The sequence below is a fragment of the Borreliella garinii genome (genome assembly GCF_001922545.1).
Lineage (GTDB): Bacteria > Spirochaetota > Spirochaetia > Borreliales > Borreliaceae > Borreliella > Borreliella garinii.
This window is the reverse complement of record NZ_CP018744.1, coordinates 692,059-749,729: the sequence shown is the minus strand read 5'-3', so window position 1 is coordinate 749,729 and position 57,671 is coordinate 692,059. Positions and strand designations below refer to the sequence as shown.

The 57,671-nt window shown below is 27.3% G+C and carries 55 protein-coding genes, 3 tRNA genes and 1 pseudogene (2 of these 59 only partly in view); 31 read left to right on the top strand and 28 right to left on the bottom strand.

Annotated elements, in window-relative coordinates:
- On the bottom strand, positions 1–211 hold the start of the coding sequence (gene secA / locus BLA33_RS03530; protein ID WP_029346625.1) for a preprotein translocase subunit SecA. The gene continues 2,489 nt to the left of window position 1, outside the view; 211 of the gene's 2,700 nt are visible here — the first part of the coding sequence; it begins with the start codon at positions 209–211; its stop codon lies beyond the left edge, outside the window.
- Positions 212–276: 65 nt separating this feature from the next.
- Here secA and BLA33_RS03525 point away from each other — a divergent pair, with 65 nt between their 5' ends.
- The 6 genes from BLA33_RS03525 (at position 277) to alr (ending at position 5,036) form a co-directional block, all read left to right on the top strand.
- Positions 277–1,410 (top strand): LIC_12708 family protein, encoded by a 1,134-nt coding sequence (locus tag BLA33_RS03525; RefSeq protein WP_004791595.1) that lies wholly within the window; start codon positions 277–279, stop codon positions 1,408–1,410.
- 31 nt (positions 1,411–1,441) lie between these two features.
- Positions 1,442–1,870, top strand: a complete 429-nt coding sequence (locus BLA33_RS03520; protein WP_004791530.1) for a hypothetical protein — start codon at positions 1,442–1,444, stop codon at positions 1,868–1,870.
- Positions 1,871–1,873: 3 nt separating this feature from the next.
- Complete coding sequence (locus BLA33_RS03515) at positions 1,874–2,290, top strand: hypothetical protein (protein ID WP_004791879.1); 417 nt, start codon at positions 1,874–1,876, stop codon at positions 2,288–2,290.
- Between the two features lie 144 nt (positions 2,291–2,434).
- The gene (locus BLA33_RS03510) at positions 2,435–3,172 is read left to right on the top strand and encodes a S2/P23 family protein (protein ID WP_004791981.1); all 738 of its coding nucleotides are present in this window, start codon (positions 2,435–2,437) and stop codon (positions 3,170–3,172) included.
- Positions 3,173–3,195: 23 nt separating this feature from the next.
- A complete protein-coding gene (locus tag BLA33_RS03505) occupies positions 3,196–3,870 on the top strand; it encodes a S2/P23 family protein (RefSeq protein WP_004791873.1) in 675 nt (224 codons plus the stop codon).
- 47 nt (positions 3,871–3,917) lie between these two features.
- On the top strand, positions 3,918–5,036 hold the full coding sequence (gene alr / locus BLA33_RS03500; protein ID WP_088123890.1) for an alanine racemase: 1,119 nt from the start codon (positions 3,918–3,920) through the stop codon (positions 5,034–5,036).
- Here the strand turns inward: alr and BLA33_RS03495 are convergent.
- Positions 5,028–6,629 carry an RHS repeat domain-containing protein gene (locus tag BLA33_RS03495; protein WP_075226494.1) on the bottom strand — a complete coding sequence of 534 codons (1,602 nt, stop codon included), beginning with the start codon at positions 6,627–6,629 and terminating at the stop codon, positions 5,028–5,030. The genes alr and BLA33_RS03495 overlap by 9 nt on opposite strands.
- Positions 6,630–6,704: 75 nt before the next feature.
- Between BLA33_RS03495 and BLA33_RS05755 the strand changes: the two genes are divergently transcribed.
- Positions 6,705–6,872, top strand: coding sequence for a hypothetical protein (locus BLA33_RS05755; RefSeq protein ID WP_004791995.1), 168 nt, complete (start codon positions 6,705–6,707; stop codon positions 6,870–6,872).
- A gap of 25 nt (positions 6,873–6,897) precedes the next feature.
- Here the strand turns inward: BLA33_RS05755 and BLA33_RS03490 are convergent, their stop codons facing one another.
- The 4 genes from BLA33_RS03490 to malQ all read right to left on the bottom strand — a co-directional run bounded on the left by BLA33_RS03490 (position 6,898) and on the right by malQ (position 13,220).
- Positions 6,898–8,646, bottom strand: a complete 1,749-nt coding sequence (locus BLA33_RS03490; RefSeq protein WP_075226492.1) for a hypothetical protein — start codon at positions 8,644–8,646, stop codon at positions 6,898–6,900.
- Between the two features lie 80 nt (positions 8,647–8,726).
- Positions 8,727–9,716, bottom strand: a complete 990-nt coding sequence (locus tag BLA33_RS03485; protein WP_032985528.1) for a calcium/sodium antiporter — start codon at positions 9,714–9,716, stop codon at positions 8,727–8,729.
- 27 nt (positions 9,717–9,743) lie between these two features.
- Positions 9,744–11,588, bottom strand: coding sequence for a putative glycoside hydrolase (locus tag BLA33_RS03480; protein WP_029346626.1), 1,845 nt, complete (start codon positions 11,586–11,588; stop codon positions 9,744–9,746).
- A 111-nt stretch (positions 11,589–11,699) separates the two neighbouring features.
- A complete protein-coding gene (malQ, locus tag BLA33_RS03475; RefSeq protein WP_075226490.1) occupies positions 11,700–13,220 on the bottom strand; it encodes a 4-alpha-glucanotransferase in 1,521 nt (506 codons plus the stop codon).
- A 141-nt stretch (positions 13,221–13,361) separates the two neighbouring features.
- Here malQ and BLA33_RS03470 point away from each other — a divergent pair, with 141 nt between their 5' ends.
- Positions 13,362–14,531, top strand: coding sequence for an OmpA family protein (locus BLA33_RS03470; RefSeq protein ID WP_029346627.1), 1,170 nt, complete (start codon positions 13,362–13,364; stop codon positions 14,529–14,531).
- Positions 14,532–14,542: 11 nt separating this feature from the next.
- Here BLA33_RS03470 and BLA33_RS03465 read toward each other — a convergent pair whose 3' ends face one another.
- The gene (locus BLA33_RS03465) at positions 14,543–14,920 is read right to left on the bottom strand and encodes a TraR/DksA family transcriptional regulator (RefSeq protein ID WP_004791920.1); all 378 of its coding nucleotides are present in this window, start codon (positions 14,918–14,920) and stop codon (positions 14,543–14,545) included.
- A gap of 164 nt (positions 14,921–15,084) precedes the next feature.
- Here BLA33_RS03465 and infA point away from each other — a divergent pair, with 164 nt between their 5' ends.
- Positions 15,085–15,306 carry a translation initiation factor IF-1 gene (infA, locus tag BLA33_RS03460; RefSeq protein WP_002556767.1) on the top strand — a complete coding sequence of 74 codons (222 nt, stop codon included), beginning with the start codon at positions 15,085–15,087 and terminating at the stop codon, positions 15,304–15,306.
- 46 nt (positions 15,307–15,352) lie between these two features.
- On the opposite strand, the gene BLA33_RS03455 is transcribed toward infA, so the two are convergent.
- The 10 genes from BLA33_RS03455 to mnmE are packed head-to-tail and all read right to left on the bottom strand — an operon-like array spanning position 15,353 to position 26,620.
- Positions 15,353–17,359, bottom strand: a complete 2,007-nt coding sequence (locus BLA33_RS03455) for an SH3 domain-containing protein (protein ID WP_075226587.1) — start codon at positions 17,357–17,359, stop codon at positions 15,353–15,355.
- Positions 17,353–17,940, bottom strand: coding sequence for a tetratricopeptide repeat protein (locus BLA33_RS03450; protein WP_075226488.1), 588 nt, complete (start codon positions 17,938–17,940; stop codon positions 17,353–17,355). The genes BLA33_RS03455 and BLA33_RS03450 overlap by 7 nt, the downstream gene beginning before the upstream one ends.
- Positions 17,922–18,908 (bottom strand): vWA domain-containing protein, encoded by a 987-nt coding sequence (locus tag BLA33_RS03445; RefSeq protein ID WP_029346762.1) that lies wholly within the window; start codon positions 18,906–18,908, stop codon positions 17,922–17,924. Before BLA33_RS03445 ends, BLA33_RS03450 begins: the two co-directional genes overlap by 19 nt.
- The gene (locus BLA33_RS03440; protein WP_029346763.1) at positions 18,905–19,906 is read right to left on the bottom strand and encodes a vWA domain-containing protein; all 1,002 of its coding nucleotides are present in this window, start codon (positions 19,904–19,906) and stop codon (positions 18,905–18,907) included. The genes BLA33_RS03445 and BLA33_RS03440 overlap by 4 nt, the downstream gene beginning before the upstream one ends.
- Positions 19,893–20,792, bottom strand: coding sequence for a hypothetical protein (locus BLA33_RS03435; protein WP_029346764.1), 900 nt, complete (start codon positions 20,790–20,792; stop codon positions 19,893–19,895). Before BLA33_RS03435 ends, BLA33_RS03440 begins: the two co-directional genes overlap by 14 nt.
- Before the next feature lie 6 nt (positions 20,793–20,798).
- Positions 20,799–21,671: a DUF58 domain-containing protein gene (locus tag BLA33_RS03430; RefSeq protein WP_029346765.1), complete on the bottom strand. Its 873-nt coding sequence runs from the start codon at positions 21,669–21,671 to the stop codon at positions 20,799–20,801.
- Between the two features lie 14 nt (positions 21,672–21,685).
- A complete protein-coding gene (locus BLA33_RS03425; protein WP_004791899.1) occupies positions 21,686–22,678 on the bottom strand; it encodes an AAA family ATPase in 993 nt (330 codons plus the stop codon).
- 56 nt (positions 22,679–22,734) lie between these two features.
- Positions 22,735–23,361: a 16S rRNA (guanine(527)-N(7))-methyltransferase RsmG gene (gene rsmG, locus BLA33_RS03420; RefSeq protein ID WP_029346766.1), complete on the bottom strand. Its 627-nt coding sequence runs from the start codon at positions 23,359–23,361 to the stop codon at positions 22,735–22,737.
- Positions 23,358–25,223: a tRNA uridine-5-carboxymethylaminomethyl(34) synthesis enzyme MnmG gene (gene mnmG, locus BLA33_RS03415; protein WP_029346767.1), complete on the bottom strand. Its 1,866-nt coding sequence runs from the start codon at positions 25,221–25,223 to the stop codon at positions 23,358–23,360. The genes rsmG and mnmG overlap by 4 nt, the downstream gene beginning before the upstream one ends.
- 2 nt (positions 25,224–25,225) lie before the next feature.
- On the bottom strand, positions 25,226–26,620 hold the full coding sequence (mnmE, locus tag BLA33_RS03410; RefSeq protein WP_029346768.1) for a tRNA uridine-5-carboxymethylaminomethyl(34) synthesis GTPase MnmE: 1,395 nt from the start codon (positions 26,618–26,620) through the stop codon (positions 25,226–25,228).
- An 82-nt stretch (positions 26,621–26,702) separates the two neighbouring features.
- Here mnmE and BLA33_RS03405 point away from each other — a divergent pair, with 82 nt between their 5' ends.
- The 5 genes from BLA33_RS03405 to csrA are packed head-to-tail and all read left to right on the top strand — an operon-like array spanning position 26,703 to position 31,011.
- Complete coding sequence (locus BLA33_RS03405) at positions 26,703–27,197, top strand: flagellar protein FlbF (RefSeq protein ID WP_075226486.1); 495 nt, start codon at positions 26,703–26,705, stop codon at positions 27,195–27,197.
- Positions 27,198–27,208: 11 nt separating this feature from the next.
- The gene (gene flgK, locus BLA33_RS03400; protein ID WP_029346769.1) at positions 27,209–29,092 is read left to right on the top strand and encodes a flagellar hook-associated protein FlgK; all 1,884 of its coding nucleotides are present in this window, start codon (positions 27,209–27,211) and stop codon (positions 29,090–29,092) included.
- Between the two features lie 2 nt (positions 29,093–29,094).
- Entirely contained in the window at positions 29,095–30,369 is a 1,275-nt protein-coding gene (locus BLA33_RS03395) for a flagellar hook-associated protein 3 (RefSeq protein ID WP_029346770.1), read from the top strand.
- 1 nt (position 30,370) lies between these two features.
- On the top strand, positions 30,371–30,763 hold the full coding sequence (gene fliW, locus BLA33_RS03390) for a flagellar assembly protein FliW (RefSeq protein ID WP_004791733.1): 393 nt from the start codon (positions 30,371–30,373) through the stop codon (positions 30,761–30,763).
- Between the two features lie 2 nt (positions 30,764–30,765).
- Positions 30,766–31,011, top strand: coding sequence for a carbon storage regulator CsrA (csrA, locus tag BLA33_RS03385; protein WP_004791940.1), 246 nt, complete (start codon positions 30,766–30,768; stop codon positions 31,009–31,011).
- On the opposite strand, the gene tsaB is transcribed toward csrA, so the two are convergent.
- The 6 genes from tsaB to infC form a co-directional block, all read right to left on the bottom strand.
- On the bottom strand, positions 30,995–31,648 hold the full coding sequence (tsaB, locus tag BLA33_RS03380; protein WP_029346772.1) for a tRNA (adenosine(37)-N6)-threonylcarbamoyltransferase complex dimerization subunit type 1 TsaB: 654 nt from the start codon (positions 31,646–31,648) through the stop codon (positions 30,995–30,997). The two genes, csrA and tsaB, sit on opposite strands and share 17 nt — an antisense overlap.
- Positions 31,641–32,054: a tRNA (adenosine(37)-N6)-threonylcarbamoyltransferase complex ATPase subunit type 1 TsaE gene (gene tsaE / locus BLA33_RS03375; RefSeq protein ID WP_029346773.1), complete on the bottom strand. Its 414-nt coding sequence runs from the start codon at positions 32,052–32,054 to the stop codon at positions 31,641–31,643. Before tsaE ends, tsaB begins: the two co-directional genes overlap by 8 nt.
- Complete coding sequence (locus tag BLA33_RS03370; RefSeq protein ID WP_004791627.1) at positions 32,051–32,311, bottom strand: hypothetical protein; 261 nt, start codon at positions 32,309–32,311, stop codon at positions 32,051–32,053. The genes tsaE and BLA33_RS03370 overlap by 4 nt, the downstream gene beginning before the upstream one ends.
- 213 nt (positions 32,312–32,524) lie before the next feature.
- Entirely contained in the window at positions 32,525–32,872 is a 348-nt protein-coding gene (gene rplT, locus BLA33_RS03365) for a 50S ribosomal protein L20 (protein ID WP_029346774.1), read from the bottom strand.
- 20 nt (positions 32,873–32,892) lie between these two features.
- Complete coding sequence (gene rpmI, locus BLA33_RS03360) at positions 32,893–33,093, bottom strand: 50S ribosomal protein L35 (RefSeq protein WP_004792027.1); 201 nt, start codon at positions 33,091–33,093, stop codon at positions 32,893–32,895.
- Positions 33,094–33,115: 22 nt separating this feature from the next.
- Positions 33,116–33,676: a translation initiation factor IF-3 gene (infC, locus tag BLA33_RS03355; RefSeq protein WP_004791674.1), complete on the bottom strand. Its 561-nt coding sequence runs from the start codon at positions 33,674–33,676 to the stop codon at positions 33,116–33,118.
- Between the two features lie 202 nt (positions 33,677–33,878).
- Here infC and BLA33_RS03350 point away from each other — a divergent pair, with 202 nt between their 5' ends.
- Positions 33,879–34,532, top strand: coding sequence for a membrane protein (locus BLA33_RS03350; protein ID WP_029346776.1), 654 nt, complete (start codon positions 33,879–33,881; stop codon positions 34,530–34,532).
- A gap of 1 nt (position 34,533) precedes the next feature.
- Positions 34,534–35,274: a hypothetical protein gene (locus tag BLA33_RS03345; protein WP_075226484.1), complete on the top strand. Its 741-nt coding sequence runs from the start codon at positions 34,534–34,536 to the stop codon at positions 35,272–35,274.
- A gap of 52 nt (positions 35,275–35,326) precedes the next feature.
- On the opposite strand, the gene BLA33_RS03340 is transcribed toward BLA33_RS03345, so the two are convergent.
- Together BLA33_RS03340 and BLA33_RS03335 are read right to left on the bottom strand one after the other, a co-directional pair.
- Positions 35,327–36,136 carry a TatD family hydrolase gene (locus tag BLA33_RS03340; protein ID WP_029346777.1) on the bottom strand — a complete coding sequence of 270 codons (810 nt, stop codon included), beginning with the start codon at positions 36,134–36,136 and terminating at the stop codon, positions 35,327–35,329.
- On the bottom strand, positions 36,133–37,272 hold the full coding sequence (locus BLA33_RS03335) for a tetratricopeptide repeat protein (protein WP_029346778.1): 1,140 nt from the start codon (positions 37,270–37,272) through the stop codon (positions 36,133–36,135). Before BLA33_RS03335 ends, BLA33_RS03340 begins: the two co-directional genes overlap by 4 nt.
- A gap of 336 nt (positions 37,273–37,608) precedes the next feature.
- Here BLA33_RS03335 and prfA point away from each other — a divergent pair, with 336 nt between their 5' ends.
- The 4 genes and pseudogenes from prfA to BLA33_RS03315 all read left to right on the top strand — a co-directional run bounded on the left by prfA (position 37,609) and on the right by BLA33_RS03315 (position 43,760).
- Positions 37,609–38,682 (top strand): peptide chain release factor 1, encoded by a 1,074-nt coding sequence (prfA, locus tag BLA33_RS03330; RefSeq protein ID WP_029346779.1) that lies wholly within the window; start codon positions 37,609–37,611, stop codon positions 38,680–38,682.
- Between the two features lie 2 nt (positions 38,683–38,684).
- Positions 38,685–39,519, top strand: a pseudogene (prmC, locus tag BLA33_RS03325) (peptide chain release factor N(5)-glutamine methyltransferase).
- Positions 39,503–41,506 carry a guanosine-3',5'-bis(diphosphate) 3'-pyrophosphohydrolase gene (gene spoT / locus BLA33_RS03320; protein ID WP_004791832.1) on the top strand — a complete coding sequence of 668 codons (2,004 nt, stop codon included), beginning with the start codon at positions 39,503–39,505 and terminating at the stop codon, positions 41,504–41,506. The pseudogene prmC and the gene spoT overlap by 17 nt, the downstream one beginning before the upstream one ends.
- Entirely contained in the window at positions 41,496–43,760 is a 2,265-nt protein-coding gene (locus tag BLA33_RS03315) for a ligand-binding sensor domain-containing protein (RefSeq protein WP_029346780.1), read from the top strand. The genes spoT and BLA33_RS03315 overlap by 11 nt, the downstream gene beginning before the upstream one ends.
- Here BLA33_RS03315 and BLA33_RS03310 read toward each other — a convergent pair.
- Positions 43,757–44,842: a D-alanine--D-alanine ligase gene (locus BLA33_RS03310; RefSeq protein ID WP_075226480.1), complete on the bottom strand. Its 1,086-nt coding sequence runs from the start codon at positions 44,840–44,842 to the stop codon at positions 43,757–43,759. The two genes, BLA33_RS03315 and BLA33_RS03310, sit on opposite strands and share 4 nt — an antisense overlap.
- Before the next feature lies 1 nt (position 44,843).
- Complete coding sequence (locus BLA33_RS03305) at positions 44,844–46,370, bottom strand: UDP-N-acetylmuramoyl-L-alanyl-D-glutamate--2,6-diaminopimelate ligase (protein WP_075226478.1); 1,527 nt, start codon at positions 46,368–46,370, stop codon at positions 44,844–44,846.
- A gap of 114 nt (positions 46,371–46,484) precedes the next feature.
- On the opposite strand from BLA33_RS03305, the gene BLA33_RS03300 reads away from it, so the two are divergent.
- The 7 genes from BLA33_RS03300 (at position 46,485) to BLA33_RS03270 (ending at position 51,922) form a co-directional block, all read left to right on the top strand.
- A tRNA-Cys gene (locus BLA33_RS03300) sits at positions 46,485–46,557 on the top strand.
- Between the two features lie 85 nt (positions 46,558–46,642).
- Entirely contained in the window at positions 46,643–47,881 is a 1,239-nt protein-coding gene (locus tag BLA33_RS03295) for a hemolysin family protein (protein ID WP_075226476.1), read from the top strand.
- A 52-nt stretch (positions 47,882–47,933) separates the two neighbouring features.
- Positions 47,934–48,869: an FtsH protease activity modulator HflK gene (gene hflK / locus BLA33_RS03290; protein ID WP_029346781.1), complete on the top strand. Its 936-nt coding sequence runs from the start codon at positions 47,934–47,936 to the stop codon at positions 48,867–48,869.
- Positions 48,870–49,841: a protease modulator HflC gene (gene hflC / locus BLA33_RS03285; RefSeq protein ID WP_004791798.1), complete on the top strand. Its 972-nt coding sequence runs from the start codon at positions 48,870–48,872 to the stop codon at positions 49,839–49,841.
- Between the two features lie 309 nt (positions 49,842–50,150).
- Positions 50,151–50,223: transfer RNA gene (locus BLA33_RS03280), tRNA-Phe, on the top strand.
- Positions 50,224–50,243: 20 nt separating this feature from the next.
- Positions 50,244–50,316, top strand: a tRNA-Phe gene (locus tag BLA33_RS03275).
- 28 nt (positions 50,317–50,344) lie between these two features.
- Positions 50,345–51,922 carry an HD-GYP domain-containing protein gene (locus tag BLA33_RS03270; protein ID WP_075226474.1) on the top strand — a complete coding sequence of 526 codons (1,578 nt, stop codon included), beginning with the start codon at positions 50,345–50,347 and terminating at the stop codon, positions 51,920–51,922.
- On the opposite strand, the gene rsmD is transcribed toward BLA33_RS03270, so the two are convergent.
- Complete coding sequence (rsmD, locus tag BLA33_RS03265; RefSeq protein ID WP_004791767.1) at positions 51,900–52,469, bottom strand: 16S rRNA (guanine(966)-N(2))-methyltransferase RsmD; 570 nt, start codon at positions 52,467–52,469, stop codon at positions 51,900–51,902. The genes BLA33_RS03270 and rsmD overlap by 23 nt on opposite strands.
- A gap of 52 nt (positions 52,470–52,521) precedes the next feature.
- Between rsmD and BLA33_RS03260 the strand changes: the two genes are divergently transcribed.
- The 4 genes in view from BLA33_RS03260 to BLA33_RS03245 are tightly spaced (at most 26 nt apart) and all read left to right on the top strand, a layout consistent with a single transcriptional unit that may run on beyond the window.
- The gene (locus BLA33_RS03260) at positions 52,522–53,358 is read left to right on the top strand and encodes a UTP--glucose-1-phosphate uridylyltransferase (RefSeq protein ID WP_075226585.1); all 837 of its coding nucleotides are present in this window, start codon (positions 52,522–52,524) and stop codon (positions 53,356–53,358) included.
- Positions 53,345–55,093 (top strand): BB_0208 family protein, encoded by a 1,749-nt coding sequence (locus BLA33_RS03255; protein WP_029346674.1) that lies wholly within the window; start codon positions 53,345–53,347, stop codon positions 55,091–55,093. Before BLA33_RS03260 ends, BLA33_RS03255 begins: the two co-directional genes overlap by 14 nt.
- 26 nt (positions 55,094–55,119) lie before the next feature.
- Positions 55,120–55,887, top strand: coding sequence for a tetratricopeptide repeat protein (locus BLA33_RS03250; protein ID WP_014653448.1), 768 nt, complete (start codon positions 55,120–55,122; stop codon positions 55,885–55,887).
- On the top strand, positions 55,880–57,671 hold the 5' portion of the coding sequence (locus BLA33_RS03245) for a tetratricopeptide repeat protein (RefSeq protein WP_075226472.1). Its footprint extends 1,100 nt past the window's final position; 1,792 of the gene's 2,892 nt are visible here — the first part of the coding sequence; its start codon is at positions 55,880–55,882; its stop codon lies beyond the right edge, outside the window. The genes BLA33_RS03250 and BLA33_RS03245 overlap by 8 nt, the downstream gene beginning before the upstream one ends.

Below are 57,671 nucleotides of genomic sequence, written 5' to 3'. Positions count from 1 at the left end.
ATAGGGTAAAAGCTCGCTCTAAAATATTCTCTAAAGAATTACCCGATTTTAATTCATCTTTAAGCTTTTGAGTCTCTTTTGAAAAATCTTCATCCGCTAACAATAATGCCCAACGCTCAAGCTTATTAATATTTCTTAAAGTTGGAAGATAATCTTTTAAATCCCTTTTGCTTTTTGAGCCAATGGTTGTCTCAAGTACTGCTTTTAACATGATAGATATTAATGCTCCTGTAGAATTGACTTAAAATCATTTTTCATTTTAAATGATAATATAAAATGAAAAAATACTATAAAGCTCTTACATTAAGCTTACTTTTTACAATTATATCATGTAATACTAAAACTTTAAACGAACTAGGAGAAGAGCAGTTTAAAATACCATTTGGAACACTTCCTGGTGCAATAATGCCACTGGATAACAAATTTACAAATTCAAGATTTGATATCAAAACGTATAATGGACTAGTTTACATTGCAGAAATAAAAACAAATAAATTAATGATTTTTAACTCATACGGAAAACTAATACAAACTTATCAAAATGGAATATTTAAAACAAATCCCGATTTAAAAATAAAAAAAATAGATTTTGAAGGAATTGAAGCAATATATCCGCTAAAAGATTTTATTCTTGTTGCAGACAAACTAAATAATAAAAAATCAAAATTTAATCAAAAAGAAAATATTGCATACTTCATGAGAATACTAATACTAAACAAAAACTCGTCTGTAGAAATTTTGGGTCAAGAAGGTTTAAATGGAACACCATTCCCACAAATTTACGATGTTAACGTTGATGAAAATGGCAACATTGCAATAATATCAATATATAGCGAAGGCTATATAATATATTCTTATAATAAAGAATTTTCTCCGCTTTATAAAATTTACGTCAATGAAAACCTACTAAAAACAATAGACAATCAAAAGAAAAAATATAATATCTCAATAGACAAGGTTTTTTTTGAAGTTAACAAAAAAACTCTTTATGTAAAAATCACCTACTATGAAAACATTGGCGACAATGAAAATATAAACGATCTTGGAATTAAAATTAAGGATCAATATATCTATAAAATGAGTTTTAAAAAAAACAAAGAATTTGAAGTAATAAGTAAAATTGCTCTTCCTAAGAACTTACTAGATGATAAACAGGAAAGCTTTATAAATATTATAAAAATACAAAAAGATAAAATAATAGCATCTACTAACATGAAAAATTTATCTAACAATTTAATATGGAAATTAGACAATAAAGGCTCAATTAAAGATCAAATAGCTTTAATTGAGCCTCCAAATTTAATATTTCTCTCTGAAAGTTTATCTAAAGATGGAATACTTAGCATACTTTACGGCGGGAAAACTGGTGTTAGTGTTTACTGGTGGAATTTAAATACATTATTAAAATAATAATTATAAAAAGGTTAAATTTGCAAATATAATGAAAAAGATTAATTGCAATCAACAACTAGAAATTGAATACCAAAAAAAAATGAAAAAACATATCATTGTTGGATTAATCTTTGTTATAATTCTTTTATTTTTTAAAATTTTACTAATTCCTAGAATTCAAAATCTCGAAAATAATAAAAACAATATCAAAATGACAATAAGCTACAAACAAGATAAAAGTAAATTATCGCTAAAAATAAACATAAAAACAAAAAAAATCTCCAACCTGGGAAAAGCCAAGCTAGACATTTATCTGGACAATAGATTAATTGAAAGCAATATGCTTTACATAAGCAGTAAAAACTTCACAACATATGCTAATATAATCTATCAAAATGAAAGTTTATTAAGTATAATACTAAAGAGCAATGGTAATAAAAATATTTTTTATAACAAAAGAATAAAACCTAGAGGATAAAATATGATGCAAATATACTTCATGTCTGTTTTGCTTAACATCTTGGGAGGAATAATACTTGCATTCCCAATGTTAATAGAGAAAATAAAATTTTTTAAAATTTTTGAAGATTTTGTAAATTTAATAAACGATAACAAAAAGGTAAAAAGCATTTTTGGATTATTATTTTTAATAACTAGCGCTCTTGAAATAATCAAGCCCTACAAATTGCCAATAATTGGAAATTTAATTCCAGCTATAAGTTTATTTTTAATTGGATTTATCTTGTTTTTAAAACAAAAATTGCCTACAGAAATTCAAAATAATAACAAATATGGCAAATTTCAATCAATACTTGAAAATAATCAACAGTTAATTGGCATTATATCAATCATTATAGGAATAATTCATTTTTTAGCAGCAGAAATACCTTTATTGTAAAATTACAAATATAATTCTTAAAGAATAAAACTACTAAAAAGCAACTTGACTTTGGCATAAGTATTCTATATCATTATTACAATTTAATATGATTTTAATCACCTCTCAATAAAAATCATAAATGGTATAAAGGAAGAAGATATAATGCTATTTAGAATACATAAATGTTTAAAATTAATGGCAGTGCTTATGTTAATGCTGAGTTGCGCTTTTTTTAAAAAGCCACAACCTGTACAACAAGACGGCGAAATTGGAAAACCAATAAGCAATGAAAAATTGCCCTTAAACGATGGGAAATTACATTTAATATCAGGCAAAATTGTGAATAAAAAATTGCCAGTCATGAATACCAATCATGACGTAACTTGGATAAAAACAAAGGCAATGGCAATCTTAGATGAATATGGACAAGTAATGCCAGAATTTAAAAACAAATTTGGATATTCTTATATACTATCTCCTATAAAAATGGACGATAAATATAGCAATTACACATCGCTATTAATACTTTTTGAAACAACTAAAAATGGAGACAAAGAATATGAAATTGAAGATATTAAATTTATAACAGCTGGTTCCAACCTAGAGCTTAAAAATCCTCTTCTAATTGTTGAAAATTCACAAGAAGAAGGATATGTTACTGCATACCCATTTGGAATATTGATGAGCGAGAAACTTAAAGATGCTTTTAAAAAAACATATCAAAATGGTCATTGGAATTATATGCTTGCAAATTTAACCGTCAAAAATAAACTTACTCAAGAAACTAAAATTTATAAGATTTCTCTTAATTCAAAATTAATTATTGACTTTTTAAAAGAAGTACTAAAAGAAAATTCCATTTTAAAAGACACAAATGGAGATCTATTTGAAGATATATAAATATAAACGAAAGGAAATATTTTATGATCATTAAAAAATTTATTTTAACTGTAATAATTCTTTCTCTAGCTAAAAATATTTTTTCTCAAAACGAAATTAATATCTTCGAAAATGAAAATTATATTGTAAAAGAAAATACAAAAACAAGAATTAAAAAACTAAAACAAAGTTTTTTACTTACACCTGTTGATATCGCCGTTAGCCAGCCTTACATGGAATTAGTGGATTTGAATGGAGCCCCAATAAAAGAACTCATTGGGGTTAGCTATTCATTTATAAATGTATTTTCAAAAATTGGATCTTCTGCTATTATTTCGTTTGACCTATCAAATGAAGCTTCTAGGAAATATAAAATTACAAAATTAGAATTTTTAAGTCCAGATAAAGGCAATTTTATTAATTATCTAAGCAGCCTCACCAGTGGAAAGCAGCAATCAAAAAAAGAGCTCGCAAAAGATGCTTATTCATTTGGTACATTAAGAACTGAATCTCTCTCAAAAACAATTGCAGAATATTACAAGAATAACAACTGGTATTATATTTTGGCAGCAATAACAGTAGAAAATAATATAAATAAAGAAACTAAAATATATGAAATTAGAATTAACCCTAAAATATATAATGATTTCCAAAAACAATTGAGATTACATTTTAAAGGCAGCCAAATAAAAAAATTCCCAATACCCATTATAGAATAAATCACAAATTAATAGAAAAAAGATTCTTACTTCTCTAAGAGAGCTAAATATATGATAATAAAAAAATGAGTAGTAACAAAACAATAATAATAAATTTAAATAATTTAGAACATAACTTAAATTTAATTAAAAATAAAATTGGTGAAAAAGAAATAGTGGCTACCTTAAAAGGCGACGCATATGGTCATGGACTTATAAATATCTTTAAATTTTTTAAAGAAAAAAAAATAAATTATTTTGGACTTTCTAATATTGAAGATGCTAAAACACTTAAAAAAATTGATAAAAATATAAAAATATTGATGTACATTAAAGTAGATAAAAAAGAAATTAAAAATTTGATTAAACTTGAGTTATTACCATTTGTTGCAGATTTTGAATATCTATTTTTAATAGAAAAAGAATGTGCATTGCAAAAAAAGAAAATAAAAGTCCATTTAAAAATTGATATTGGCATGAATAGATACGGAATAAGAATAGATAGTGCCCTTGAAATAGCTACATATATTCAAAATTCACAATTTCTAGAACTAGAAGGGATCTGCTCACATCTTCCGGCAACAGAAAACTTTAAAACCACACAAAAACAAATAGAAAAATTTTTATTGGTTTTGGAAACACTTAAACAAAAAAATATAAATCCAAAATTTGTCCATATTTCTAATTCGGGGCACATTATCAACTACAAAATAAATCCACAATTTAATATGGTAAGACCGGGTCTTATTCTTTACGGTTATTGTCAATCACTAAAAAACAAAAAAACTACCCTGAATTTCAAACCTGTATTAAATTTATTTTCAAAAGTAATATTTATCAAAAATGTAAAAAAAGGTGAAAAAATTTCATATTCGGGCATATTTCAAGCCAAAGAGGATATGAAAATAGGAATTATTCCAATCGGATATTTTGATGGAATACCTCAAAATATAAATAATAATTTTTATTTTTTAATAAACAATCAAAAATGTAAAATAAGGGGAAAGGTCTGCATGAATCTAACAATAGTAGAAATTCCTAAAGACTTAAAAGTTAGAACAGGTTCAAAAGTAGAAATTGTATCAGAAAAATTAAGTATAGATAAAATGAGTAAATTTTCTAAAAGAAGTCATTATGAATTACTATGCAATATAGGAAAATATGAGAAAAGAAAATACTTAGATTAAATTGCCCAAAGAATCAAATTTTTGGAAATCTATTAAATTTCCTCTAGCATCATAAATCCACTTATAAATTGAAAATCCCCCAACATCATCTCTTAATCTCAAATCTGGACCATGATTTGACTGTTTTGATATTTTCCCAAATTTATTGTATTCATATTTATAAACACTAACTCCATGAATATCGTCCTGCAATTGTCCCAAGCTTCCAAAATTTTTTTGAGAAATAAGTCTATTTTGTTTATCATATTCATATAAATATTCAAAAACAAAATTACAATCAGCAACCAAAGCTCCATCCTTAGAGTAATTTTTCTTTGAAATCATATTGCCATTAGAATCGTAACTAAATTTATACTTTGAAACTCCTTCAAAATCATCTATTGGATTAACAAAATCACCGCCAAAATGCTCTTGAGCAATCAAAAATCCTTCTTTGTCGTAAGAGTATCTGTAAATCATCACACCTTTCAAATCAGCTATTAAATTAAAATTTTTATCAAAAAAAATATTTTCTATTAGATAAAACTTGTCATCATATTTATAACTATAAATAGCAATGCCTTTAAAATTATCCATTATTTCATACTTCTCTTCATAAACAGTTGGAATGTCTCTATTATAGTTTTTATTGATTTTGTTACTATAGTTTATTATCCTTTTTTCATTATTTTGGATATAAAAAATAGTCTTCTTCATGGCATAACCATTTTGACTGATTGTTAAATTATTATTATTGTCATAATTATATTCCTTATAATAACAATCTTTATCTTTAAAATAATATTCATAACGATAAATTGCTACATTATTTTCATCAGGGGTTAAATTGTTATTAATATCATAATTTAAAATCTCAATAACTTTTCCATCAACATCGTAATGATATATTTTAGTAGCTACAGAAAATGGATTTGAAACGGTGTAAGCTGATTTATCAAGATATTCCTCTTTAATAAGGTTATGATTAGCGTCATAAGTTAATCTAAACCCACAAGTGCCGTTTTTTGATCTTGAAATATAACCATTCTCATCGTAATACAAAACCGTTTTAACAAGTTTGGAATGATCATAGCTAATCTTTGTAAAATACACATTATTTAAATCTTTAATTTGAATACCTGATTCATTAAATCTATAAACACTAAACTCTCTCTCATTATCGTATAAAAAATGATAATAAGAAACATCATATCTATCCCTAACCATTTCATTAGATCTATTATAATTAAAAATATTTTTAATTCTGCCATCATTCATATATTCTATATGCTCAATGTAAACACCATTATTATTTTTAAAAGCAAGTCCCCTATTTAGAAATATGCGCCTTTCGCTGTTTTTAGATCTTTCTATTTTAATTTGGCTTGCATTAAAAAAAGAAGGCATTAAAATGCTAAGCTTACCAATATAATTAACTAAAATAAGATTATTATTGCTATCATAAGTAAATTTATATCCAAATTCTTCCTCAGACTCTTCTTTTGTAATCTCATATTTACCTACTATGTTGTAATTAATAGAATAATCTGCAAACCTATAGTAAACTTCTTTTGCAAAAAGAGAAGAGCTCATAAAAAATATTATAAATAACATGAATAAATTCCTTGATAAATCAACCTTATTTTGATAGATTTTATTATACAATAAATCTATCAAAAGGAGCTTAAAATGGCAAAAATTTCTAAAAACGCTCAAAGAGTAGGTTCAAAAGAACTGATAAGCCGCTGGGGAGGAAAAATTGTAATGAAATCAAAATTTGAAAATGGAAAAATAAGGCATTATGCAGAATGTCAAACTTCAAAAAATACAGCAAGAAAGCCAAGGGATTTATTTTAACAAATAGATCCACTCACTTGTAATGCTATTTTTTTTGTATCCTATCACTAAATTTGACCCATGCTTCATCTTGCTCTTGTTTTGTATAGTTCTTATTTACTGCCTGCTTAGGCGTTGCACCTTTTTTGGGGAAAGAATTTCTAACTTGCGCTTTTATTTCCTCTCTTTGTTTTCTAATTTTTTCCAATTGTCTTTTAACTCTTTCGTTTGAATCAAAAAGACCACTTCCATTTTTATTTAAACCAGCTCTAAAATCCAATCTAGACAAAGCCTCTTTATAGCTTTGATGTTTACCTGTCAAAAACAAAACAATTCTTTTAAACAAACTTAAATCTTTGTAAGCAGCATTCAAAAGCGAATATAAATCAAGTTTATATATTTTATACAAAGGTAGTAATTCGTTACTATTCTTAAAATATTTTGCTGCTTCAACTTTAATCAAATCTTTAAGATGGACTTGAACATTTTGTGTTTTATAAATTCTTCTGTAATGAGAAACAATAAGGTCAAGAAATTTAACTTTATTTTTTAAGCAATACTCATTCATAATATATCTAGATACTAATCTAGATATAACTTCTTCTAAGCCCTCTTCTGTGAAAATAGAAGAAGGATCATCCCCAAAACTAAGAATTTTAAATATACTGGTCCTCAATTCACTATTAAGAAATTGTAAAACCTTTTCATATTCTTCTAAAAAAAACTCATATGCAAAAGGTTTGTACAAATAAAAATTTTCTTTTACTTGAAATATTTTTGGCAAAATATCATGAATTTTAGATTCAAAAAAGTACATATTAGCAACTAATAAAAAATTTTCGGGATCGTTAAGACCCTCAGAATAAACTTTTACAATACTAGAAAACTCTTCTCTAGCAATTGGACCTTTTTTAAATTCCAAAGTCTTTTCAATTGCTTTTAAAGATTCGTCAATTTTAATAGCTTCCACAGCCTTAAGCTCTTCTAAGTCTTTTTCATTTTTAATAAAAAGATTAAGAAATTCCAAAAAAACAAAATAATTTTTAGAAAAAGTGATTCCTTTCTTGCCAAGAACTTCATCCTTAATTTCAATAATACCAGAGAGAATCTTAGCAATAGCACCAATAATATTTTTACCCTCTTCTAAGGCTCTCTCATAATCACTAAGCTTTAATCCTTTTATTCTAACGAAAACATCTTTTACAATATTATTAGAAGCAATATTAAAAAATATTTTTTTAACAAACTCAATAAAATATAAAGCCCTGCTCGATGGAATTATCAATGATCTCCAAACTAATATTTCTTTAAATCGTGATTTTGTTTCAAAAAATTTGTAGTTAATATCTGAATCTGTAATGGTTATAAATTCATTCTGAAAAACCAACAAACTAGATTCTATGTTTTTAACAGTAAGCAAAAAACTAAAAAGCTCTATTCCTATATAAGTTTTCAAAAATAAATCGTCAATAGAATAATAATAAAAATCATAACTGGCCTCATCGGTCAAAATTATGTTATCTGGCAAAAATTCTCCATCCGCTACTATTTTATTAGTAACTATTCCTCTTTTAACTTCATAAAGTTTGCGAAATAAAAAATCAAGCTCTCCTTTTAAACCTCGTATTCTTACAGAATGTTCTTCTATAAAAGAAGAATAATCTATAGCATTCTTTTTATAAGACAAAATAGTTTTCAAAATTGATTTTTGGGTATCAGAAGCTATTCCTAGCTGAGAAATCAAAATATCTACTTCTTTGCCACTCATATAAAAAATTTCTGGTAATTTTTTCATATTGTTCCTTTTATTACATTTAAATAATAAAACATATTACATTAAAAATATATTAATAAGCTAAAATTAAGATCACATAATCAATAAAAGTTAAATAACATTAAATTATAAAAAACATATAAAAGCAAAAAAATCAAAGAAATGCCTCTGCTAAAAACCCCTTTAAATTTAACCACTAAGAATAAAACTAAAGTTATAAACACCATTATACTAAAATCTAAAATATAAATATCTTGCAACAAGATAGGTTTAAAAAAACTACTACTAGCTAAAATAAATCCAATATTAAAAATATTGCTACCAATAATGTTTCCAAATGCAATATCTGACTCTTTTCTAATGATTGCAAAAAGAGATACAACAAGCTCGGGAACGCTTGTTCCAAAAGCTACAACTATAATTCCAATCAACTTTTCACTAACATTAAAAACATTGTTAGCAATATAAAGAGCCCCATCCACCAATAATTTCGATCCCAAATAAAGAAAATACATGCTAATAAAAAAGCTTAACGTATTAAAAAATATAAAATTTAAACTCTGATTTAAATTACTTACACCTTCTTGAGAAGGATTATTTTCTAAGCTGAAATGCGCTTTTTCTTCTTTGTAAAAGAATAAAAGATATGATAAAAACAAAATTAAGATACTTAATGAGCTAAAGCGATTATAAGGTACTGCAAAAAAAGAATAAGATCTAAAATCAAATGAAAGCAGCAAAAGAAGAAACATTAATAAAAACAGAAACATAAAAGAAAGCTTAAGCCTTTTAAAATCTGCCTTAATCCTTAAAAATAATCCCGCTAAAGGCAGAGCGAGCAACATGTTAATAATATTGCTACCAATAACATTAGAAACAACAATTTCGTTTTTACCCTTAAAAGCCGCCACTAAACTTGTAAAAAGCTCTGGAGCGCTTGTTGAAAAAGATACTATTGTAACTCCTATTAAAAGTGTTGGAACTTTTAAATAAGTAGCAATGCTAACTGAACTTTTTAAAAGTAAATTACCACCAAGATACAATAAAAAAATACCAAATCCTACATAAAAAAATTGAATTAAATGTTCCAAATAAATCTCCTTTACAAGAAAGAACAATTAAAAAGAATCTAAATATTCTTTTAAATTGCCTTTAACCATATAATAAACATTAGATGCGTTCCAAAGACTAAAACCACTACCAAGCGACTCTTTAACCCCTTTAAGCTGAAACTTTAAATAGTTTAAATAAATCTCATCATTCACAAACCTTTCTTTTCCCAATAAAAAAGCTTGAACATAAGGCCTAATGACAACCCCATTTAAAGAAAACATAAATGCTCTATCACTCCCCTCTTTATAAATCTTATAAGCTCTTTTTGTATAATAAGAATTGCTTGGCAAAAAATCATTAGTATAGTGCGAAGGATAAAACATAGGAGATATAACATCAACATAATCTGACAACATTGCAATACTTTGCCCAATGCTATTAGTAGGAAACCAACCATTGTACCCATAAATATCAACAGAAATAGGAATATAAAGCTGTTCTCTTGCCATAATCAAAAAAGACTCAAGAGCATCAACGGGGCGCATCTCATACTTATTCATTTTTGAGGTTGCAAAATATACAGGACCATCTGATGGAAATCTAATATAATCAAACTGTATCTCATCAACTCCAAAAGATTGTATTTCCTTTGCAATAGAAATATTATACTCCCAAGTGGCAGGAGAAAAAATATCTACCCAATGCTCTACTTGTACATATTTCACAAGACCACTAGAATCAACTTTTTTAATAAAATGAGCCCAAGGTTTATTCGTCCGTTTATTCCAAAGAGCATGCTTAAAATTATTATAATAATACAATTTTGCATCTTTAAATACAACACATCTAGCAATAACATAAATTCCAAGTTCTCTAGCTTTTTTAAGAATATAAGAAACATCAATTAAGTTTTTAATAGATCCTAATCTATTGGGCAAAGAAAGCTTACTAGAATAAGTTAAATTACCATTATCATCTTTAAAATCAATCACAACAGCATTCATACCTGAATCTTTAATGAATTTAAATCTTTCATCAACTGCCCTGTTATTACTCAATGTATGCGCTGTTAAATAAATAGACCCTTTATTTTTAGCAAGCTGCATTCTTTGTGATTTTTCAACAAAATCCTGATCTTGCAAAGATAATTTCCCAATAAATAACCATTGTTCATTAAAATAAGAATAAAAATGATTATCATATGTTCTAACTAAAATTTTTTCCACATTCTTGCTAGATAAATCTAAAATACGTATTATTTGCTTTTTAAAAGGAAAAGAAATTTTTTTAATAAATCCACTTTTCTGACTAATTAAAAAAATATCTCCATAAACTCCAGAAGAAAAATATAAATTATTTATATCTTCTCTTGAAAATTCAACAGCACTAATAATGTCGTAATACCCTGCACCCAGATAAATCTGAGGAATTAAATGATTTAAATTTTTAAAACTAACAGCTCCATTGACACTAAGATAAATGCCATGAATCGCAGTTCCAATAGCAATACGCTTATACTCTCCTTGAGAAAAGGCGCTCGATGTAATATATGCACTACTGTTAAATTTGTTAATTCCCACTAATTTTCTAAAATTCTTTGAATAATCATAAGAAACATAAAGATTATCACTTGTAGTTAAAAATGAACTTGAAGAATAAACATCTTCATAAATCGAGGTAATTCGACTAGGTACAAGCTTATTAAAAGGATAAACCCACCTAGAATCTATCCCATTAACTTGAACTTTGGTTATTTCCCCATTAATATTTTTGCTCAAAAATCCTTTATGAACAAAAAATAAACTATATTTTTTAAAAAATTCTTCATCGGTTAATGAATATATACTAAAAACTTTAAAAATAAAAAAGAAGAAAATAACTATCCAATAGATAAAAATTTTCATATACATTAATACATAATACTTGCAAATCAAAAAATATTAAATAACAATGATTTTTATTTAACTAATTGGATATCAATTAAATTTAAAAATATTATAACAAGTGTCTTATTAAAAATCTTAAGCCCTGCCATAAAGCCTTGTAATAAAACTTATATTTTTACTCAAAGTAGCATCTAAATCACTTTCTAATAATCTAAAAATCCAATTGTTTAAAGTGTTTTTTGGAATATTTACACTAAATTCATCTCCTAAACTAATATAATCTTGCATCGGTATTATTACATTATCAGAAACACTGCTCATAGCACTTCTTATCATGCCCCAAACAACAAAATCTTCATTTGTATTTAAATAATCAAAAATATACTTTTTATGTAAATCATCTAAAGAATTAACAAATTCTCGTATTGTGCCATTATCGCCAATTCCTGTGTAAACTATACAATTTTTAATATAATTATGAGGAAGATTCTGATTGTCCGAATCAAAATCAAAGGCAAGCTTCATTATTCTCATTCCTGGAAAATTAAAAAAATCTCTTAACCTTGAAGCATCTTCAAGATCATTTTCAAAATCTTCAACCCAAATTTTTAAATCTTTAATTTCATTTAAAATAAAATTAAAAAAATCTCGTCCTGGTGACTTTACCCACAACCCATTAAAAGCATAAGCCTCACCAACGCTAACTTCCCAAGTAGAAACAAAACCTCTGAAATGATCAATTTTAATTACATCTACATACTTTCTTAAAATTCCAATCCTTTTTACCCACCATTCATAATTAACTTTCTTTAAAACATTCCAGCTATAAGCTGGACTATCCCAAGCTTGCTCTTGCTCTAAAAAATAATCTGGAGAAATTCCTGCAACCTTATCTTTGCTTGCATCAAATCTTAACTTAAAATATTTTTGATGCGCCCAAACATCAGCAGAATCATACGCTATAAAAAGAGGCACGTTCATAACTAGCTCAATTCCTTTGTCATTTGCATAACACTTTAAAGCTTGAAACTGTGAAAAAAAGAAATACTGCAGTACCTCTTGCACTTTAATCTCTTTTGAGAGGATATTTCTCAATTTAAATAAGTCTTTTTCATTTCTTTTAAGAATTCCTCTATCAAAAATAACATTAAAAGCATCCCTTGAATCTTTTAGAAAATATTCTTTAAATGCAACAAAACTTGCAAAATCTAAAAGCCAATAAGAAGACTTTTTTTTAAATTTTTCAAAGCTTCTAACCTCATCAGCCGAAGCTCTATTAATAAAATTTAAAGCAGCTTCTTTAAGAAATTTATCTTTAAAGCTTATTTTTTTTAAATCAGAGTATCTGGTTTCATTTTCCTTTAAAAGGTTTAAATCTGAATCTATAAATTTGTCAAGAGCCTCTAAATCAATATAATAAACATTGCCAGCAAAAGCCGAAAAAATTGAGTAAGGAGGAGATCTTGTAAAATCAATAGGAGAATAAGCAAACATTTGCCAATAGCTTTGCGAAGATGCAAACAAAAAATCTATAAATTTATAAGCCCCTTTCCCCAAATCTCCAATACCATATTTAGATGGCAAAGAGCTTATATTAAGCAAAATACCACTTTTTCTTTTTAAATTTAAATTAATTCTTATTTTTTTATACTTCATATAAAAACCCCTATTAATTAATAATTTAAATAATTGCCCACTGTGTTATAAATTATAATAAATATCAGATCAGAACAAAATATAAAATAGCAATTTTAAGAAAAATTTAGAAATTAAATACTTTTATGATAAAATCTATTAATGAATATAAAAGCAGCCATGCTATTGTTGCTATTATTTTTAGTTCAAAGATTAGCTTTGTCTTCTGAAACCTTTGAATTTAAATACATTAAAGGTACAAAGTTTAGATTAGAAGGCAAAGATAATCAAAAAGTTTATTTTAACGGCCATTACAATTCAAGTTCTACAACAAATATTCAAATTTCAAGTGAAATAAAAGACACAAAAGAAAAATTTGCAAACATTAAAGCTTTTTTTAGAATCTTAAAAAGAAAAAACATTAATGAACCTTATCTATTAAATGAAGAGTTTGAAGAAACCTTCAGTGTAAATAAACAAGGAGAATATATAATAGGAGCAAATCAAAAAAGACCCTCTGTTAGAGGCATTCCAAGATTTCCAAAAACACCTATCAAAATAAATGAAAAATGGACATACCCCGCAGAAGAGTACATAGAAGCCTCAAAAATAGACAAAAGCATGAAAGATTTCATTGTAAAATTTAATGTTAACTACGAATATAAAGGTAAGGAAGAGTACAACGGCAAACATTACCACATAATTCTTTCTAATTATGAATCACAATATAATATAAAAAACATCTCTTTCTATCAAAAAGTAGAACAAAAAATTTATTTTGACAATGAAATTGGTAATACATATAAATACAATGACGAATATATTTTTGAAATAAAGCAGAATAACAACCAACATTTTAAAATGATTGGAAACTCCCTTGGCAGAATAGTTTCAATTGAACTTCCAAATGATAATTTCATTGAAACTGAAGTTGAAAATTACATCCAAGAAAAAAAAATAAAAAATATTGTCGTTGAAAAAAATAATAAAGGTATTAATTTAAGCTTAGATATTGAATTTTATCCTGACTCATTCCAAATACTACAAAAAGAATATAAAAAACTTGACCTTATAGCTAAACTTCTTGAAAAATTTGAAAAAAATAACATTCTAATAGAAGGACATACTGAACAATTTGGATTAGAAGAAGAGATGTACGAGCTCTCTGAAAAAAGAGCTCGTACAATTGGAAATTATTTGATAAAAATGAAAGTAAAAAACAAAGATCAAATACTATTTAAAGGATGGGGATCTCAAAAACCAAAATATCCTAATTCGTCCCCATTAAAGGCTAAAAATAGACGAGTAGAAATTACAATATTAAATAACTAACTTAAGATGTATCATCTTTTACTCTTTTTTTCTTTTTTTGTCTGACAACTAATACATAAAAAAGCATAAGGAATCGCTAAAAGTCTCTCTCTAGCAATCTCTTTTTCACAAGCCAAGCACTTACCATAAGAATTTTGAGAAATTCTATAAAGAGCTTGATTTATTAAATTCAACTTTCTTTTTTCAACAAAACCTAACGCTTCAAGATTATTTCCATCCATATTATCAAAAGCAATATCAACAACATCCTTTGGATACATATCATTATTAATTATTTCCTTTTTGCTATTTTCTACAGACTTAATAGAATCTAATATCTCTCTTTTTTCAGCTGAAAGAAATTTTTTTATCTCTTCAATAAAGTCATGCTCAAAACTAGCTTTTTGCATGATACCTCCTATAAATTACATTTTTAAAAAACTTCGTGTAATTATATACACAATTTCTTATAATGTAAACAAACAATAATGCTTTTATTCTTAAAAAGAAGAATTGAAATGATATGTTTAATCATGTAAAATTTATCCTATCAGAAAAAAATGCGGAGGTTGTCTTGAATATTAAAGAAGAAGCTATTGAAACCGAAGGAATTGTAAAAGAATCCCTTCCAAATACCATGTTTAGAGTAGAACTTAAAAACAAGCACATTGTACTTGCTCATCTATCTGGCAAGATGCGAAAACATTTCATCAAAATCGTTCCTGGCGATAAAGTAAAAGTTGAGCTATCTCCTTATGACCTTACAAAAGGTAGAATAGTATACAGGGAAAAATAAAATTAAACCTTTTTAAAAATTTTTAAGCATTTTAAATATTTATTTTTTAGATCAAATTATCTTTTAAGGATACAACAAAATTCTTGTGAATCCAGCCTTGAAGTCCATAACTTGTTTCAATAAGAACAAAATCGTCTTTGCTGTCAAGGATATAAACACTCGCATTTCCTTTTAAAAATCTCCAACTCCTTGAAAAGTTATCAGGAACCTTGTAAAGAGAAACTAAATCACCTTTAATTATTCCCACCTCAGATTGTTGCTCAGAATAAAAATAATATGTTTCAAATATAGTAAAACAAACCGCAGAAAAAAGTAAAAATATAATTATTTTTTTTAAATTTTTTGCCAAAAATTTATAAGAAATAGATACGACTAAAAAATTTATCAAAAATAAGCTAATAATAAAAAAAATATTAGAAAAAATAAAACTATTGTTACGAATATTGTCTGTAACTCCATTTTTGGCTTCAATTAGACCAATAACCTTATAGGGGGCTTCATTATTTGGAGAAGCTAAAAATGCCTTATAAGCTGAATAAATAGCATCAAAATCTCTATCCATTTTACTTAAAACAAGAGCTCTATTTAACCAAAGTCCTGAATAATTTGGATATTTTTTAAGAATATTATCAATCTTGATAAGTGCAGCATCATAATTTTTAGCATTATAGTTTTCAATCAAATCATTTATATTTTTTTCTGACAATAAACTATCATTTACAGCATTTAAACTAATGCCAACAGCCAATATTAAAATAGCCAGTCCAAAACTTGATGCTGCAAAAAATTTTTTATAGTTAATTAAAATGGCCAAAGATAATAAAAACCCCGGGATCAAAAGTAAATAATAGCATGGAACAAAAAATAAAAAAGTTTTATTTTTGTAATTCAAAATATCAGTATAAGATAGCAGTTTAAAATCAGAATCTATATTGTTATGTATTTTGTTTATGCTATCAAAATTTCCCGAATATTCGTACTTTAATTTCTTCCCTTTAAGAGTATAAACTGTTCCATTATCTGGATTTAAATAACTAAAATCACCAATATTTAAAAATACACTACCTTTAGTGTCGGGCTTAACTGTATAAATTTGAGAAATACTGCCCTTGTATCCATCTTTAGAGGGCTTAAAACTATAATTTTTCTTTTTATTAAGAATTTTAGAATTATAAGTTTCAATCTCTGGAAAGTAAAAATGTGGAAAATTCCCTTGACCTGTAATTTTTATTAAAATAGTAAATATATCTTGTTCAATTGTAGAATAAGTAGGAGTCTCATAATCAATCCTAAAAGTTCCCACTGCCAAAGATTTAACCTCTTTGGGGATTGGTTTAACTTTTAATAAAAGCTCGGGAGCTTCCCTAACAAGACCAGAATCAATATTAAAAGAAAAACTGGGAATCAAAACATTTTTTGAGCCCTTAAGAGGAGTTAGTACAAAATTATAAAAAGGTACATCTAAAATTTCTTTATTATTAAAAGTTCTATATTGAATATCCCCAAATATAGGCATCTTTTCAATCATTGCATCCTTAATAGCAGGCAAAAATCCAGAAATTTTATTAGAATTGCTATCTAAAAGCCAATTTGAACGCAAAACAAGACCAATGCTTTGATATTCATAAACCTCTCTTTTATTAAGATCCCAATATAAATCAACTGGCAAACCAAAAGAATTTATTTCATCAGCTCTTAGCACACTAACTTCAGCTTCTGAAGATACATAAGAATCACCTTTATAAATTACTTTTAATGGGGGAATCTTAATAAACCCTAAACCCTCAAAAAGATATTCAACTTTAATCTCAATAAAAGAAAAGTTATTATTATCCGTTGTCCTAGATATTGATAAAACATTAGAATTGGATTTAACTTCTTTATTTATTTCAACTTTTAGCAAACTTGTATCAATGTCTTGCAAAGGATTGTTAAGCCTTACGATCTGAATAAACTTGTCGCCCTTTAAAACTTTAATATTTTTAACAAAATCAATACCTGTAAGCGAATAAAGCCTTGCGATTGAAAAAAAATAAATAAAAAATATTACCAATCTTCTTTTGGAGCAACCAAACTCTCGTCTATTTTTCTCAACCATACAACCCTCTCAAGATTTTCAATGTACCTTAAAAAATTTTCATTACTTTCAACAAAATTTTTACTTTTTTCTACACTTAAAGAATTTAAACTATCACGAACTGTTCGTTTTTTTATTATTGCAAGTTCAAGATTATATTTAGCATTATAACTGCTAGGATTAATTTTCAAAGCCTCTTTAAAAGCCATCTCGGCCTTATGATAAAGTCCTTGATTATAGTATATTATCCCTTCGTTATAATTGACATTAAAATTTAAAAAAATATCATTGGTTTTCTTTGCATAAGAGAATATTCTAAGAGAACTTTCATACTCGCCTAAAGAATAATATACAATACCAAGATTATAATATCCCCAAGCAGAATATTTTTTATCCTCTACAAGATTATAATAATTTGAAATTGCATTTTGATAATTTCCCCTAACATATTCATAATTGCCAATAGTCATTAAAGACATAGACTTAACATTTGAGCAAGACAAAAAACCTAAACACAAAAAGCAAGCATATAAAAATGCTAAAAAGTTTCGTCCCACTTTACCATCCTGACAAATAAATACATAAAAATAAACAACAATGAAATAACCAAAAAAATTTTATACCTTGATACATCAACAAGTATAATATCGTTTGACGTTCTTCTTATTATACCATTTCTTATATCATTGACAACAAGGTTAATCCCTTTTAAATACAAGTTATAATATGACCCTTTAAGAGAAGAGGCAAGAAGAAGTAAATTTTCTTCATTTATCACAGATTTAACAAGATTTCCATCTTTATCTTTAATAATTAAATTATTATCAAATAAAACAGGATTATTACCTCCAATCCCAACCACAAAACTTTCCAACTTTAAATTATTGACAAATTTAGAAAACCTATAATAATTATTTTCTCCCCAATCATCGCCATCTGTTAAAATGACTAAAAAATTATAATAAGAGTCATCCTGTAAACTAGAGATTACACTAAAAACAGCATCTCCTAAAAAACTCCCGGGGGAGCTTATTAAATTAGGCTCTATATAATTTAGCATCTTGTTTAAACTGTTTTTATCCTTAGAAAAAGGTAAAACCAATATAGACTTCCCTTTAAAAATAGTAAGAGAATATTCTGCATTATCAAAATTGCTTAAAATTAAACTAATCATATTTTTAGCACTCTCAAGTCTATTAATAATCTTACCTTCATCCACACTTAACATGCTACGAGAAATATCAAAAATAAAAGAAATTCTCAATTTATTTCTCTCATCCTCAACAGCTCTTTGTCCCCAAGAAATATCCAAGATGGATAAAATGAGAAAAATCAAGCTTAAAATAAAAAACATTGTCATGAGAACTTTTTTAATGTAGTAATTTTGAATGTAGGAATTGTCTCCATACATAAAGCTTAAGGTTTTAAAAAACGGAATATTTCGTCTAAAATCAAGCACACACACAAAAAAAATACATATTAAAATTAAAAAAAAGTATAAAGCACTATAATTATTTATACTCATAGTATCTCTTTTAAGAAAATTTTTGAAAAAATAAAATAAATAAATAATAAGCAAAACGCTACAACTAAAAATTCTTTATAAATATCTTTATTGTCCACGGCTATTTTAATTTTTCTCTCCAAATTTTCTTTTTTTGAAAAATCTTGAATTGCAAATTGAAAAGAAAAATCATCATTAACTGAATAAAAAAGCCCCCCTGTTTTATGTGAAATCTCAACAAGCATACTAGGATCATAAATCTCTTTAAGACTTCCTTGATAAAATTTTCCAGATCTTAATTTAAACTCAACACTAAATTCCTCAGAACTTCCAATGCCAATAGAATAAATCTTAACATTTAAACCTTGAGCAAGGTTAATCACTTGATCTTTATAAATCTCATCTGAATTAACAACCCCATCTGTTAAAACCACTATTGATCTTTTAAGGGCTTCGGAATGCTTTAAATGAGACAGCGCAATAGACATACCTAATCCTAAAGCAGACCCATTGCCAAGATCCATAATATAAATATCATCTAACTTTTTATTAAAAAAATCCCTATCTGTTGTTATAGGCACCACTATTGAAGCATCTTTTGCAAAAGCTACCAAGCCAATATTATCATTTTCACGTTGAGAAATAAAACGTCTAATCAATTCTTTTGAAAACTCAAGTCTATTCTTAGAAGAAAACTCAACAGCCCCCATACTAGGCGATATGTCAAGAACAATGACAATGTCAGCGCCAGCACTAAGATGTATCATCTTCTTTTTTGAAACCGAAGGACCTGCTAAAGCAAACACCATAACCATTGCAGCTAAATACAAAAAAGAATAAGTAAAAAAATACATCAAATTTAATCTATAATCCTTAAGCTTTAAAGAATTAAAATTGCCATAAAGCGATATTGGAAACTTTATCTTGCCCCCTCTATTTTTAAAAAAATGATTAAAATAAATTATTAAAGGAAAAATTACCAATAAAAATAAATACAAGGGATCATTAAATGTTAACATTAGGACCTCTATTAAAATCTTCAAAATTCGATGCTGCGGTTCTTAAATCCTCTAAAACAAACGACAAACTCTCAAATACTAAATCAACACCACTAAATTTACTAAAATCAGAAAGCCTTAACGTATTAATAAAGGTTGAACGAATTTCGTAAGGAACCTTAAGATCTTGCAAAATTATAGAAATTTCTGTTGTGGTAATCGCATTAAAATCAAAACCTGTTTTTTTAGATAAATAAACTCTTAAAGAAGAATTTATTAAATTATAAAATGCACTTTGGTCTCCACCTTCTCTGGCATATTTAGACAAAATAACAAACTGTCTCTGCAATACTTTATAAGGCTTTTTAAGCCCATGCTTAACTATCAAGTAAATTAAAAGTCGATTTAAAAGCTTTAAAAGCTTAAGAGTTAAATAAGGAATCAAAAATAAAGCAAGAATGAATAAAAATAAATAGGCACTTGTTCCAGGAATAAATAAAACGCCTTCTATATTTTTAATTTTAAAATCAGAATTATTAGATACTAGTTTATCTGTATTGATTTTTATATTTTCTAGAAAAACCTTGCTTTTCTTACCATTGTTAATTACATCCCCAATATAAATAGAAGGAAGAGAAGTACTTCCAATATAAAAAGAAACAAAATTAACTATTATTTCATTTGTTACGTCATTAAAGCTAATTGAATTTACTTCAACAAATTCATCTTTAATCTCTTTAAAATCTGCAGGAAAAAACTCCTCATCATCATTTAAAATTAATGAAACTTTAAAATCAACAGAATCACCCACATAGTAACGAGTTGGCATAAATATTTCATTCTTTATTTCATAAGAATGTGAAAATAAGGCTAAAAAAAGAAAAAGATTTGAAACAATTCCCTTCAAAATCTATTATCCCTTTTTAAGAAGAATTTTAAGTTTCTTAAAAACATCTTCTTTAGTATCAATTTCAATAAAACTAATATTTTTTTTAATACACTCTTTTTTCCATTTTATTTTATCAAGCGTCCAATAGTTTTTATAATCACCTAATGTTAACTTGCTAAACCCTGAAACTAAAAAATTTTCTCCAGTTTCAATATCTTCGCAAATCAAAGTTCCAATCTTAGGAAAATTTTCATCAAAAAAATCTGAAATTCTTATAGCAATAACATTATGTCTCTTACTCAAAACATTCAAAGATTTAAAATAAGCATTCGCCTTAAAATCAGAAATAATTATAACTAAAGATCTTTTTTTATAATATTCTGCTGTATTTTTAAAAATATAAGCTAAGCTGCTACCCGGCTTAAGATTTCTATTGATTGTTTCACTTAAAATCAACCCTAAGTGTGAATGACCCTTGCTAGAGGGTATAAACTTGTCTGTTCCACTTGAAAAAAAGGTAACACCTATTTTATCATTATTAAAAAATGCCATATGTGCAAAAATAGAAACCAACAAATCCTGAACATCCTTTTTATTTACCTTGTCCCCCAAGCTCATGGAAAGTGAATTATCTACTAGAAGATGAAGATTCATTCCCCTATCTTCTTTGAAAACCTTTGAAAAAATGCTATCAGCTTTTGAACTCACATTCCAATCAATAAATCTAGCATCATCAGAATCTTCATAGGGTCTAAATTCATGAAATTCAAGACCAAGTCCTTTAAAAATTGAACGATAGCCACCAAAATTAAGCTCTGAAAGCATTTTTCTTGAAAAGAACTTTAAAGCTTTTATCCTAGTCTTAGTACTACTAGTTATTTCGTTATCTTGTATCATTTAACAATTATTTCCTAAGGAAGCGCTACAGCAGAAAGAAGCATTCTAATAATATCATCAATACTCATTTCCTCTACTTCTGCCTCATAAGATGGTGTAATCCTGTGCCTTAACACACTATAAGCCACAGCTTTAACATCTTCTGGTAGAACAAATATTCGTCCCTCATAAAGAGCATTAACACGAGCACACTTTAATAAACTAAGAGAAGCCCTAGGAGATGCACCAAATTCAATATATTTGGCAAATGGATAAGTTTTCTTATCTCTTTCTCGAGATGCAGAGATTAAAGTAACAATATAAAGCATTATTTTGTCATCAACTTTTACCCTGCCAACCGTTCTTTTAATATCAGCCAAAGAATAAGCATTCATCACCTTTGCAACTTTAATATTTTCAAGACGTCCATCCACTGAAAATATTTTCAAAAGCCTTACTTCATCCTGCACTGATGGATAATTAACATTAACTTTTAATAAAAATCTATCAAGTTGGGATTCTGGCAAATTGTAAGTCCCTTCTTGCTCTATTGGATTTTGAGTAGCAAGAACAAAAAACGGATCTGGAAGCCTATGGGTTTCGTCTCCAAGAGTTACCTGCCTTTCTCCCATAGCCTCAAGAAGAGCGGACTGAACTTTTGCGGGAGCTCTATTGATTTCATCTGCTAAAATAACATTTGAAAATACTGGGCCTTTTCTAACCTTAAAAGTCCCTGTAGCACTTTTATAAACCATATTACCTGTAAGGTCTGACGGCAAAAGATCTGGAGTAAACTGTATACGCTTAAACTCAAGATCAAGAACATCAGATACAGTTTGAATTGCAAGGGTCTTAGCAAGACCTGGAACCCCTTCAAGTAAAACATGCCCTTCTGTTAAAAGTCCCATTAAAATAGCATCTATCATTTCTTTTTGACCAAGAATCCTGCTTGCAACCTCTCTTCTAAATTTATTTATCAAATGTAATGCATTCTCTACTTCTGAATCTATCTGAAAACTACTCTTCATAATACTCCTAGTCAAAATCACTTTAAAATATAAATTGAACCTAAGCTATAATAATATTATCTGTAAAGTAAAACCAAATTTCTATCTAGGCTTAATTTTGAATTTAAAGACTTTATTTCTATTTTACTAAACAGATCTTTAATTTGACTGACCTCAAGATTAATTTTATCAAATTTGCCCTTATATGCCATAATCAAACCTCCATTCTTTAAAAGATTTTTTAAAACTAACGCATATTCATTCATACTTCTAAAAGCTCTAATTGTAATAAATTCATACTTCTTTTTTTCTCTTTCAATCTCATATTCTAAAATTTTTACATTTTCTAAATCAAGTTCTAATTTTATCATTTTCAAAAAAGTAGACTTTTTTTTACTTCTCTCTAAAAGATAATATTTTCTAGAAGTGTCAAAAATAGCCAAAACAATACCTGGGAATCCAGCACCACTTCCAACATCAAGAATTTCAGAAGGATTGATCTCTTTAATAGTTGATAATCCCAAAAGAGAATCTATAACATGTAGATTAAGAATAGAATTAAAGTTGTTATTGCTATTTGAAATTAAATTAAATCTGGTATTTAAAAGTAAAATTCTCTTTATATATAAATTTATTTTCTGAAGATCTTTGTAAGCAAACTGGAAATTACATTCTGAAAAAGCAAAGTCAATATCACTTATCATAAAGAAAAATTTAAAACTACCTTATTTTTAGGATTTGAAAAATATATAAACAAAACAGTAATATCCGTATTTCTTATTCCAGGAATTCGACTTGCTTGAGCAAGAGTAGCTGGTTGAACCTTGGAAAATTTCTCTCTAGCTTCTCTTGAAAGGCCTTCAATAATCTCGTAATTAAAATCAAATGGAAGCTTGACAAGCTCCAGATTATTAAGTTTTTTAATTAAATCTTTCTGTCTATTAATATAACCTTCATATTTAACATCTAATTCAACTTGCTCTAAAATTACTTTTGAATCACTTAAACTTGGATCAATCTTTATCAGATTATCTAAACTAATAGAAGGATCTTTTAAAATATGGTAAAAATCTTTACTAACATGTTTTTTTAATTGTTCATCAGCAACATCTTTTAAGCTAAGCCGCCTTTGCTTTAAAAGCTCCTTTATCTCTTCAACTCTTCTCTTCTTAAAAAGATATTTTGAATATCTCTCCTCATCAACAAGCCCAAGATCATATCCAATCTTAATTAAACGCTTATCACTAGTATCGTGCCTTAAATTAAGCCTGTGCTCAGCTCTTGAAGTAAACATTCTGTAAGGCTCTTTAGTGCCTTTAGTAACAAGATCGTCAATAAGAACTCCAATATAAGAGCTAGTTCTTGTTAAAATCATTGGCTTTTTATTTTGAAGTCTAAGAGCAGCATTAATTCCAGCCATTAACCCTTGAGCTGCTGCCTCTTCATATCCTGAAGAGCCGTTGGTCTGACCTGCTACAAAAAGCCCTTTAACTCTTTTGCTCTCAAGATTTGGATAAAGTTCAATTGGATTTATATAATCATACTCAACTGCATAACCAGGCCTTGTAATAATAGCATGCTCAAGGCCTTCAATGCTGTTAATAAATTTCTGCTGAATATTTTCAGGCAAAGAAGAGCTAAGACCATTAAGATACATTTCTTCCGTATTAAACCCTTCAGGCTCAATAAAGATTTGATGTCTATCCTTATCTTTAAACTTTACTATCTTATCCTCAATAGAAGGACAATATCTTGGGCCATTACCTACAATCTCACCAGAATAAAGGGGTGACAAGTGCATATTTTCACTAATTATTTCGTGGGTTCTTTTATTGGTATAGGTCACATAACATGAAAGTTGAGATTTGTCTAAATTGCCATTTGAAAAAGAGAAGGGAATGATGTCTGAATCTCCAAATTGAACTTCAGTCTTTGAAAAGTCTACACTTTTTTTATGAATTCTTGCTGGAGTGCCCGTTTTAAGCCTACCCATTTCAAATCCAAGGCTAAGCAAAGTTTTATCAAGTCCATAAGCAGAAAATTCAGCAAGTCTACCCATATTAGCTCTATACTCACCAATAAATATTTTCCCTCGAAGAAAAGTCCCTGTTGTAAGCACCACAACACTTGCTCTAAACTTATTGCCTCTCTCTGTAACAACGCCTTTGATTTCATTTCTCATAGAATTAAGAATAAAATCAACAACTGTATCTTGAAAAAGATCAAGATTGTCTTGACGCTCTAAAGTTTCTTTGGCCTTGGTTTGGTACATTAATTTATCAGCTTGAGCACGTGGAGCTTGAACTGCAGGACCACGACTCTTATTTAAAACTCTAAACTGAATCATACTAAAGTCAATAATACGACCCATTTCACCACCAAGAGCATCAATCTCTCTAACCATATTGCCCTTAGCAAGTCCGCCAATAGCAGGATTGCAAGAAAGCTTGCCAATTGTATCTAAATTTTGAGTAATCATTAAAGTCTTAAAATTCAACCTTGAAAGAGCAAGCGCAGCTTCAATTCCCGCATGACCTCCTCCAATAACAATTGCGTCAAAATCCATATTTATTTCCCCAAACAAAAATTCTTAAACATATTGTCAAGAACATCTTCACTACTAACTTCTCCCGTTATTTCACCTAAACAATTAATAATCTCATAAGCATCAAATGCTAACATATCATAACTTACTTGGCGATCAATTTTATTCAATAAATCTAAAACCAAAGCATAAGCTTTCTCTAAAAGTTGCATCTGACGACTTGAAGATATTATTATATCATCAAGTCCAATCTCTACTTTCTCATAAGAGATTAGCGTCTTTATTTTGTCATAAAGAATATCTATTCCTTCTAAATTTTTAGTACTAATCATTATTAAATTTGAAGAATTTAAGACGTTTGAACGAACAAATTCCTCAGTAGATTTATTTATATTTAAATCTATCTTATTTAAAACGAATAATATTTTACTATTAGATTTATTTGAATCAATAAACAAGAAATCCTCTCTTGTTAAATTTGAACTAACGTCAATCACATAAATTACTAAAGATGCTTCCTTTATTAAAGAATTACTTTTCTCAATTCCTAGTCTCTCAACAAAATTATCAGCATCTCTAAGACCTGCTGTATCAAAAAGATTAAATAAAATGCCATCAAGCTCAAAACTTGCTTCAATATAATCCCTTGTGGTACCAGGGTATGAAGAGACAATTGATCTATCTTTTTTGAGAAACATATTAAATAACGAAGACTTTCCAGCATTAACAGAGCCTGCTAAAACCAAAGTAACACCATGATCAATTTTTTCATAAACCTTATAAGAATTAATTAATTTCTTAAGCTCAGCTTTGCTATTTAAAATCAAGTCAAATGGGATGCTAATCTCATGGTCATCAACCTCATAGTCAAGATAAACACTAACAGCTGAGAGAAAGTTTAAAATACATCCTTTTATTGCATCTATTTTAACAAATAAAGCTCCAGAAAGCTTATTAACTGCAAGAGAATAAGTTTTATTAGTCTTGGCAAAAATAATCTCATTGATTGCTTCTGCTTTTGTAAGATCAATTTTTTTAGCAAGAAATGAACGTAAAGTAAATTCACCAGGCTCAGCCATCCTAAACCCACTTTTTAAAAACAAATCTATAATTTTTTTAATCCCAATCACAGAGCCATGAGCTATAACTTCAATGGAATCTTGCCCCGTAAAGCTCTTTGGCGCTCGATATAAACACACAACAACTTCATCTACCTTGCAATTATTCTCATTATCCAATATATAACCATAATGAATTGTATTCCCAGGTGCTGAATTAAGAGCTGAATGATTTGAAAAGATTTTAGAAAATTTAGAAATAGAAGAAGCACCGCTACTACGAATCACGCATAAAGCACTACTTAAAAAAGGGGTTGCAAGAGCTACAATGTCATCATCTCTTTCAAAAAGCTTACTCATACCTTAATGCATTATAACACAATAAAAAGACAAAATTGATTTGTAAATATATTTATAATGGCTTATAATTAATTTCATAAAAATGAAAGCAAAACTTGAAATTGAACTAAAAGAGGTTTTAAAAGAAGAGCTTTTTTTAGTAGAAGAAATATATAAGTCATACCTAAAAATAAAAGAAAATATCGACAATAAAAATGAAATTGGACTTAAAGAGATTTCAAACAAAACAAAAATATTACTTGAAAATTTTCAAGAAATTGAAAGCAAAAGAGACGAAATTTGGAAAAAATTTACCCAAAATAAAAACTTTGAGTCAACTTACGAAGCTGTAGAAAAATTGACTACAATTTACAAAAAAGAAATATACAACTATCTACATAAATTGAAAATTGGAATACTGAATATCAAAAATTTAAACTACATAATACAAAGCTATGTAAACACATCCCTTGACATGTTAGCAATAATATTTCAAGATGTCCAAGAAAGTATAGAAAATGTAACTTACAAAAACCCTTACGGGCCAAAAATTGGATGCTCAAAAGAAGCTTCCGTTTTAATAAATAAAAAACTTTAAAGGAGTTTAGAGTGGATTCAACATTTTCAGGAATAGAAATTGGCAAAAGAAGTTTATTTGCACATAAAGATGCCATGAATACAGTTGGTCATAATTTATCTAATGCTACAAAACCTGGATATTCAAGGCAAAGAGTAACAATGAAAACCGAAATTCCTCTTTATGCTCCGCAACTAAACAGAGCTAAAAAGCAAGGACAATTGGGCCAGGGAATAGTGGTTCAATCTATAGACAGAGTAAAAGATGAACTACTTAACACAAGAATCGTTGAAGAATCACACCGACTAGGGTACTGGACTTCACAAGACAAGTTTATATCAATGTTAGAAGATGTTTATAATGAGCCTGAAGATCAATCAATAAGAAAAAGATTAAATGATTTTTGGGAAAGTTGGCAAGATCTAGCAAATCAACCACAAGGTTTAGCAGAAAGAAAAATAATTCTAGAAAGAGGCAAGTCTTTTTGCGAATTAATAAGAAGCAGATTCCATTCACTAGAAAGAATTTACATAATGGCAAACGATGAAATAAAAATTACAACAGATGAGGCAAACAATTACATTAAAAACATTGCAAATCTTAATAAACAAATTTCAAAATCTCAAGCAATGAAAGACAATCCAAATGACTTAATGGACGCAAGAGATTTAATGGTTGAAAAATTGGGCAATTTAATAAGTGTATCAATTGAAAACAAACAAGATCCCAATGAATTTTTAATTCACTCAGAAGGAAGACACCTTGTACAAGGTTCAATTGCTAATGAGTTTAAACTAGAAGCTACAAACGGACCTACCAGAACCAGATGGAGCATTTTATGGGCAAACAATGATAAAGTTAACCTTGAAACGGGAAAGCTTGGATCTTTGCTTAACATAAGAGATGAAGAGATTAAAAATGAAATCAATGAACTAAATAATTTAGCTGTCAACATTATAGAGCTTGTTAACGAAATACATGAAACAGGGTATGGGATGGACAAAAAAAATGGAAGAAGCTTTTTTTCTAAAGAGCTAAAACTAACTGATGATCGCGCTCGATATGATACTAACGGAAATGGCCAATTTGACTCCGTTCATGTTTTCAAAATTAATAGCACAAACGAAATATTCCCAGAAGAGAAATTGGGATTTTATGGAACTCTTAAATTTGAGGCTACTAATAGCAATGAGATTATAGAAATACCTTACAATGCTCCAGATACAGTTCAAGATCTGATAAATAGAATAAACAATTCAAATGCACAAGTTACAGCAAGAATTAACTCAGAAGGTAAGTTTGAAATCAAAGCAGTTAAAGAACAAGAAAATGAAAACATAACATTTAGAATTAAACATATAGAAGATTCTGGATTATTTCTTACAAAATATACAGGAATATTAAATGAATCTGGACCTGAGGGAGCTTATGATTATAGAAATATTGACACAATAGACAAATTAACCCCTAAATCCACTTATTCAATTTCGCCTCTAAAAAATCCTGCGGCATGGATAAAAGTTGCAGACACAATAGACTTAGATCCTTCAAAAATAGCAGCGGGAATTAATAGTCCAACAAATGAAATATCTATTGGAGATAACCAAGCAGCATTGAGAATCTCCTCTTTTGGAAATTCTCAGATTATGATTGGTAAAAATTTAACACTAAATGATTACTTTGCAAATACAGCATCAAATATAGCAATAAAAGGACAAATATCAGAAATCACAAAAGAAAGCCAATCTCAAATATTAAAAGATTTAACAGATCTAAGAATGTCTATTTCTGGAGTAAATAAAGATGAAGAACTTGCAAACATGATCGAATTTCAACAAGCCTTTATTGCAGCAAGTAAATTTATCACCGTTTCTGCCGAACTAATAGACACAGTAATAAATAAAATGGGAGTATAAGCATGATAAATAGAGTAAGTCATCCATTAACATATGAAAATTTAAAAACCTCTGCAGCAGAGCAAGAATCTAAAATTACAAAACTTTTAGAAAACTTATACAAAGGCGGTAAAAGGATTGTAAAACTAAGAAACGATCCAACAGGCGTTACTCACGCAATAAGGCTCGATAGCGACATATTTAAACTTAATGTATACATAAAAAATATTGGCACTTCTAAAGGCAACCTACGATATACAGAAGGATACTTACAATCTCTTACAAATATTTTAACACGAGCTAAAGAAATTGCCATTCAAGGAGCAAGCGGAACTTACGAAGCAGATGACAAAAAAATGATATCAAAAGAAGTAAATGCTTTACTAGAAGATGCTATTGCAATAGCAAACGCTAAAGGGCCTGATGGATACAGTATATTCTCGGGGACCAAAATTGATAGCGAAGCATTTAAAGTGACTAGAGAGAACAAAATAAGCAAAATAAGCAAAGACGGTGAAGGTCCTCAAATAATCAAAGTAGAATATAATGGAAATCAAGCTGAAAAGAAAACAGAAGTATACAATGATGTGCATATATCAAATAATTATCCTGGGAATAAAATATTTTTCTTGCAAAACCAAAATATTATATCATCAATAAACACTAATGGGTTTACCGTAAAAGAAAATACAAAAATTTATATTGACAATGTTGAAATAGGACTAACAACAGGAGATACTGCTCTTGACATTGTTGCAAAAATCAATGAGTCTTCAGCCCCTGTTGAAGCAAGCGTTGATCCCGTTTTAAACTCATTGTCTATTAAAACTACAACTCCACACCAAATTTGGATAACAGAAGCAAAAGAATCGAATGTTTTACAAACACTTGGAATACTTACTAAAAATAATGATACTAAACTACCTCCTTACAACCTTTCTAGCAGTACAGAAGTTAGAAGCAGATCTATTTTCGATGCGCTTATTGAACTCAGAGACACACTTTACAATAATAAAGAAGAGCTTGTTGGAAGTAGAAGTCTAGCAGAAATTGATGAAAGCTTAAAAAGATTACTTATATCTGTTGCAGATCTTGGAGCAAAAGAAAATAGACTTGATAGAAGTTATGAAAGAATAAGCAAAGAGGCTGCGGACATGAAAGAAGATATGGTCCAATACACCGATCTTGACGTAACAAAGGCAATAACTAATTTAAATATGGCAAGCTTAGCTTATCAAGTATCTTTAGGAATCTCTGCCAAAATAATGCAAACAACTTTGTTGGATTTCATAAAATAGAATGATAAATGAAAAAAGTATAGGATTTGATTTCCCTGAAGGGATACTTGGATTTGAAAACATTAAAAAATTTATAATAAAAGACTCTAAATATAAGCCTTTTTCCATTATGCAATCCATCAATAAAGACGTAAGCTTTTTAGTAACATCTCCTTTTAATTTTTTAAGCGAATACTTACCAAATATCCAGGAAAAAGATTGGTCAGACATTAAAGCAAAAGAAGAGGATGAAAGAGTTATCCTATGTATAATCAATATGCATGTTAATGATTATAAAGACATTACAGCTAACCTGAAAGCACCAATCATAATAAACAAAAAAAAATTACTTGGAAAACAAGCTATATGCACAAATGAAAAATACTCACTACACCATAAAGTTTTCAAGGAATAAAGATGCTAGTATTGTCAAGAAAAGTAAATGAAAGTATTAAAATAAACTCTGATATTGAAGTTTTAATATTAGAAATAAAAAAGGATACTGTTAAAATTGCAATTAAAGCTCCTGAAAACATTAAAATATTTCGATCTGAAATTTATAAATTTATTATAGAAGAAAATAAAAAATCAATGCTAAAAGACAAACACAATATAAGTAAAATTAAAAGTTTATTCAATCATTATTTTAAGAATGAAAATTAATCTCTGCATCACTTTGCCTTATGTAAATAGGCCCTGATAAAATATCATCACTTTTCCGATTTTTTAAATATTTAGCTATCCCAAGTTCTGTTAAAATTCTTCCAAACGAACTTAAATTTTCAATGATTTCAAATTTATAACTAAACTTTTCAGAAATATTCTCAAGATTGTTACCAATAAGCACTGAATTTGGATCAATCTGATTTAGATATTCAAACAAATCTTCCTTAGAAAAACATAAAATCTTCCCTATCAATTCGCAATTTTTATAATGCCCAAGAAAATATTTACCAGCGGTAAAAGTTAATACAATTACACTGGAACTGTTTTTAACTACATTTGCAAAAACATCCAATGTAGAAATATTGACAAAAGGAATAGAAAGGCCTAAAGCAAGCCCTTTGACAAAACTTAAACTAATCCTAAGGCCAGTAAAAGAACCGGGTCCACAAGAATTTATAATTAATTTAATTTGATTAAGATCAATGTTATTTGTAATCACAAAATCATTGAAAATTTTTGGAATACTAAAATTAAAATTCGATTTAAGTTCAAATAATGAAAAATCCCTATTGTTAATTCTACAATAAACTATTAATGCTTTATATGAATATTCAAATGAAAGTGCATTAATCATTAAGTTCTATAACCCTGCCTGAACCAACTATTTTAAAAGTCAAAGAAAATAATCTGTCTTTTGGAACAATACTTAAAGCAATTTGTGGCCATTCAATAGCAATAATTGAGTCAAGATCCAAAAGTATTTCCAATCCTCCAATAAGTTCAAATTCTTCCAAAGAAAAAACACGATATAAATCAATATGATAAAACTTAAAATCTATAAAATCATAAACATTAACAATGTTATAAGTTGGACTTGTAAAATAAGAAATTCCAAGGTTAAGAGCAAGTCCCTTTAAAAAACTAGTTTTTCCAGATCCCATATCACCACTTAAAACAAATATTTTACCAATTGGCAAAGGATAAAAAAAAGATTTGGAAAAATTTATCATTTTTTTTTCTGATTTAAATTCTAAAATCAAGGAAGCATACCTTTAAATTCCAAATCAATTACACGTCTTTTAATTGCAACCATTAACTTTAAAACAGGATAATTCAAAAGATCTACAAAATCAATGGTGACATGCTTTTCACCTAAGGGCGTAGCCTCAATTACAAACTTAACTTTTTTGACTTCTAAGGTGTCATTATACTTATAAACAACATCAGCAAAATATACATTTCTATAATAAATATAACTCTCTTGCTTTTCAATATTATTAAGAGAAATAAGCTGCACAATAATAATCCTTAAAATAAATTAAACTCCCAAAAAGCCAACATAAGAACATTTTTATTTAGCGCTATTTTTCAAGGCGGAACTTTTATTCTTAACCTCTGAATTGCTTTTAGCTATCATTGACTAAAAATCTTCAAATCCCTAAAGTTAATGAGATGTCGCAAAAAAATAACTCTAATCCTTAAAATTAAACCTCCCAGGAGTTTTTATTTTTCATCTTCTTATTTCTAAAACAATTTTTTTAAAAGCTTCAGCATCTTCAATCGCCAAATTAGACAAAATTTTTCTATTAATTTTTATATTAGACTTCAACAAACCCTCAATGAACCTTGAATAACTAATCCCAGTATCACTTAAAGCAGCCGAAATTCTTGAAATCCATAAGCGCCTAAAATCTCTTTTTCTAGCTTTTCTATCTCTTGTAGCATACATCATGCCCTTTCTCAAGGTATCTTTAGCTTTTTTATAATTACTCTTTTTTGTACCCCAAAACCCTTTTGTCTTTTTTAAAATTCGCTTACGCCTTGCAATGTGAACTGTGCCGTTTTTAGCCCTAGCCATATCTATCTCCTAAAATTATTTTAACCATAAGGTAATAAAGTTTTAATTCTTTTAACTTCAAAACAAGAAAGATTTCCCGATTTCCTTAAATTTCTTTTACGCTTAGAAGATTTTTTTGTCAAAATATGTCTTAAATTTTGTTTTTTATACTTAACTTTGCCATTTACAGTAAAAGAATATCTTTTTTTTGCACTTTTGCGTGTTTTCATCTTACTTGCCATTTTATCCCCTTTAATTTAATATTTATTTTTTAAACTTAGGCGCTACAATCAAAAACATTGTCTTGCCTTCCATTTTAGCCGCAGACTCCAAAACATAATTCACCTCCCCTACTTTTTCAAGAATACTGTTCAAAATATCATATCCTAAATATGTATGAGCAAGCTCACGACCTCTAAATCTTATTGTAACTTTAACCTTATTGCCATCTTTGAGAAAACTTAAAATGTTTTTTGATTTAAAATCAAGGTCATGGGTATCTATCTTGGGCTGCATTCTAACTTCTTTAAGTTTAATTACTTTTTGATTCTTTTTTTGCTCTTTTTGGCGCTTTTCTTGATGGAATTTATATTTTCCATAATCAATAATCTTACAAACCGGGGGAGATACATTGGGAGAAACCTCAACTAAATCAAGTCCAGCTTCTTTTGCTTTTTTAATAGCATCTTCAATTGACAAAACCTCTTGTGTTCCATTTTCAAAAATAACTCTTACCTCACGGGCCTTAATTCTATAATTAATTTTCAATTCCTTGTCATTTGATCTAGACCTATCCCTATCTCTATTGGCATTTCTATTTATCATCTAAAAAATATATACTCCTAAATCAATCAATTAATTAATTAATAATTAATTTTAATATACATTCACTAAAAAGTAAATTCTAAGAATAATGTTTGAAAAAAGTAATAAAATAACATTAATAAAAAAATAAATATCCAAATCATACAAGTTTTTAGTCAATCGATTGATTTAAAAAACGTTTAAAAGTAGAATTGTACTTACAATGAGTTTATTTTTATTAACGAGTCTGCCATTAATATTAAAAATTTATATAAATACTCAGTTAAAACAAAGCAAAACAAAAAATACCCAAGCCCATATTTTAGCAATATTTTTTGCAATAACAATTTTTTCTTTTCTTTATTTAACTCAAGAATTTATTTTATATAGATCATTTGAATTAAATTACACATCAAGAATAAATTTGGGAATTTCAATATTTATAAAAGAGCATTTATACTACTATATAGTACCATTATTAATATTTATATTTTTTTTTACCCTAAATGAAACTTCTTCATTTAACAAAAATTCAACAATTCTCATATACTTCGCATTTGGACTAATATTTTCTAAAAATCTAGAAATAGTAATCCTAAATAGCAAAATTTTTGGAATCTATGAATATATTGAATTGCCAATACTTAATGCAATAAAGTTAATATTTTCAGCAATAATCTTTAAAAAAAAAGTTAAAAAATGCCAAACATACTCGCTAAAAGAATACAAAATCATTCTTTCTCCTATTCTATTTTTAGGATTATTTATTGCAACCTTAAAAACATTAATTCTAACCAATATGAGTATCTATGCGTTAATAATGCTTGCATTAGTTTTAATATTTATAGCAACTAATAATAAGTATGCTAGGAAATAAAATGTCTAGCTCAAAAACACTTGCCATAATAGCGCTCTTGGCAATTTTAGCACAAGGATGCAAAGAATCTTCCATTATTGAAAAACAATTTAATTATGCAATAGTTTTTTCAGATGCAACCGAATATTTTTTTCAAATTCAAAAAACTCCATTCATAAAAAACAAAATACTATTTATAAATGACAAAAGTTTAGAAATTATAAAAGATAAGCTTAAAACAATAAAAAAAATACTATTAACCCATAAATCAAATAATGAAATACTAAATAACGAAATTCTAAAAGAGAAAATTTTTAATCTATCAAAAATAAAATTTTCTCTAAAAAAGTCTATTGATTTTCTACTTAACGGAAAATCAATAGACTTCCAAAAAACATTATTATTTAGAGATTTGTCTCTAAATAACGAAGACCTTGAATATTTAGAAAAAAAGGGAAAAGAAAAAAATGTTAATATTACCCTAATAAACGAAAAAAACATATCCTATATAAAAACATTTATTACTCCCCAAATAAAAACAATAATATTATTCTCTTTTAGAGATAATAATATTATTTTAAAAAAAATATCAAATTCGCCTTTTTTCAGAAATATACAATTCGTATTAATTGGCAATACAAGAAAGGACTTGAAAATTATTAAGTTAAAATATGTAATCACTCTTAAAGAATCTGATTTGATAGAAATAGTAAAAGACGTTGAAACAGATTTTCAATATGAATTTAACATCTATAAACAATAGAAATGATTAAATTTGTAAATAATAATAAAACAAATAATTATAAATAAACAATTTAATGCAACAATAAAAGATCTTTAAAGCTGTTGTATATAGCAATAGCAATGTCATCAACAGAGCAATTTTTAATCCTTGCAATTTCAAGACACACATATCCTAAAAACAAGGGTGAATTTATTTTACCTCTTAATGGCACTGGAGCTAAAAAGGGACTGTCCGTTTCTATTAAAAGATCATTAGCGTTTAATTTACTAGCAACAATCCTTAAAGGTTCTGCATTTTTAAAAGTTATATTACCTGAAAAAGAAACTTTGAAGCCCAAATCAATAAATTTTTTAGCATACTCATAATTTCCTGAATAACAATGTAGTATACCCCTATTTAAAAAATTTAAAGACTTTACAATATCATAGGCATCATCATAGGCATCTCTTATGTGTAAAATAACTGGCTTTTTGTATCTGCTAGCCAAATACAATTGCTCTTCAAAAGCTTTAATTTGGGATCTCTTGTTATCTGCCTTAAAATAATCAAGACCCATTTCGCCAACAGCAACAACATTTTCACTAATCAAAATTTTTTCAAGCTGTTTAATATCATCTTTAAAATGATCACCTAAATTTAAAGGGTGAATACCTGCTGTTAAAAACACATTAGAATAAGGGGTTAAAAGATTTTTTCTATCATTAAAATCACTAGGATGCAAACCAACATCAAGAAAATAAGAAAAGCCGTTTTTAAAACATTCATTAATAATATAGTTGACATCCAAAGATCTTTTCTTTAATTCATAAAAATGAACATGGGTATCTATTAATTTATCAAAAAAAATAGATTTTTCAGTTTCAAGTAAGCAGTCCATCATTCCATTTTTTTCCTAAGAGAGGCAAGGTAATCAATAACAACAATATTCTTCATGCCAAGATGTAAAAAACTTGATAAAATATCAACAGCACTTTCAATCTGACCCAATGCTTCATAACATTCAGCAGCACTGACATATAATGCTGAATTTTTAGGATTATTTTTTATTAAACTTTTAATAGCTATTAATGCTTCTTCATACCTGCCTTGTTCCTTTTGAAGAAGAGCAAGTCCAAGTATAGCAAACATATCAAAATCAACATCAAGAGCCTTTTTATAATAAATTTGAGAATTTTCATAATCATTTAAATAACGATAAGCATCTCCTACCCTTGTAAGAACCAAATTATTTTTAGGATCTTTTTCTACAATATCAAGCCAATATTTTAAAGCCTCTTTATAATCCTTATTACCTCTGTAACAATCAGCAAGTCCAAAAACAGCATAAAAATTGCTAGGTGAAATTTCTAAAGCTTTTTTAAAAAAATAAATTCCCCTAGTAAATTCCCTTAGCTTACGATAACAATTGCCAATTGAAGTTAATACTCTTACATCAACCTTGAATTGATTTAATTCATACATTTTAAGCCAATACTTTAAAGCTTCTTTATATTCTTTAAAGTCGTAATATAAATGGCCAATCCCTACAAGCGCATAATCATTCTCAGGCATTAATTCCATTACCTTAAGGTACGTTTGCTTGGATTTTTGAAAATTTTTTAGCTTCCTGTAAGATGCTGCAACTCTTGTTAAAACCGTTATATTCTCAGGATCATATTTTAAATACTCTTCCCATATGTCTGTAGCTTTTTTATGATCATCCAAATTTCTGTAACAATCTCCAAGCCCAAAAAGGGCATAATTATTGTTAGGATGCTTTACAAGGCATCGTTGATAATAAACTATTGCTTTATCGTAATTATTTTTCTTCCTTTCAATATCTCCAAGTCCAACAAGAGCATAATTATTCTCATTATCCTTTTCAAGGATATCGGAAAACAAGCTTTCTGCCTTAGAAAGTCTTTCTTCTTTGATCAGCTGGTACCCTCTTTTTGATTTCTCAGTGACATCAAGAAGTTGATCATCAGCAATGCTTGAGAGATCCTCTAAAGCATCCAAAATTTTTTCATTCAACATAAATACCCCTTTTAAATCGGTTTATCAAAGATATAACTTTTAATTACCTTGAACACACCACAAATAATAATACGCAAAGCTCAATTTTTAGAAATACAACAAAACTTAATCTAACTTTAATATCCAACTTAATAACATTTATTATATAAAAAAACATAAAAAAATATAATTGATCTTTTTACTTAAGCTTATTCTATTTAATCCATGAAATCGATTTAAAAAAGAATATTAAAATAAAGCATAAAAATATGTATTCTAGCAAGAAACTTGCTAAAAAGTCTAACAAAAAAATCTAAAATTAATATAAACTATTACTATCTTTCAGGAGAAATCATAATGTTTTTAGAAAAATTAAATTCAGCAACAAGTAAGATTAAGTCACTAGAAGAAAAATTGCAAGATATAAATCTAATTAAAAATCAAAAAAAATATTCAAAAATAATAAAAGAATATACACATTTAGAAAAAATAAATACTAAAAAAATTGAATACGAAAAAATACTAAGTCAAATAAATGATAACAAAACCATTTTAGAAAAAGAAGATCAACAAGAAATGAAAGAGCTAATAAAACAAGAACTAATTGATCTAGATAAAAAAAAGGAAGATCTTGAACATCAAATAAAAATACTGCTTTTGCCTCAAGATGAAAATGATAGTAAAAATATAATAATTGAAATTAGAGCTGGAACAGGGGGAGAAGAAGCTGCTCTTTTTGCAAACAATCTTTACAGTATGTATATAAAATATTCGGAAAGAAAAAAATGGAAAACAGAAATCATAAACTTCAATGAAACAGAGCTTGGGGGATTTAAAGAAATAGTCTTTGAAATTAAAGGAAAAGATGTATTTAAAAAATTAAAATACGAAAGTGGCGTTCATAGAGTGCAAAGAATCCCCATAACAGAGTCTAACGGAAGGCTTCAAACCTCAGCTGCTACTGTGGCAGTATTACCTAATATTGAAGAAACTGAAATTGATATCAATGAAAAAGATTTAAGAATTGATGTTTACAGATCATCTGGAGCTGGTGGACAACACGTCAATACAACCGATTCTGCAGTAAGAATAACACACCTACCAACAGGAATTGTTGTACAATGCCAAAACGAAAGAAGTCAACATAAAAACAAAGATCAAGCAATGAAAATACTAAGAGCAAGACTTTATGAATTTGAAGATTCTAAAAAACAAGAGCAAAGATCAAGCAATAGAAAGCAACAAGTCGGCTCAGGAGATAGATCTGAAAGAATTAGAACATATAATTTCCCTCAAAATAGAATAACAGATCATAGAGCAAACATCACTCTTTATAAATTAGAAGAATTTATGCAAGGAGAGCTTGATCAACTTCTTGATCCCCTAACAATAGAGCTTCAAGAACAAAAATTAAAAAGCAACAACATATAGTAATGAATGTAGCCGAAGTTATAAATTATGCTAAAAGTAAAAATTTAGATACAATAGAAGCACTACTAATACTTGAATTGATTTTAAAAACCAGAAAAGAATTAATAATTGCAAATATAAAAAAAAGTTTAACAAAAAGAGAAAAAAAACTTTTTTTTGATCAAATAGATAAAATAGAAAAAGGAACTCCTATTCACTACATACTGCAAAAGAAAGAATTTATGGGTATTGAATTCAGCTTAAACAAGCATGTCTTAATCCCAAGGTTTGACACAGAATGCTTGGTAGAAGAAGCCTTAATTCAAATTCAACAAAATGGCTTTAAAAAAATATTAGACTTATGCTGCGGCAGCGGATGCATAGGGCTTTCTATTGCCTATTACACTAAAAAAAAAGTAACACTCTCAGATATTTCAATAAAAGCTTTAAAAATAGTCGAAAAAAATACAAAAAAGCTTAAACTTGAAAAATTTATAGAAATAATCCACTCTAATTTGCTAAAATGCATAAAGGAAAGGTTTGATATAATTATTACAAATCCTCCTTATTTAAACAAAGAAGAATTAGAAATAAAAAATAAAATAAAAAAAGAACCTGCAAAAGCTCTTTTAGGATTCGGGAAAGATGGGCTTAATATTTCTAGAAAAATATTAAGCCAAGCAAAAGAAAAACTTAACCCAAATGGACTCATAATAATAGAATCAGCTCCTTGGCAAATAAAAAGTTTAAAAGATTTTGCAATCAAAAAAGGATTTTCACATTTAAAAACCATTTATGATCTTGAAAAAAGAGCAAGAGCGCTGGTATTAGGACAAAAAATATGATACAAGCATATGAAATTGCGCACTTAATAAAAATAAATGATCTTGAAAAAGCTAAAAATATTTTCAAAAAAACTGTTGAGAATACTTATAAAGATGAATTTGAACGGAAAAGCATATTCAAAGCTTTAGAAATAGCAGAACAGCTTCACTATGGCCAATACAGAGAAAGTGGAGAGCCTTACATTATTCATCCAATAATGGTTTCATTATTTCTTGCTAAATTTCAACTAGATTTTAAAGCAACTATTGCTGGACTACTCCATGACGTACTTGAAGATACAAATATTGAAAAAGAAGAAATAGTAAAAGAATTCGACGAAGAAATTTTAAGCCTGATAGACGGTGTAACTAAAATTCATGATTTACACAATAAAACAAGAAGCATAAAAGAAGCTAATACTATTTCAAAAATGTTTTTTGCAATGACACATGACATTAGAATAATAATAATAAAACTTGCAGATAAACTTCATAATATGACAACTCTCTCTTATTTGCCTAAAAACAGACAAGATAGAATTGCAAAAGATTGCCTTTCAACTTATGTTCCAATAGCAGAACGCCTTGGAATATCATCTCTTAAAACATACCTTGAAGATCTTTCATTTAAACATCTTTATCCTAAAGATTATAAAGAGATAAAAAATTTTTTATCTGAAACAAAAATAGAAAGAGAAAAAAAACTATACAAAGGCAAATTATCAATAGAAAAAGAACTTCAAAAAAGCGGAATTGAAGCAGAAATCACAGTAAGGTCAAAACACTTTTATTCAATATTTAGAAAAATGCAAACAAGAACAAATAAACTTACTCAAATTTTTGATACTTTGGGAATAAGAATAATTTGTAAAAAACAAAAAGAATGTTATGAAATATTAGAAATTGTTCACAGAGTGTGGAAACCAATCCCAGGAAGACTCAAAGATTATATTGCAAGTCCAAAAGAAAATAAATATCAATCACTACACACTACCGTAAGAATACCTGAAGATAATCAGCTTATTGAAATACAAATTCGAACAGAAGAAATGGACAGAATTGCTAATTATGGGGTTGCAGCTCACTGGATATACAAAGAACAAATTGCACTTAAGGCTGATGATCTTTCATTTATAAACCGAATAAAAAAATGGCAACAAGAATCGGCCAACAAAAGTCAATATTCAATGAATGATATACATAAAGAGCTTTTAAATACATTCATATATGTTTACACTCCAGAAGGAGAAGTTGTAGAGCTTCCTTTTGGATCAAATTCAATTGATTTTGCATACATAATACACACAGATATTGGAGACCAAGCTCTTTATGCAAAAATAAATGGAAAAATAAGCTCAATCACAAAACCACTTAAAAACGAACAAATTGTTGAAATATTTACATCAAAAGATTCAAAACCAGATGTAATATGGCTAAACAGCGTAAGAACAAAAAAAGCTCGATCAAAAATTAGATCGTGGCTTAATAAAAATGACAATACAATTTTTGTAGACAACAATATTATTGCGTATCTTGTTGGAGCAAACAAAGAACAAAGAAAGCTTTTTAGCTTATTCAAAGCTTATACTAAAACCAAAATAAAAAGAATTGCAATAGACTCTGAATGCAATCCTACAACAGGTGAAGACATTGTTGGAATAATACATAAAGATGAGATAATAGTGCATAATGAAAATTGTCAAAAGCTCAAGTACTATAAAAAAAATCAATTAATTGAAGTTGAGTGGGAAGCAACACCAACTAGAAAGGTGCATCACATTATTTTACTTTTAAAAGAATTGAAAGGAATATTTAGCTATCTTGAAAACATTTTCACAATCAATGACGTAAGACTTATTAGCGAAAAAATAGAAGACTGCGGGAATGGTCATGGAATAACAAACATAATAGTCTCATCAAATGCTAAAAATATAGCAAAAATTATTTCTGCTTTAAAAGAAAACCCAAATATCTTACAAATAATGCAAGTAGAAGAAGATATTAAAAATTATGACAATTAAAATATTATTATCATTATTATTAATTAACTTGACAAGCATCCCTATTGTACCAAACAAAATAAAAAAAAATGTATCCAATTTAAACAATAAAATTGCAAACATAGAGACTGAAAAGAACATAAAAGCACATATTGAAAAAATTCATCAACTAAGCAACAAACAAGAAAAAATAATAAACACTTTTAATTATATAAAAAAATATTTTAATACAAATGAAATTAAATATATGGAATATTCCTTACAAGAAATTGGATTTATTGGATATTCTCAAAAAATACTACATTCCAAAATCAAAGGTAAAGGCTTAGCTATTTATAATATAATCATTCCAATTAAAATACAAAATAATTTAAAAAATAATTTAGCAATTGGAATTGCTATTGAACTCTTGAGTACACTTAAAAATACTAACCCTGAAAACAATGTAAATTTTTTTTTTATTGAGGATGATTCTTTAGAAGAAAATACAATAATTAGTAGCAGAATTTTACTTAGCAATAATTATTTAGGGAAAAATACAAATACAATATACTTAATGCTAAACGAAAATAGAATAAAAAATAAAATTTATTTAGAAAATGAATCTTTTATTACAAATTCAAAAACAAATTTAGAATTTGTAAAAGCTATTATAAAAACCTTTGAAAAGAATAAACTTGATTTTAATACAACAAAAATAACTGAAAAAAAATCAAACAATTTATATAATCTATATTGGGACGAATCTATACCTTTTTTAATAATAAATAACAATTTAAATCCTATATTAACTCAAAATAAAAATACTATTTTTGAAATTTACAAATCAATCGAAGAAACATTAACTAATCAGTACAAAAGTAAAAATACTAATGAAATACACTATATTGTCATTAATACGCCTTTTAAAAAAATAATAATTAATGAAATTGCCTTAATAGCATTAATCTACATTTGTTATAACTTAATCATAATTGTATTCATTAGAAAATTCAAAGAAGCTGGATTAGTTATGAAGAAAGTAAAAAATAATTACTACAAATTAGTAAGACTGTTTTTTACTTTATTTTTAAGCACGTATCTATCCCTATTAATTACAAATAAAATATTTGTGGGCTATGAAAACATAACAGCTTACAGCATAACAAATTCCAAATATCTAGTAACTTTTTTTACAATTTTACTCATACATAATCTTTTGTCTCTTTTTACATATAATTTCACATTATATTTAAATTACAGACAACTTAAATACTTGGCAATATCAACCTCTATTATTGAGCTAATAATATTAATGTTTATTAAAATAGAATTTATCTTAATAGTTATTATAAAAAGCATTCTATTCTTAATAAAACCAAATAAAATTACTACTATTCAAAAAATAATAGTAATAATTATTTGGATAATCAATTTTATATTGATAACATTAATACAAAATACTACATCAATCACAAATACACTTACGTTGAGCTATCTAATCTCAATTTGTCTTTTTTCTACCATATTTATTAATATCTCAGAATATTTAAAATCTAAGCTCTCAAAAATTAAACAAAATTTTAAAAAAGCTGAAAAACTTGGTCTTACAACTTTTTTCTTAATAACCACAATCATAATATCTAGCAATATCGATAAAAAAGAGCATGTAATACAAATAGAACAAACAGTTAGCTTTCCAGAAAAAATAAATAAAATAAAAATTGAATACCTAAAAAGCAATAAAAATCCTATCCAAATAATTTCAAATGACTTTAACCTAACTTTACAAGCAAACGAAAAAACATTAGAAACTAGCATTAAAGCCAATGATGAATTAATGAATATTGATTTTAAAAAAATAGATATAGCAGAAAGAGCTGTTTATAGTATTGATTTGGTTACTCAAAAAGTTGCAAATCAAATCGAGCTACACTTTAAAAACGCATCTAAACTAATAATTTATCAAAGCAATACTCCTTATAAAATATTGGCTAATAATATTATCTTTTCACTTAAAAACATTAACTCTAAAAAAACAACAATTGCATTTACTCTTAAATCTCAAGATGACATAGCATATGAAGCATTTGCAAATCTACATGTTAAAAAAAATCAAGTTAAAATTTACAATAAAACCAATAATAAAGAAGAAAAAAATATAAAAATAAATTATTCTTACAAGATAAAATATTCAGGAATATTGCCTAAAGCAGAAAAATATAAAAGCCTTGAATACTTCAAACTAAAAAATGATAAAGAGATTGAAAATTTAAAAACTTTAAAATTAAATTAATCTTCAAAATTAATTCTTTTTTTTCTATTATTGTAACTTTGAAAAGCATAATTAATTAAATTATCCAACAAGTCTTTAAACTGAAGACCATCATGACTACACATTTTAGAAAACATAGATATATCGGTAAATCCCGGAATAGTATTTATTTCATTAAGATAAATTTTTCCTGATTTTTTTTCAACAAAAAAATCAACTCTTGCCATACCCCTGAGCTCTAAATTCTTATAAACAAGAAAGGCATATTCCTTAATGCTTAACAACTGATTTGTCTCAAGTTGTGCAGGAATATTAAAAATAATAGAATTTCCAGGAATAACAGAATATTTAGCATCATAGTCATAAAATATAAAATCCTGAACAATAATTTCCCCAGGAGAAAATATTTTTATCTTTTCATTCCCAATCACAGAACATTCGATCTCTCTAGCCTCAATAAATTTCTCTATTAAAATAGTAAGGTCATACTTTAAAGCTTCCTCAATAAAAAATTCAATCTGACTTTCACTGTAAGCTACATTTATTCCAATTGAAGACCCTAATACTGCGGGCTTAACAATAACAGGATAGCCTAAAGCCTCCCTTACATTTCTTTTTATCTCCTCTTTATCTAAAAGATAATCATATTGTCTAAATCCAATAAAAGGCACTAAAGGGATATTAAAGCTTTTAAGCAAAAGTTTGCAAAAATACTTATTGCTAGAAATAGCACTCCCTATAATGCCAGCACCAATACAAGGAATGTCCATAACTTTTAAAACCCCTTGAATAGCACCATCCTCACCGGTTCTTCCATGAACAACAGGAAAAACAACATCGATCTCAAGATTTTTGTTATTTGAAAAAATTCCAATACCAGGCAATAAGCTTACAATAGGCAAAACATCTATATCGATGAGCTTTGGAGGATCCGAAACAGAATCTAATAAATACCAAATACCTGTACACTTATCAATATAAACAGGATAAATATTGTATTTATTTAGATCCAAAAGGGCTAAATAAATGCTATAAGCAGATTTGCAAGAAATTTCATGTTCAAAAGAAACTCCACCAAATATTAACATAAGATTTTTTTTCACATCACCTCTCCTTTTCTGATTTATCTAAACTTAAAATAGCATTATTAACTATCTCTTGCTCATTCCAAAAAAGTTCTCTATTTTTATAAATTATTGAACTTTCATGTCCTTTGCCCAAAACTACAACCAGATCTCCTGCCCTTGCAAGACTTATTGCTTTTTCAATAGCCAGTTTTCTATCGGGAATAAAAAATAAATCCTGATTTATAACTTTATTCACAATTCCTTTCGCAATATCTTTAATTATACACATACCATTCTCGCCTCTTGGATCTTCGTCACAAAGGATTATTAAATCAGAATAAATATCTGCAATTTGTCCTTGCAAAAATCTTTTTGCAACATCTCTTTCTCCTGCAGAGCCAAAAACAGAAATCAACCTATTTGTAGCAAATCTTTTAAAAATAGGAAAAAGCTTGGAGAAAGCACCAGGGGTATGAGCATAATCAATTATTACAGAAAAATTTTGCCCCAAATTAACACTGTCCATACGCCCATCAAGACTTTTAATGCAAATAAGCTTGTCAACAATGTCTTGAATATCGCTATTTAAAATTTGAGAAACTAAAATAAGAGCAGCCATTATATTCTCAACATTAAAGCTCCCCAACAGACTAACATTAGCAGAATATTTAACACCTTTGTGATAAAATTCGAACCTAGTAGAATCTATTTTTTCATCAATAAAACTTACAAAAAAATCAGCTTTACTGCTTTTTAAACTATAAGTAAAAGATTTTTTAACAGCATTCTTAAAGTCAGAATAATAAGGATCGTCAAAATTAATAACGCCAAAACCAGCATCATCACTAACAGATCGGAAAAGACCTAACTTTGCATTCAAATAATTTTGAATTGTACCATGAAATTCAAGATGCTCGTGTCCAATATTAGTAAAAACAACAGCAAAATAATTAACATCAATAAGCCTTGCTGTTTCAAGGTCAAGCCCATGGGAAGTAGATTCAAGAATTGCATATTGAACCTTATTTTTAACCATATTGCTTAAAAATAAATGTATTTCTGTAGACTCAGGAGTTGATTGTCTGTAAGGATTTTTAATCAAATTTCCATTCCCATCATCAAGAAATACCGTTGATATAAAACCTACTTTAATGCCTTTTTTCTTCAAAAGCAGGTATATATAATAACAAACAGAACTTTTACCATCAGTACCAGTGACTCCAATGACTTTTAATTTTTTTGAAGGCTCATCATAAAAAATATTTGAAAAATTAGACATAAACTTTCTTATGTTAAAATTATCTACCTTGATATAAGTAACATTGGGACTGTAAAAATCCATATCTCTTGAATACACAATAACATTGCTGCCCCTTTGAATTGCAGTTTCAATAAAATCATGCCCATCAAAATGAATTCCTGGAAGAGCAAAAAACACAAACCTGGGCAAAACTAATTTGGAACTGTAAGTAACTCCTGATATTTCTAAATCAAGAGAACCTTTTATATGTTTTATTAAATCTTGATCTAATTTTAATAAAACGTCTTTAAGTTTTTTATTCATACATTAAAAGTTTACATAAAACTAATAAAAATAGCTAATAAATTCAAAATCATACTTCAATAGACAATATATTTACAATTTTCTATTTTTTTAATAAACTAAGCAATGTTACAAGGCGCTGTACCCAAGTGGCTAAGGGAGAAGTCTGCAAAACTTTGATTCGCCGGTTCGATTCCGGTCAGCGCCTTCTAAAGTCAAGTCAAAAATATTTTTATTGCTTAAGAGTATAATTTAAAGCATTTTTATTAAAGATAAATTAAAATAATACATATATGTCAGAATTAATCGTGATACTACTATTTATAATATTATCTGCTATTTTCTCAGCATCTGAAACAGCTTACACTTCTTTAAGCATGATTCAGATACAAGATATAAGAAAAAAAGGAAAATCGGGAATATCGGTGTACAACTTGGTTCAATCCCCTTCAAAATTAATCACTACTATTCTTATCGGCAACAATATATCAAATATTATTGCAAGTACACTTACAACAAAATTTGTACTTGAAAAATACGGAAACAGCGCACTTGCAATATCAACAGGTCTAATAACAATAATCGTTCTAATTTTTGCAGAAATACTTCCAAAACAAATTGCAATTCTAAACAATGAAATCATTGCTCTATCTACTTCATTTTTTTTAAAACCATTAATTTTTATATTCACTCCGATAATATATATAATAAATAAAATAATAAAAAAAATATTAAATCTTCTTAAAATTAAGACAAGCTATAAAATGACTAAAGAGAGCATAAAAAATATGCTCTCTTTAGCAGGAAATTTGGGAATTTTAAAAAACGACTCTAGAATATTTATGCAAAAAATGCTAGACATAGATCAAGTAAGAGCTTCTGAGATCATGACTCACAGAACAGAGGTTTTTTCACTCTCAAGCTCATCAAAACTAAAAAATGTAATTAAATTGATCAAAGAGGAAGGATATTCTAGAATTCCCATATACAAAGGTCAAAACAGAGAACAGATAATTGGAATTTTAATAGCTAAAGATCTTATAGAAGTCAATAAAAAAGACATGAATAAAAATGTTTCTCAATTTATTAAGCCGGCTGTATTTGTACAACAAAATAAAAGAATAAAAGACATATTAGATATTATGAGAAAAAAGCAAAAAATAATGGCAATCGTAATTGACGAGTATGGTGGTTTTTCAGGAATACTTACAATAGAAGACATAGTAGAAAAAATTTTTGGAGCAATATCTGACGAATACGACATTAAAGAGGAAAAACCTCTTATTACACAAATCAACAACAATACTTACTCAATACTTGGAGAAACTACTTTTGACGAGATCGAAGAGATAATTGGAATATCTATTAAACATAAAGAGTATACAAATACAATTGGAGGATACTTAATAGATCTGCTTGATAAAATACCAACAAAAAACGAAACCGTAAAAACAGCTGATGGAGAATATTTTATTAAGAAAATTCAGAATAATAAAATTGAAACAATAACCTTTATCAAATCTAAAAATTAGCGATAAAATTCGCTTACAAAATTAAAATAATTAAAAACATTGGGAGAAACAAATGTTTGACATAAAACAAATTTTTAATAAAACTTATGAATATTTAGTAATTATTATTACTTTAGTACTAATATTAATAATAATTATTGCAAACATATTCATAGTAGGGCCATCAGAAGAAGCAATTGTACTTCGCCTTGGCAAGCTTAACAGAACTCTTGATTCAGGAATACATGTTAAGATTCCGTTAATTGAAGAAAAATTTATCGTACCTGTAAAAATAGTCCAAGAAATTAAATTTGGATTTCTAATGTCTCCAAACGATTTTAGAGAAAATGATAATTCAGGCGATGAGAGCATGATTATCACTGGAGATTTAAATATCATAAATATTGAATGGTTAGTGCAATACAAAATAAGAGATCCTTACTCATTTAAATTTAAAGTAGAAGATCCTGAGACAACAATCAAGGATATTGCAAAGTCATCAATGAATAGATTAATTGGGGACAATACTATTTTTGAAATAATCAATGACAACAGAGTGGGAGTTACAGAAGGTGTAAAATCTTCTATGAACGAAATAATAGATAATTATAATTTAGGAATTGATGTAGTGCAAGTACAAATTAGAAATGCCCTGCCGCCAAAAGGAAAAGTTTACGAAGCTTTTGAAGATGTAAACATTGCCATTCAAGACAAAAATAAATACATAAACGAGGGGAAAAAAGAATTTAATCAAATAGTTCCCAAAATCAAAGGTGAAGCATTAAAGGTTATTGAAGAAGCCAAAGGATACAAAGAAAGCAGAATAAACAATGCATTAGCAGACACAGAAATTTTTAATGCCATACTAGACGCTTACTTAAAAAATCCAGATATTACAAAAGAAAGGCTTTACAATGAAACTATGAAGGAAATACTTGAAAACAAAGATAATATTGAATTAATTGACAAAAACTTAAAAAATTTTCTACCATTTAAAGAGGTAAAATAAATGAAATTTATAATAAATCTTTTATTATCTACTGTTAAAATTACAATCTTTGCAATAATAGTTTGCTTGACTATTTTGTCTATTTTCCAACCAATTTATATTTTGAAAGAAAATGAAATTTCAATAACTACTCGACTTGGAAAAATTCAAAGAACTGAAAGCTTAGCTGGGCTTAAATATAAAATCCCATTAATTGAAAATGTACAAATATTCCCCAAAATCATTCTTAGATGGGATGGAGAACCTCAAAGAATCCCAACAGGAGGAGAGGAAAAGCAATTAATATGGATTGATACAACGGCCAGATGGAAAATTGCAGACATAAATAAATTTTATACAACAATAAAAACAATGAATAGAGCTTACGTTAGAATTGATGCAGCAATTGAACCCGCTGTTAGAGGAGTTATTGCAAAATATCCTTTACTTGAAATTATAAGAAGCTCAAACGATCCAATCCAACGTTTGTCTAATGGAGTACTTACTCCACAAGAAACAAAAATTAATGGGATTTACAAAATAACAAAAGGACGAAAGATAATCGAAAAAGAAATAATTAATATAGCAAACAACAATACCAAAGATATTGGGATTGAAATTGTAGACGTACTAATAAGAAAAGTTACTTATGATCCAAGCCTTATTGAATCCGTAAACAACAGAATGATTTCAGAAAGACAACAAATAGCAGAAGAACAAAGAAGCATAGGATTAGCTGAAAAAACAGAAATTCTTGGAAGCATAGAAAAAGAAAAGCTAAGCCTATTAAGTGAGGCAAAAGCCACTGCTGCAAAAATAAAAGCTGAAGGAGACCGGGAAGCCGCAAAAATTTATTCAAATACATATGGTAAAAATATTGAATTTTACAAATTTTGGCAGGCATTAGAAAGCTATAAAGCAGTATTAAAAGATAAAAGAAAAATTTTCTCAACAGATATGGATTTCTTTAAATATCTTCACAAAAGAAATTGAAAATTTATTTTGTATAAATTTTTTCTTTAAAAACTTGTGAAATAAAAATTCTAAATTACTGTTATTATAAATAAAGTGGCAATTTAAGTCTTTATTTAAGTTTAAAAAACAAATAAAACCATTTAAAAATCTCCAAGAAAATATTGTTTCTAACTTTAAAAGATTAATTAAATTCTTAAAATTGCTTATTTAAAAGTCCAAAGAAGCTATAAATCTTTTTTTTTTAAACACTACACTCAAAAGCTAAAATTTGAAAAGAGTTGACAAACATATATACTTATGAAAAAATTAAGGTATTAGAATAAAAACGCTGCTGTAGCTCAGTTGGTAGAGCATAGGACTGAAAATCCTTGTGTCAGGAGTTCGATTCTCCTCGGCAGCATGTTAATTTAAATTACAGTTGTCGCTGTAGCTCAGTTGGTAGAGCATAGGACTGAAAATCCTTGTGTCAGGAGTTCGATTCTCCTCGGCGACATTTATTTAAAGATTTAAAGGATCTCAAAATGATACTTAAAAAAATAAAGCAAATAAAAGATCTAAATCAACAAGACGTAATTTTTGCAAGAATAGGAAATTTATCAAAACTTGGCACAAGAGTAAATGAAAAAATTATTAAAATACTTAATAAAGGGAATACACCCTACATTCCTGTACTTAAAAAAGAAGAAGATGTGTCATATGAAGACCTGATAAAAAAAATAAATGAAGAAATTTTGAATAATGATCTTAGTTATTTAAGAGAAAAGCTAATAGATAATCTAAAAGACGTATATAAACCCTTTAAGGAAGATGACCCAATATTTTTTACCAAAGGTAAAAAACCACTCATGAAAATAAATACATTAATGGAGGTTGAACCCAATCAAATTTATTGGAAAGAAATATTAGAAGGAAGCTTTAAAATACTTCCAAGGCATAAAATAACATCTTTGCAAAAAATTTTATTAGAAATATATCATTATTTTGATGTTCAAAAGCTTAGAACAAAAGAAAACCTTAAAGATAAAAAAACTTTAAAAAAATTATATTTATATTCTGCTAGAAGAGATTATGAATTTTTTAAAGGAAAAGTCAAAACAGAAGGCGATTCAATACTGCTACATTCAGTCGACACAACAATTTATTTTCTAATTACAATTGCAAATTTGAATAAAACAAGATCTTTGAAAAATGCACCCCGTTCAACCATGAAATTTTTTCTTGATAAAACTGAATATACCGAATTTACAGAATTTTTCTACTCAGAAGACATGATACTGCAAGCCGCACTAGGGTCATTGTTACACTCAATAGGATTAATGCATATAACAATACTAGAAAATATAGGAAATAAAATAAGCCTTAAAGATAAAAATTTAAAAGAACAGCATAAATTAAAAATAGAATACTTGGAAAAAAATATTAACATTGCTAAGAATTTGTTTAGAATAAGGGAAGATATTTCAGCTATTACAAAAATGATAATCAATGGGCAAAAAGACTATCTTGATGCTACTGGATATCCACAACTAAAAATCAACAAATTTATTCATGAACTTGTTAGAATTTTTTGCATAATAGACACTTACGATGAGTTGGTAAATCCAATAATAATAAAAGAAAGCGCCAACCCTTTAGAGACTGTTAAATTTCTAATAGAAAATAGTGGAAAATACTATTGGAACAGAAAAGAGCCTAACGAGCAAGCAAAAAACAAAAAATTTGACATTAAGATGCTAGAAAATTTTTTAACAATACTTGCACCTTTTGATTATGGACAAATAGTAAGTGTAAACAAAAAAAATAATGATGAAAATCTTTTTGAAGCTGCTGTTATTGAATACAAAATGAGTGTTATGCCAAATCTATCTATAATAAACAAAAAAAACCAAACTTACAAACTAGGAGAAATAATATTAGATCTTGAAAATAAAGAAATTTTAATAAAAGATACAGATGGAAATTATAAAAAAAATCCATTAAAAAATGTGGACGATTTTATAATAAAAAACAATATTCCAGAATTAAATAAAAATGAAATTCAACTCATTCTCTTTAACTATGACAGAAAATCAAAGTCTACAACATTCTCAAAAAAATAAGTTTTGATCCCCCATACCTTTTTAAATTATAAACTGAAAATTTGGATGTATTTATGTCCAAATCTTCCCCAAAAGGACAATGCATAATGATATTAACTTTATCATTTAAAATTTTACCTTTTGAAATAATCTCAAGCAAATTAATCTTATTTTGATAATTAAAAGGAGGATCAAGATAAATAAAATCATAAAAAAGATCTTTTTTACCTAAAAAATCCTCTGCTTTTTGAAAAAAAAATTTATAAAATTCCTCAACAAAACTAAAATTTTTCACTAATGTAATTTTAGTTTTTTTATTACATTCAACAAGATGAGCAAGACTAGCTCCCCTGCTAAGAGCTTCAACAGACATTATGCCAGTCCCTGCAAAAACATCCAAAAATTTTGAGTTAATAATATCTTTAAAAATAATAGAAAAAAAGGCTTCTCTGACAAGAGACATCACAGGACGAACAGCGCCGGTCTTGGGAAATAAAATTTTTCTACCTTTATATTTACCAGAACTTACATACATGAATAAAAATTTTAAAACAATTTTTAAAAACATTGAATATATAAAGTTAAATTTTTGCTATAATCTTATTTCAAGAGAGAAAAGTATGAAAGGCATTATTCTAGCAGCTGGCTATGGAACAAGATTTTTACCAATAACAAAAACAATTCCAAAAGAAATGTTGCCAATTTTAAACAAGCCAGCCATAGATTATATTATCCAAGAATTTATCGATTCAGGAATAAAAGACATTTTATTAATAAACTCAAGACGAAAAAAAGTTCTTGAAGATTATTTTGATAGAGAAATTGAACTTGAAAATATTTTTTTAAAAGAAAATAAAAAAAATGAATTAGAAAAAATCAAAAACAAAAAAATTAACATAAGCTTCATAAGGCAAAAAGAAATGTTGGGCACAGGAAATGCTTTGCTTTATGCAAAACCCTGGATAAATAGAGAGCCTGTAATTGTAGCTTACCCTGACGATCTTCACATTGGAAATCCACCATTAAGCTTACAATTAATCAAACTTTATGAAAAAACTGGAAAAAACATAATATCTATTATGGAAAATCCGGAAAATATAAACAGATACGGAGTAATAGATCTATATGAAGATGAAATCCATGTAAAAAACATTGTTGAAAAACCAAAAATTGGAAGTGAGCCTAGCAATAAAGCATCTATTGGAAGATTTTTGTATAACTATGAGTTTTTTGAACATTTAGAAGAAGGATTTAAACTACATCAAAAGGGTGAATACTATCACATTTATGCTTTAAAAAAACTTATGGATCAAAAAAAAGTATTATATAAAAACATTAAGGGAAAAAGAATTGATATAGGAACTCTTGAAGGCTATTTAGAAGCAATAATAAATTTTGCAAAAAAAGATAAAAATTTAATGGAAATTATAAAAAAAGGAATAAATGAAAACGGTTAAAAAGGATTCAGAATTTTATGATTCCCTTGCTAAATTAAAAAAGTACATAATCAAATATATAGAAGAAAAGGCTTTAAAATACAGTATTTCTTCCCAACTTTACAAATTAGAAAAGCCCGAAATAATTGAACTTATAAAAATTAGCAATGATTATGAAAAGGAAAAAAATGTATTAAATATTTCGCTTGAAGAATACTACTACAAAAAAACTCAAAATGAAATAATTAAAAAATGGATACTAGAAATAGTAAAAAACAAAAACTTCACTCAAATAAGCGAAGAAGCTAATTTCATTACCAAAAAATTAGGAATAACATATAAACTAAAATCTAACATCTTTTTAAAACTAATTGAAATACAAAATAACCCTTATTATTCTCAAGAAAAAAAAGACATTTACAAACAAGTTATATTAAATTTTTCTAGCAATATTAACATTGATAGCTTAGAGCAAACAATAGACATTCTAGTAGCTGTAAGAAACAAAAATAAAATTAAAATATTAAATATTTTAAATAAAAATTTAAAAAATCAATCGGAAAATCAAAAAATTTTTAAATCAAGCTTAATTAATAAAGAAAGCAGACTAATAAAACTAACAAGGATGCTAATACTTACATATTGGCCAGTTGGGTGTTTAAGTAAAAACATTTTTATCAAAATTTTAATAAAATATTACAAATACTTGGAAGAAGAAATTTTAGCACTAAAGTATAATGAAATTTTAAACTATTTACGTGCAATAAAAACTTTAAGTCTTAATGAAATTTTCTACAAAGGTTCGAGTAAAAATATTAACTTTAATTATTTTTTTAGTGATTTTACACAATACAGCCCAAAGGATTTTCAAGACACATTAAAGCGTTATTTATATGTAGTTGAAAAAACAATAACAAAAAAATATTTAACTTGGTTTTTCAAGGACAAAATATCAAATAATTGGGAATCTTTCATATATGCACTTGAATACATTCAAAAACATAAGTTAATTAACATAAAAGAAAAAATCAAAGAAATTATAACTGCAAAATTTCAAACAGAAGATTTTTTCATATCTTTTGATAAAACAAATTTTAACCCTTATGAAAGCTCAATCATATTTAAAGACAAATACATTAAAAATGCATTCATAAAAAGCATTATTAACTATGTCGAAAAAAATTCTCAGAATATAGAAACTTATGGATGGATTGCATTCTACATTTATGCTGACAATGAGGATAAAAAATTTTTTTGTCAAAACATGAAAGAATTTTTCAAAACCAAACCCTTTGAAATACAAAATCAAATATTTATATATTTTCTATCTTTTTATCCTAATATTGAAAACAAACATTTCAAATTTATATCAGATATACTGCTTTACCTTGACGAAAATAAAATTACAATACCTAAAAAAATAATAAAAATGCAAAAAATAAATCCCAACCAACTAGATTATCAAAAATCATATCTTTTAATAAAATCACTAAAAACAAGATCTAGAATTTTAAAAATTATTCTCAAGAATATAAGATTTAACCTTATTGAAAAACTAGAAGATGAAAATGAGAAAAAATTATTACCTGCAATATGCTATTTAATATATTGTGAGAATTTGGTAGAATTAAAAAACAATAGAAAGATAAAATCTAATGAAAAAAGTAGTTTATTAGAATTTATTTCTTTTTTCAAAACAAAATTGAAGCAAAAAATAAATTTTAAAAAAGAGCTTATGAAATCTAAAGGCATTTAATCTAAATTAAGTATAATAGGAAAAAAATGAAGATTTATTTATTATTAAATAAAAATTGTAAAATTTTTATTTTATTTTTAATTTTAATATTTAATTCAAAATTGGCATATTCTCAAAGGCTAATTAGAATCGGCAAAGAAGAAATGAAAAACAAAAATTACATTCAAGCAATCGAAACACTAAGCGATGCTATTAAAAAATATCCAAAAGTACAACTTGGATATTATTTTTTATCAATAGCATACAGAGAAAATAACCAGCTAACAGAAGCAGAAGGGGCTTTGCTCGATGGAATTGCAGTGGGGGGTGAGATTGATTACATATTATATTATGAATTAGGTAACATAATGTTTAATAGAGGAGAGGGATACTATCCTCTAGCAATAAAATATTATTCTAATTCTATTAAAAGCAAACCCAATTATGACAGCGCACTGCTAAACAGAGCTAATGCTTATGTTCAACAAGGCAAAATAACATCTAAAGAAAAAGAATATCAAAAGGCTTGGGACTCATATACTATGGCTATCCACGATTACTCACAATTTATTACCCTTAGGTCAAAAACAGAAAAAAAAGACAGCATTTTACTTATAATAAGCTATTTAAGAAATGAAAAAATCAACCTTGAAAAACTTGACAAAAGTTTAAAGGGGCGAACCGAGCATATTGTATACGCAAAAGAAGATAAAAATCAAATACTTAAAGATAACTTTAAAGACAACCTAGAAACAAATTCTTTAATTGAGTTAGAAAAACTTAATTGGCAAGAGGAGTTATACATAGATGAATAAAAAACGTACAAATTTTTCGGTATTATTGCTTTTAATTTTCTTACTTATTTTATCATTTGGGGGTTTTGGTTACTATATATATCAAAGCAAATTAAATGACAAAAATCGAGAAATAATGCTAAACGAAGTTAAAAATAGCGTAATAGATCGAAATTATAAAAAAGCATATTCTGTTGCAAAACTTCTGCAAGACAAATACCCAAAAAATGAAGACATTGCAATGCTTACAAATACACTAGCAGAAATTGCCAACAGCAGTCCTTTTGAATCAAACGAATTACAAAGAGATTCTGCAAATCAAATCCTAGATAAGATCAAGGGTCAAGAAAATACAAAAACAAATGTAAACGAAAATTTTGATATCGCATTTAACAATAGATATATTAAAGACAGCGCAATAACAGAAAACTACGCTGACAGAAACAATGACATTGGTATTGAAGATGAAGACATATCTGAATTTAAAAAAAGCAAAATCCCAGAAAAAGTAAACCAAAATGCAAAACCAAAAGAAGATGATCAAGCAATACAATCTCCAAATCCCAAATTAAACGTTAATGATCAAAAAAATTTATTTAATTTGGAAAAACTAAAAAAAAATTTAAGCGAAAAATCAAATAGTGAAAATATTTTAAAAACCCCTCAAAATATAGAAAATGATAAGCAAAACTCAAATTTCTCCAAAGACTCCAAAGAAAAAAATTCAGAGCATATTTTAAAAAACCTAGACAATAGTAAATATTCAAAAAATGATAATGCCACATCTTTAAAAGATATTCCTTCAAATTCTAAAAAAGAAAGTGATTTTTCTCTGCCCAGTCAAACAATAATAGGGAAAATTAATAGACCATATAGTTACTTAATAAAAAAAGAGCTCTATGAAATATTAGACGATATTAATACCGGTAGAGTCACACTTGGAAAAAACAGATTAAAAAAATTAATTAAAAAAGGGTTAAGCAATAAATTTCAAAAAGTAAATGAGCTGATTGAAAGTTTAAAAAATAAAGAAGCCTCCAATTTACTATTAACCTTAATAAAAAAAGATATTGAACCAAATTTAATTAATATACCCAATATACCAAAAGATCCTTACAAAAAAGACATTTTTCACTTAAATAAAAAAGACAAGAAAACCCAACAATCGGAAAACCTTAAGTCTAAGATCTATTCAATAAAACCTACTGATCTTGAAAACCCAAAAACCAGGCAACAAGCCATTAAAGATCTAAACGAATTCTTGAAAATAAATCCTAATGACACTTATGCCTCTAAAACTTTAGCTCAAGCTAATAAAATACAGCAATCAGAAGACCTTAAGTCTAAGATCTATTCAATAAAACCTACTGATCTTGAAAACCCAAAAACCAGGCAACAAGCCATTAAAGATCTAAACGAATTCTTGAAAATAAATCCTAATGACACTTATGCCTCTAAAACTTTAGCTCAAGCTAATAAAATACAGCAATCAGAAGACCTTAAGTCTAAGATCTATTCAATAAAACCTACTGATCTTGAAAACCCAAAAACCAGGCAACAAGCCATTAAAGATCTAAACGAATTCTTGAAAATAAATCCTAATGACACTTATGCCTCTAAAACTTTAGCTCAAGCTAATAAAATACAGCAATCAGAAGACCTTAAGTCTAAGATCTATTCAATAAAACCTACTGATCTTGAAAACCCAAAAACCAGGCAACAAGCCATTAAAGATCTAAACGAATTCTTGAAAATAAATCCTAATGACACTTATGCCTCTAAAACTTTAGCTCAAGCTTATGAAA

Coding starts and splice junctions, on each gene's coding strand:
- BLA33_RS03525 (WP_004791595.1), top strand. CDS start 277: ATGAAAAAATACTATAAAGCTCTTACATTAAGCTTACTTTTTACAATT.
- BLA33_RS03520 (WP_004791530.1), top strand. CDS start 1,442: ATGAAAAAGATTAATTGCAATCAACAACTAGAAATTGAATACCAAAAA.
- BLA33_RS03515 (WP_004791879.1), top strand. CDS start 1,874: ATGATGCAAATATACTTCATGTCTGTTTTGCTTAACATCTTGGGAGGA.
- BLA33_RS03510 (WP_004791981.1), top strand. CDS start 2,435: ATGCTATTTAGAATACATAAATGTTTAAAATTAATGGCAGTGCTTATG.
- BLA33_RS03505 (WP_004791873.1), top strand. CDS start 3,196: ATGATCATTAAAAAATTTATTTTAACTGTAATAATTCTTTCTCTAGCT.
- BLA33_RS03495 (WP_075226494.1), bottom strand. CDS start 6,629: ATGTTATTTATAATATTTTTTATGAGCTCTTCTCTTTTTGCAAAAGAA.
- BLA33_RS05755 (WP_004791995.1), top strand. CDS start 6,705: ATGGCAAAAATTTCTAAAAACGCTCAAAGAGTAGGTTCAAAAGAACTG.
- BLA33_RS03490 (WP_075226492.1), bottom strand. CDS start 8,646: ATGAAAAAATTACCAGAAATTTTTTATATGAGTGGCAAAGAAGTAGAT.
- BLA33_RS03480 (WP_029346626.1), bottom strand. CDS start 11,588: ATGTATATGAAAATTTTTATCTATTGGATAGTTATTTTCTTCTTTTTT.
- malQ (WP_075226490.1), bottom strand. CDS start 13,220: ATGAAGTATAAAAAAATAAGAATTAATTTAAATTTAAAAAGAAAAAGT.
- BLA33_RS03470 (WP_029346627.1), top strand. CDS start 13,362: ATGAATATAAAAGCAGCCATGCTATTGTTGCTATTATTTTTAGTTCAA.
- BLA33_RS03465 (WP_004791920.1), bottom strand. CDS start 14,920: ATGCAAAAAGCTAGTTTTGAGCATGACTTTATTGAAGAGATAAAAAAA.
- BLA33_RS03445 (WP_029346762.1), bottom strand. CDS start 18,908: ATGAGTATAAATAATTATAGTGCTTTATACTTTTTTTTAATTTTAATA.
- BLA33_RS03440 (WP_029346763.1), bottom strand. CDS start 19,906: ATGTTAACATTTAATGATCCCTTGTATTTATTTTTATTGGTAATTTTT.
- BLA33_RS03430 (WP_029346765.1), bottom strand. CDS start 21,671: ATGATACAAGATAACGAAATAACTAGTAGTACTAAGACTAGGATAAAA.
- BLA33_RS03425 (WP_004791899.1), bottom strand. CDS start 22,678: ATGAAGAGTAGTTTTCAGATAGATTCAGAAGTAGAGAATGCATTACAT.
- rsmG (WP_029346766.1), bottom strand. CDS start 23,361: ATGATAAGTGATATTGACTTTGCTTTTTCAGAATGTAATTTCCAGTTT.
- mnmG (WP_029346767.1), bottom strand. CDS start 25,223: ATGGATTTTGACGCAATTGTTATTGGAGGAGGTCATGCGGGAATTGAA.
- mnmE (WP_029346768.1), bottom strand. CDS start 26,620: ATGAGTAAGCTTTTTGAAAGAGATGATGACATTGTAGCTCTTGCAACC.
- BLA33_RS03405 (WP_075226486.1), top strand. CDS start 26,703: ATGAAAGCAAAACTTGAAATTGAACTAAAAGAGGTTTTAAAAGAAGAG.
- BLA33_RS03395 (WP_029346770.1), top strand. CDS start 29,095: ATGATAAATAGAGTAAGTCATCCATTAACATATGAAAATTTAAAAACC.
- fliW (WP_004791733.1), top strand. CDS start 30,371: ATGATAAATGAAAAAAGTATAGGATTTGATTTCCCTGAAGGGATACTT.
- csrA (WP_004791940.1), top strand. CDS start 30,766: ATGCTAGTATTGTCAAGAAAAGTAAATGAAAGTATTAAAATAAACTCT.
- tsaB (WP_029346772.1), bottom strand. CDS start 31,648: ATGATTAATGCACTTTCATTTGAATATTCATATAAAGCATTAATAGTT.
- rplT (WP_029346774.1), bottom strand. CDS start 32,872: ATGGCTAGGGCTAAAAACGGCACAGTTCACATTGCAAGGCGTAAGCGA.
- rpmI (WP_004792027.1), bottom strand. CDS start 33,093: ATGGCAAGTAAGATGAAAACACGCAAAAGTGCAAAAAAAAGATATTCT.
- infC (WP_004791674.1), bottom strand. CDS start 33,676: ATGATAAATAGAAATGCCAATAGAGATAGGGATAGGTCTAGATCAAAT.
- BLA33_RS03350 (WP_029346776.1), top strand. CDS start 33,879: ATGAGTTTATTTTTATTAACGAGTCTGCCATTAATATTAAAAATTTAT.
- BLA33_RS03345 (WP_075226484.1), top strand. CDS start 34,534: ATGTCTAGCTCAAAAACACTTGCCATAATAGCGCTCTTGGCAATTTTA.
- BLA33_RS03340 (WP_029346777.1), bottom strand. CDS start 36,136: ATGATGGACTGCTTACTTGAAACTGAAAAATCTATTTTTTTTGATAAA.
- BLA33_RS03335 (WP_029346778.1), bottom strand. CDS start 37,272: ATGTTGAATGAAAAAATTTTGGATGCTTTAGAGGATCTCTCAAGCATT.
- prfA (WP_029346779.1), top strand. CDS start 37,609: ATGTTTTTAGAAAAATTAAATTCAGCAACAAGTAAGATTAAGTCACTA.
- spoT (WP_004791832.1), top strand. CDS start 39,503: ATGATACAAGCATATGAAATTGCGCACTTAATAAAAATAAATGATCTT.
- BLA33_RS03315 (WP_029346780.1), top strand. CDS start 41,496: ATGACAATTAAAATATTATTATCATTATTATTAATTAACTTGACAAGC.
- BLA33_RS03305 (WP_075226478.1), bottom strand. CDS start 46,370: ATGAATAAAAAACTTAAAGACGTTTTATTAAAATTAGATCAAGATTTA.
- BLA33_RS03295 (WP_075226476.1), top strand. CDS start 46,643: ATGTCAGAATTAATCGTGATACTACTATTTATAATATTATCTGCTATT.
- hflK (WP_029346781.1), top strand. CDS start 47,934: ATGTTTGACATAAAACAAATTTTTAATAAAACTTATGAATATTTAGTA.
- hflC (WP_004791798.1), top strand. CDS start 48,870: ATGAAATTTATAATAAATCTTTTATTATCTACTGTTAAAATTACAATC.
- BLA33_RS03270 (WP_075226474.1), top strand. CDS start 50,345: ATGATACTTAAAAAAATAAAGCAAATAAAAGATCTAAATCAACAAGAC.
- rsmD (WP_004791767.1), bottom strand. CDS start 52,469: ATGTTTTTAAAAATTGTTTTAAAATTTTTATTCATGTATGTAAGTTCT.
- BLA33_RS03260 (WP_075226585.1), top strand. CDS start 52,522: ATGAAAGGCATTATTCTAGCAGCTGGCTATGGAACAAGATTTTTACCA.
- BLA33_RS03255 (WP_029346674.1), top strand. CDS start 53,345: ATGAAAACGGTTAAAAAGGATTCAGAATTTTATGATTCCCTTGCTAAA.
- BLA33_RS03250 (WP_014653448.1), top strand. CDS start 55,120: ATGAAGATTTATTTATTATTAAATAAAAATTGTAAAATTTTTATTTTA.